Source organism: Phocaeicola sp. (assembly GCF_057861905.1).
In genome coordinates, this window is sequence record NZ_DBMACV010000010.1 from 1 (window position 1) to 57,671 (window position 57,671).

47 protein-coding genes and 1 riboswitch (1 of these 48 running past the window's edge) are annotated in these 57,671 nt (G+C 43.8%); of the genes, 22 read left to right on the top strand and 25 right to left on the bottom strand.

All coding sequences use genetic code 11. The features are described from left to right. Positions 1 to 414 precede the first annotated feature (414 nt). The 6 genes from ACZM60_RS03210 to dnaN all read right to left on the bottom strand — a co-directional run bounded on the left by ACZM60_RS03210 (position 415) and on the right by dnaN (position 7,829). Positions 415 to 2,115: a tetratricopeptide repeat protein gene (locus tag ACZM60_RS03210; protein WP_340320127.1), complete on the bottom strand. Its 1,701-nt coding sequence runs from the start codon at positions 2,113 to 2,115 to the stop codon at positions 415 to 417. 19 nt (positions 2,116 to 2,134) lie between these two features. Next, a complete protein-coding gene (rlmB, locus tag ACZM60_RS03215; RefSeq protein ID WP_021969934.1) occupies positions 2,135 to 2,887 on the bottom strand; it encodes a 23S rRNA (guanosine(2251)-2'-O)-methyltransferase RlmB in 753 nt (250 codons plus the stop codon). Positions 2,888 to 2,907: 20 nt separating this feature from the next. Continuing rightward, positions 2,908 to 4,581, bottom strand: coding sequence for a DNA repair protein RecN (gene recN, locus ACZM60_RS03220; RefSeq protein WP_021969933.1), 1,674 nt, complete (start codon positions 4,579 to 4,581; stop codon positions 2,908 to 2,910). A gap of 20 nt (positions 4,582 to 4,601) precedes the next feature. Continuing rightward, positions 4,602 to 5,795 carry a bifunctional phosphopantothenoylcysteine decarboxylase/phosphopantothenate--cysteine ligase CoaBC gene (coaBC, locus tag ACZM60_RS03225; RefSeq protein WP_489520812.1) on the bottom strand — a complete coding sequence of 398 codons (1,194 nt, stop codon included), beginning with the start codon at positions 5,793 to 5,795 and terminating at the stop codon, positions 4,602 to 4,604. 5 nt (positions 5,796 to 5,800) lie between these two features. Further along, positions 5,801 to 6,577 (bottom strand): exonuclease domain-containing protein, encoded by a 777-nt coding sequence (locus tag ACZM60_RS03230; RefSeq protein ID WP_489520813.1) that lies wholly within the window; start codon positions 6,575 to 6,577, stop codon positions 5,801 to 5,803. Positions 6,578 to 6,704: 127 nt separating this feature from the next. Then, positions 6,705 to 7,829 (bottom strand): DNA polymerase III subunit beta, encoded by a 1,125-nt coding sequence (dnaN, locus tag ACZM60_RS03235; protein WP_489520814.1) that lies wholly within the window; start codon positions 7,827 to 7,829, stop codon positions 6,705 to 6,707. A 209-nt stretch (positions 7,830 to 8,038) separates the two neighbouring features. Between dnaN and ACZM60_RS03240 the strand changes: the two genes are divergently transcribed. Then, positions 8,039 to 8,419 (top strand): DUF3127 domain-containing protein, encoded by a 381-nt coding sequence (locus ACZM60_RS03240; RefSeq protein WP_021969929.1) that lies wholly within the window; start codon positions 8,039 to 8,041, stop codon positions 8,417 to 8,419. Between the two features lie 99 nt (positions 8,420 to 8,518). On the opposite strand, the gene ACZM60_RS03245 is transcribed toward ACZM60_RS03240, so the two are convergent. Both ACZM60_RS03245 and guaA read right to left on the bottom strand, forming a co-directional pair. Then, positions 8,519 to 9,343 (bottom strand): SGNH/GDSL hydrolase family protein, encoded by an 825-nt coding sequence (locus tag ACZM60_RS03245; protein WP_021969928.1) that lies wholly within the window; start codon positions 9,341 to 9,343, stop codon positions 8,519 to 8,521. A 144-nt stretch (positions 9,344 to 9,487) separates the two neighbouring features. Next, the gene (gene guaA / locus ACZM60_RS03250) at positions 9,488 to 11,041 is read right to left on the bottom strand and encodes a glutamine-hydrolyzing GMP synthase (RefSeq protein WP_021969927.1); all 1,554 of its coding nucleotides are present in this window, start codon (positions 11,039 to 11,041) and stop codon (positions 9,488 to 9,490) included. Between the two features lie 834 nt (positions 11,042 to 11,875). Between guaA and gap the strand changes: the two genes are divergently transcribed. Beyond that, entirely contained in the window at positions 11,876 to 12,886 is a 1,011-nt protein-coding gene (gene gap, locus ACZM60_RS03255; RefSeq protein WP_204444500.1) for a type I glyceraldehyde-3-phosphate dehydrogenase, read from the top strand. Positions 12,887 to 13,460: 574 nt separating this feature from the next. Here the strand turns inward: gap and ACZM60_RS03260 are convergent. Together ACZM60_RS03260 and ACZM60_RS03265 are read right to left on the bottom strand one after the other, a co-directional pair. Further along, positions 13,461 to 14,909 (bottom strand): DUF4270 domain-containing protein, encoded by a 1,449-nt coding sequence (locus ACZM60_RS03260; RefSeq protein WP_340320124.1) that lies wholly within the window; start codon positions 14,907 to 14,909, stop codon positions 13,461 to 13,463. Positions 14,910 to 14,941: 32 nt separating this feature from the next. Continuing rightward, positions 14,942 to 15,760 (bottom strand): glycogen/starch synthase, encoded by an 819-nt coding sequence (locus ACZM60_RS03265; protein ID WP_489520815.1) that lies wholly within the window; start codon positions 15,758 to 15,760, stop codon positions 14,942 to 14,944. A gap of 261 nt (positions 15,761 to 16,021) precedes the next feature. Here ACZM60_RS03265 and panC point away from each other — a divergent pair, with 261 nt between their 5' ends. Both panC and panD read left to right on the top strand, forming a co-directional pair. Next, positions 16,022 to 16,867: a pantoate--beta-alanine ligase gene (gene panC, locus ACZM60_RS03270; protein ID WP_021970905.1), complete on the top strand. Its 846-nt coding sequence runs from the start codon at positions 16,022 to 16,024 to the stop codon at positions 16,865 to 16,867. 4 nt (positions 16,868 to 16,871) lie between these two features. Beyond that, entirely contained in the window at positions 16,872 to 17,222 is a 351-nt protein-coding gene (gene panD, locus ACZM60_RS03275) for an aspartate 1-decarboxylase (RefSeq protein WP_021970906.1), read from the top strand. 193 nt (positions 17,223 to 17,415) lie between these two features. On the opposite strand, the gene ACZM60_RS03280 is transcribed toward panD, so the two are convergent. The 4 genes from ACZM60_RS03280 to ACZM60_RS03295 all read right to left on the bottom strand — a co-directional run bounded on the left by ACZM60_RS03280 (position 17,416) and on the right by ACZM60_RS03295 (position 24,686). Next, entirely contained in the window at positions 17,416 to 19,413 is a 1,998-nt protein-coding gene (locus ACZM60_RS03280; RefSeq protein ID WP_021970907.1) for a fructose-bisphosphatase class III, read from the bottom strand. Between the two features lie 21 nt (positions 19,414 to 19,434). Further along, positions 19,435 to 21,096 (bottom strand): putative transporter, encoded by a 1,662-nt coding sequence (locus tag ACZM60_RS03285; RefSeq protein WP_489520834.1) that lies wholly within the window; start codon positions 21,094 to 21,096, stop codon positions 19,435 to 19,437. A gap of 119 nt (positions 21,097 to 21,215) precedes the next feature. Continuing rightward, a complete protein-coding gene (locus ACZM60_RS03290) occupies positions 21,216 to 23,405 on the bottom strand; it encodes a glutamine synthetase III family protein (protein WP_021970909.1) in 2,190 nt (729 codons plus the stop codon). Between the two features lie 51 nt (positions 23,406 to 23,456). Beyond that, positions 23,457 to 24,686, bottom strand: coding sequence for an LL-diaminopimelate aminotransferase (locus tag ACZM60_RS03295; RefSeq protein WP_418586785.1), 1,230 nt, complete (start codon positions 24,684 to 24,686; stop codon positions 23,457 to 23,459). A gap of 192 nt (positions 24,687 to 24,878) precedes the next feature. Here ACZM60_RS03295 and ACZM60_RS03300 point away from each other — a divergent pair, with 192 nt between their 5' ends. Next, positions 24,879 to 25,766, top strand: a complete 888-nt coding sequence (locus ACZM60_RS03300; protein WP_340320120.1) for a YitT family protein — start codon at positions 24,879 to 24,881, stop codon at positions 25,764 to 25,766. A gap of 34 nt (positions 25,767 to 25,800) precedes the next feature. Further along, a complete protein-coding gene (locus tag ACZM60_RS03305) occupies positions 25,801 to 26,388 on the top strand; it encodes a Crp/Fnr family transcriptional regulator (protein ID WP_340320119.1) in 588 nt (195 codons plus the stop codon). A gap of 106 nt (positions 26,389 to 26,494) precedes the next feature. Here the strand turns inward: ACZM60_RS03305 and ACZM60_RS03310 are convergent, their stop codons facing one another. Beyond that, positions 26,495 to 27,748: a hypothetical protein gene (locus tag ACZM60_RS03310; protein WP_489520816.1), complete on the bottom strand. Its 1,254-nt coding sequence runs from the start codon at positions 27,746 to 27,748 to the stop codon at positions 26,495 to 26,497. Positions 27,749 to 27,754: 6 nt separating this feature from the next. Continuing rightward, the gene (locus ACZM60_RS03315; RefSeq protein ID WP_021970914.1) at positions 27,755 to 29,413 is read right to left on the bottom strand and encodes a long-chain fatty acid--CoA ligase; all 1,659 of its coding nucleotides are present in this window, start codon (positions 29,411 to 29,413) and stop codon (positions 27,755 to 27,757) included. A 226-nt stretch (positions 29,414 to 29,639) separates the two neighbouring features. Between ACZM60_RS03315 and ACZM60_RS03320 the strand changes: the two genes are divergently transcribed. Next, complete coding sequence (locus ACZM60_RS03320; protein WP_489520817.1) at positions 29,640 to 29,819, top strand: hypothetical protein; 180 nt, start codon at positions 29,640 to 29,642, stop codon at positions 29,817 to 29,819. Here the strand turns inward: ACZM60_RS03320 and ACZM60_RS03325 are convergent. From ACZM60_RS03325 to ACZM60_RS03345, 5 genes are all read right to left on the bottom strand, one after another. Continuing rightward, positions 29,814 to 30,743: a GIN domain-containing protein gene (locus tag ACZM60_RS03325; RefSeq protein WP_340320116.1), complete on the bottom strand. Its 930-nt coding sequence runs from the start codon at positions 30,741 to 30,743 to the stop codon at positions 29,814 to 29,816. The two genes, ACZM60_RS03320 and ACZM60_RS03325, sit on opposite strands and share 6 nt — an antisense overlap. A 262-nt stretch (positions 30,744 to 31,005) precedes the next feature. Next, complete coding sequence (locus tag ACZM60_RS03330; RefSeq protein ID WP_340320115.1) at positions 31,006 to 31,983, bottom strand: dihydroorotate dehydrogenase-like protein; 978 nt, start codon at positions 31,981 to 31,983, stop codon at positions 31,006 to 31,008. Between the two features lie 12 nt (positions 31,984 to 31,995). Continuing rightward, positions 31,996 to 32,664 carry a YggS family pyridoxal phosphate-dependent enzyme gene (locus tag ACZM60_RS03335; RefSeq protein WP_021970917.1) on the bottom strand — a complete coding sequence of 223 codons (669 nt, stop codon included), beginning with the start codon at positions 32,662 to 32,664 and terminating at the stop codon, positions 31,996 to 31,998. Positions 32,665 to 32,688: 24 nt separating this feature from the next. Further along, entirely contained in the window at positions 32,689 to 33,171 is a 483-nt protein-coding gene (locus ACZM60_RS03340) for a DUF4494 domain-containing protein (protein ID WP_294596801.1), read from the bottom strand. Between the two features lie 87 nt (positions 33,172 to 33,258). Next, on the bottom strand, positions 33,259 to 34,494 hold the full coding sequence (locus ACZM60_RS03345) for a fucose isomerase (protein ID WP_340320113.1): 1,236 nt from the start codon (positions 34,492 to 34,494) through the stop codon (positions 33,259 to 33,261). A gap of 214 nt (positions 34,495 to 34,708) precedes the next feature. On the opposite strand from ACZM60_RS03345, the gene ACZM60_RS03350 reads away from it, so the two are divergent. Further along, positions 34,709 to 35,911, top strand: a complete 1,203-nt coding sequence (locus ACZM60_RS03350) for a pyridoxal phosphate-dependent aminotransferase (RefSeq protein WP_021970920.1) — start codon at positions 34,709 to 34,711, stop codon at positions 35,909 to 35,911. 1 nt (position 35,912) lies between these two features. Next, positions 35,913 to 37,157, top strand: a complete 1,245-nt coding sequence (locus tag ACZM60_RS03355; protein ID WP_489520818.1) for an ABC transporter permease — start codon at positions 35,913 to 35,915, stop codon at positions 37,155 to 37,157. A 105-nt stretch (positions 37,158 to 37,262) separates the two neighbouring features. Here ACZM60_RS03355 and ACZM60_RS03360 read toward each other — a convergent pair whose 3' ends face one another. Further along, positions 37,263 to 37,964, bottom strand: a complete 702-nt coding sequence (locus ACZM60_RS03360; RefSeq protein ID WP_489520819.1) for a Crp/Fnr family transcriptional regulator — start codon at positions 37,962 to 37,964, stop codon at positions 37,263 to 37,265. Between the two features lie 157 nt (positions 37,965 to 38,121). Between ACZM60_RS03360 and ACZM60_RS03365 the strand changes: the two genes are divergently transcribed. Continuing rightward, complete coding sequence (locus ACZM60_RS03365) at positions 38,122 to 40,278, top strand: DUF5686 family protein (protein ID WP_489520820.1); 2,157 nt, start codon at positions 38,122 to 38,124, stop codon at positions 40,276 to 40,278. A gap of 13 nt (positions 40,279 to 40,291) precedes the next feature. Here the strand turns inward: ACZM60_RS03365 and ACZM60_RS03370 are convergent, their stop codons facing one another. Continuing rightward, positions 40,292 to 41,449, bottom strand: a complete 1,158-nt coding sequence (locus tag ACZM60_RS03370) for a glycosyltransferase (RefSeq protein WP_489520821.1) — start codon at positions 41,447 to 41,449, stop codon at positions 40,292 to 40,294. A 177-nt stretch (positions 41,450 to 41,626) separates the two neighbouring features. On the opposite strand from ACZM60_RS03370, the gene lepA reads away from it, so the two are divergent. From lepA to ACZM60_RS03430, 12 genes are all read left to right on the top strand, one after another. Then, positions 41,627 to 43,408 (top strand): translation elongation factor 4, encoded by a 1,782-nt coding sequence (lepA, locus tag ACZM60_RS03375; RefSeq protein ID WP_489520822.1) that lies wholly within the window; start codon positions 41,627 to 41,629, stop codon positions 43,406 to 43,408. Positions 43,409 to 43,940: 532 nt separating this feature from the next. Then, positions 43,941 to 44,522 carry an RNA polymerase sigma factor gene (locus tag ACZM60_RS03380; protein WP_340319333.1) on the top strand — a complete coding sequence of 194 codons (582 nt, stop codon included), beginning with the start codon at positions 43,941 to 43,943 and terminating at the stop codon, positions 44,520 to 44,522. A 100-nt stretch (positions 44,523 to 44,622) separates the two neighbouring features. Beyond that, positions 44,623 to 45,045 (top strand): SoxR reducing system RseC family protein, encoded by a 423-nt coding sequence (locus ACZM60_RS03385; RefSeq protein WP_340319332.1) that lies wholly within the window; start codon positions 44,623 to 44,625, stop codon positions 45,043 to 45,045. A gap of 20 nt (positions 45,046 to 45,065) precedes the next feature. Next, positions 45,066 to 46,016 carry a Fe-S cluster domain-containing protein gene (locus tag ACZM60_RS03390; protein ID WP_489520823.1) on the top strand — a complete coding sequence of 317 codons (951 nt, stop codon included), beginning with the start codon at positions 45,066 to 45,068 and terminating at the stop codon, positions 46,014 to 46,016. A gap of 35 nt (positions 46,017 to 46,051) precedes the next feature. Further along, positions 46,052 to 47,389, top strand: coding sequence for an electron transport complex subunit RsxC (gene rsxC / locus ACZM60_RS03395; protein WP_021970930.1), 1,338 nt, complete (start codon positions 46,052 to 46,054; stop codon positions 47,387 to 47,389). Between the two features lie 13 nt (positions 47,390 to 47,402). Then, the gene (locus ACZM60_RS03400; protein ID WP_021970931.1) at positions 47,403 to 48,392 is read left to right on the top strand and encodes an RnfABCDGE type electron transport complex subunit D; all 990 of its coding nucleotides are present in this window, start codon (positions 47,403 to 47,405) and stop codon (positions 48,390 to 48,392) included. Continuing rightward, complete coding sequence (locus ACZM60_RS03405; protein WP_489520824.1) at positions 48,389 to 49,051, top strand: RnfABCDGE type electron transport complex subunit G; 663 nt, start codon at positions 48,389 to 48,391, stop codon at positions 49,049 to 49,051. Before ACZM60_RS03400 ends, ACZM60_RS03405 begins: the two co-directional genes overlap by 4 nt. A gap of 17 nt (positions 49,052 to 49,068) precedes the next feature. Continuing rightward, the gene (gene rsxE / locus ACZM60_RS03410) at positions 49,069 to 49,653 is read left to right on the top strand and encodes an electron transport complex subunit RsxE (protein WP_007561420.1); all 585 of its coding nucleotides are present in this window, start codon (positions 49,069 to 49,071) and stop codon (positions 49,651 to 49,653) included. A gap of 19 nt (positions 49,654 to 49,672) precedes the next feature. Next, positions 49,673 to 50,275, top strand: a complete 603-nt coding sequence (gene rsxA / locus ACZM60_RS03415) for an electron transport complex subunit RsxA (RefSeq protein WP_022231772.1) — start codon at positions 49,673 to 49,675, stop codon at positions 50,273 to 50,275. A 196-nt stretch (positions 50,276 to 50,471) separates the two neighbouring features. After that, positions 50,472 to 51,506: a UDP-glucose 4-epimerase GalE gene (gene galE / locus ACZM60_RS03420; protein ID WP_489520825.1), complete on the top strand. Its 1,035-nt coding sequence runs from the start codon at positions 50,472 to 50,474 to the stop codon at positions 51,504 to 51,506. 305 nt (positions 51,507 to 51,811) lie between these two features. Next, positions 51,812 to 51,880, top strand: a riboswitch (Fluoride riboswitch). 121 nt (positions 51,881 to 52,001) lie between these two features. Continuing rightward, positions 52,002 to 53,279, top strand: a complete 1,278-nt coding sequence (locus tag ACZM60_RS03425; protein WP_489520826.1) for a voltage-gated chloride channel family protein — start codon at positions 52,002 to 52,004, stop codon at positions 53,277 to 53,279. A gap of 114 nt (positions 53,280 to 53,393) precedes the next feature. After that, a complete protein-coding gene (locus ACZM60_RS03430; protein WP_489520827.1) occupies positions 53,394 to 54,746 on the top strand; it encodes an MATE family efflux transporter in 1,353 nt (450 codons plus the stop codon). On the opposite strand, the gene ACZM60_RS03435 is transcribed toward ACZM60_RS03430, so the two are convergent. Then, complete coding sequence (locus tag ACZM60_RS03435) at positions 54,743 to 55,486, bottom strand: SDR family NAD(P)-dependent oxidoreductase (protein WP_489520828.1); 744 nt, start codon at positions 55,484 to 55,486, stop codon at positions 54,743 to 54,745. The genes ACZM60_RS03430 and ACZM60_RS03435 overlap by 4 nt on opposite strands. A gap of 21 nt (positions 55,487 to 55,507) precedes the next feature. Further along, on the bottom strand, positions 55,508 to 57,671 hold the 3' portion of the coding sequence (locus ACZM60_RS03440; RefSeq protein ID WP_489520829.1) for a DEAD/DEAH box helicase. Its footprint extends 2,105 nt past the window's final position; the window shows 2,164 of its 4,269 coding nt (coding positions 2,106–4,269); its start codon lies off the right edge, out of view; its stop codon occupies positions 55,508 to 55,510.

Consider the following 57,671-nt stretch of genomic DNA (forward strand, 5'->3'; position numbering starts at 1 on the left):
CCTCCCGCAGGGGCTTTCTCCGGATGCTCAGGAAATGATGACAAATGGGAGCTTAATAGAAAATGCCGAAGCTTATTAATATTGATAATGCATTCAGCGCTTTCATCTTGTCGAAAAAGTCACAGATCCATATTTTCATTGAGTGAAGTGTCTATTTGCTATAAAGAAACCATGGCTTAAGATGATTTAGAATTTTGCTCCTTATTGAAGAGAAAATAGGCTTAATATAGAAAAATAGTAGCCTTTAAGTTATAACTATATAAAAAATCCTCTTATTTCAGCCAAGATGGATTTTAGTTATATGGCTAAAATAAGAGGATTTTATCTTTTAAATTTCAATTTATGATTTTATCTTGATAGAGATAGACTCTTTTTCATCAGACTCCGCGTATGGTGTTGATGACATTGTTATCTTTATTTATTATATTTTTCAAGTAATCCGATTGCTACTTCGTCACCCAAGTCTCTTGCTTTTTGCAAATTTGAGATTCCCTTTTCCATTTGTTTCTGTTGAACTTGGATATACCCTAACATACGGTATGCCGGTGCATTTTGAGGATCGATGGATATAGCCTTCTCAAGTGCTTGAATAGCTTCTTCTACTTGATTGACACGTAAACATACACCTCCTTTTTCTACCCAGTAATTAACATTGTTCGGATCTAATTCTACAGCTTTGTTTATGTCATCAATTGCTTGCTGGTACATGCGGCATTGCATTTCAGCCTGCATACGAGTGAGATAAAATTCAGCAGAAACTTGTCCCAGCATGGCATCGTAAAAGTCATTATAGTCTGCTACCGCTCCTCGATAATCCTCTATTGCAATTTTTGCACCTGCGCGTTCATACAAATAAGGAGCTGCATCTTCTCCATAAGGCTTATTAAATCGTGCAACGGCACTATCCATTAGGGCAACAACTTCCTTTTTGTCTACTCCTTCCATCAAGTCTTTGGCTTTAGCGCTCGAATAGAATGTTGCAGCGGAAGCAAGCGGGCTCTTGTTTACCTTGTCGTAAGCCGTAAAGGCTTCTGCATATTTCTGCATGGCGAAATAAATATCTCCTTGTACTTGATAGTATATAGGTTGCTGAGCTATTTGGATAGCCTCATTGATTTCATTTAGTGCACGGTCGAAAGTCCAGTCGGCATAAGTAGGTTTATCTCCTTTATTCAATTGATAACTGTAAATCAGTTTAGAAATATTATAGTGAGCATCATCCTTTTGCTTCGATAAATCAAGCATTTTGTTCATGTCCTCGGTTGCCAGAGCATTGTGAGCATCATCACCGTAATTCATATAACAAGTAGCCCGACGCAGATATCCTTCCTGATTTTCCGGGTATTTGGCAATAAAATCGTTCAACAGGTTCAGATAGCTGTCACGGTCGAGTGTAGATGCTGCCATATAGAGGTATACCAATGCCTGAGATTCATCCTCAGGAAGCCCTTTCTTTATGCCAATAGACTTAAGAGTAAGATCGTTTACCGATAGGGCACTAATCGAAAGAGAAGATGCATAGGTAACTCCGATGGCATAACTTTCCTTACTTTCCGGATCAGAATTTTTCTGGATTAACCCCAGAACTTCTCCGTTTGCATTCATTACTGGACAGCTTACTGTTTTGTCTGTAGTTTGCATATTCAGCGTATAGTAGAAAGAATTGTTGCCTATCGTATCAATTTTGGCTATTGTACCATTTTGTCCATCGGCCGATTTTTGAGTGGAGTATGGAAGCAAATAAACTGTTTCACCCAGTGTCGCGGTCTGTGAAGCAGGTTGAAGTGCGGCAGCCTTTTTGTCAAATTCAGTTTTGAACTTAACAACATCGTAAATATCGTTTGCACCCATAATATATTTTACGGGTAGCTCTTTACCGTCTGCTGTTACGATGACTGCATGATCTGCTCCTTTGAAGAGTGTATAATCAGATACGGCAGTTCCTTGTTCGTCGATATAGAATCCGTTTCCCGTATTTAATATTTGGTTCTCTTTGTTATAAGTTATAACAGAAAAGACCGCTTTTCTGGCTTTGCTTGCCCATTTGGGAAGCTCTTGTGAGAATCCCGTAAGGAATGACATTCCACAAGCTAATATAAGTATTGTCTTTTTCATGTACTTTTACGTTTATGTTTTATTCTTCATTTGTGAATCCACGCTGCTTGATAGCTTCGTAGATAAGGATACCTGCTGCAACTGATACGTTAAGTGACTCGATGGAGCCGAACAGTGGAATCTTAATCCATTCATCGCATAAAGCAAGATGTTCGTAAGGTACTCCCGTATCTTCTGCTCCCATAATAATACAAGTAGGGTCTGTATATGTTGCTTTTGTATAATCGTAGTCACCCTTTTCGGTCGCAGCTACAATTTTAAACCCACTTTCTTTCAGGAACTTAATCGTATTGGTAAGATTATTCTCACGGCATACAGGGATGGTGTGCAATGCACCGGCAGAAGTCTTGATGGCATCGGCATTTACACTGACACTATTTTTCGAAGGGATAATGATAGCATCGACTCCGGCACATTCACAGGTACGTGCGATAGCTCCAAAGTTTCGTACGTCAGTAAGCCCGTCCAGCATAATCAGCAGCGGGTTCTTTCCTTGTTCGAAGAGGAAAGGTACGATGTCCTCCGTACGTTGATAGGTGATAGGGGAGATAAATGCTATTACTCCCTGATGATTCTTTTTCGTGATACGGTTGATGCGTTCCACAGGGACACGCTGTACAGGGATAAATGTATCTTTCAGTACGGCAAAGAGTTCTTTCGAGAGATCACTCTGAATGTCTTTTTTCACCAGTACTTTATCTATTTCCTTACCTGCCTGTATGGCCTCTATGACGGCTCTTACGCCGAATATCATTTCATTTTTTTCAATCATATCTTTTTATTTTCGTTTTTTTAAAGACTTGAGTTTCCTTCCAGTAGCGCACGAGCATTGTTCAGTGCCGCTTCTGTAAGTGTGCTTCCACTCAGCATATTGGCAATCTCCTGTACACGTTCTTCCTGTGTAAGCAGTCGGATATGGCTGTTGGTCCCCGTTTCGGTATCCTCTTTATACACCTTGTAATGGGAAGTGCCTCGTGCCGCAATCTGTGGCAGATGAGTTATACTGATAACCTGACGGTTCTGGCGTCCCATATCCTGCATGATAAGTGCCATCTTTTCTGCAATCGAACCAGATACTCCAGTGTCGATTTCATCGAAGATTATAGTTGGAAGCTTCACTGCTCCGGCAATCATGGCTTTCAGTGAAAGCATGACACGAGCAATTTCTCCTCCTGAAGCGATAGATGCCACATTTTGCAATGTCCCGTTTTTGTTGGCAGAAAAAAGAAATGTTACACTATCCATTCCTTTGGCATCCGGTTCCTTACGTGGAGTCAGTTCCACGGCAAAGCGTACATTGGGCATTCCTAATGGAACGAGCAATGACTTCATGTGCTCCTCTATATGGCGTGCAGATGTTGTACGGAGTCCGGTCAGTAGCGAAGCCTGTTTCAGTACCTCATCATACAACTGTGCTTTGTGATTGTTTAGCTCAGCAATACGGTCATCGAAGGAAGTAATGGCATTCAGTTGCTTGCGGTAATTGTCTGTCAGCTCGATGAGTGCTTCTACCGAATCGACTTTGTGCTTTTGCTGAAGGCTGTAAATCTGGTTCAATCGTTCGTTTACATAATCCAGTCGTGAAGGATTGAACTCGATTTCCTCTTCGGCTCCTGCCAGGTCGTGGGCTATATCTTTCAGTTCGATGTAGCAACTGTTCAGCCGTTCAGTCCATTCTGCAGCCGGAGCATATACACGTGCTATGTTCTGCAAGGTTTGCATACATTCCTTAGTCTGTGAAAGCGCTCCACCTTCTTCACCGTCTATCAACTGTTCTGCCTTGTACAGTCCAGCTTTGATATCTTCTGCATGGCTCAAGGTTTCAGCTTCCTGTTCCAGCTCACTCTGTTCTCCTTCTTTCAGATTAGCTTCTTCCAGTTGTTCCAACTGGAAACGAATGTAATCTTCATCCTTGCGGCTTTTCTCAGCCTGTTCGATAAAATCTTCCAGTTCACGGCATACCTGCCTGTAGTCTGCATATACTTGCTGGTACTGGGCAAGTTGTTTATCATCCTGCGCCAGAATATCCAGTATATTCAACTGGAAACCCTCTTTGTTGAGTAGCAGGTTCTGATGTTGACTATGTACATCAATCAGTTTCTCTCCCAGAACTTTCATCTGAGCCAGTGAGGCTGGAGTATCGTTTATGAAAGCACGACTCTTTCCGTTTGCCGAAACCTCCCGTCGCAGAATACATTCTTCGGGATCATATTCGATGTCGTTTTCGGCAAAAAAAGATTCCATGCCATAGCTGGAAATGCGGAACCGGGCTTCGACAATACATTTGGATGCTCCGTTCTTGATAGCTTTTACATCGGCACGCTGGCCCAATAGTAGACCAATCGCCCCCAGAATGATAGATTTTCCGGCTCCCGTTTCGCCTGTAATGACCGAAAAGCCGGATGAAAAGTCAATGTCCAGCTTGTCGATCAATGCATAGTTCTGTATATAAATAGACTGTAACATACGTATTCCTTTCGGTTTACTTAATGGAGTATGGCAGCAAGTTTATCGATGATATCTTCCGCCACTTCCTTCTTTCCTTTCAGGGGATAAGGCGTTTTTCCCTGTCGGTCGATAATCGTGATTTTATTGGTATCACAACGGAAACCGGCACCTTTGTCGTTCAGCGAGTTGAGTACAATGAAATCGAAGTTCTTCCGTTCCAGCTTGTCCTGAGCATGCTGCACTTCATCGTTGGTTTCCAGAGCAAAGCCAACCAGACACTGATGCGGTTTCTTTTCCTTGCCCAGTGCTGCTGCGATATCCTGAGTCGGTTTCAGACGTAGAACCAGATCTTCTTTTTCACGTTTGATCTTATGGTCGGCAGTCTGTTCCGGTGTAAAGTCGGCTACTGCTGCGCACAGAATACCAGCATCTGCTCCGGCATATGCCTCTTTTGCAGCAAGATACATCTGTTCTGCACTTTCCACATCTATCCGATGGATGCGCGGATGTACGGCGTTCATGTTTACCGGTCCGCTAATAAGTGTGACTTCTGCTCCCCGTTCGGCACAGACCTCTGCCAGGGCATAGCCCATCTTTCCCGAAGAATAGTTTCCGATAAAACGTACCGGATCTATCTTTTCGTAAGTCGGGCCAGCGGTAATCATTACCTTTTTGCCTTTCAGGTCCTCCTGTCGGGCAAAGAAAGCCTCCAGTACCTCCACAATCTTTTCCGGCTCTTCCATTCTTCCTTTTCCCACCAGGTGACTGGCAAGCTCGCCCGAAGCCGGTTCGATGATGTGATTTCCGTACGAACGGAGAATATCGAGGTTATGCTGTGTAGAAGGATGAGCAAACATATCCAGGTCCATTGCCGGAGCCACGAACACGGGAGCTTTCATAGAAAGGTAAGTAGTAACCAGCATATTATCGGCTATCCCGTGTGCCATCTTACCGATGGTTGAAGCAGTAGCAGGAGCTATAACCATAGCATCAGCCCATAATCCCAGATCTACGTGACTGTGCCATGTTCCGTCGCGCTGCGAGAAAAACTCGCTGATGACAGGCTTGCTGGTCAGCGCCGAAAGTGTAATAGGAGTAATGAATTCTTTTCCGGCAGGAGTGATGACAATCTGTACCTCTGCACCTTTTTTTATCAGGAGGCGTGTAAGCACGGCTGCCTTGTAGGCGGCAATACTTCCCGTAATGCCCAATACTATTTTTTTCCCTTTCATTCTGTTTATTTCACCAATCCGCTTTCGCGCAATCTGATTTTAGTCAGTACATTTTTAGTATTCAGTGTAAAATCTCCGTTCAGGATCCAGCCATAATACCCCGGATCACGTTGCAGAACTTCGGCTACCGGTATACCTTTGTATTTACCAAAGTTGAAGACTTCCACACCATTATCGTCGAATACAATGCGTCCTGCAAAATCTACATTTTTGCTGTAAGTAGAATAATCGGACAAAAACTTGATATCGTTTTCCAGTACATCGGGATAACGGTCGAGCTGAGCTTTCAGTACTTCATATGTAGCGCGTGTATCAGCTTCTGCGGTGTGAGCGTCTTCCAGATTCTTGCCGCAGTAGAACTTGTAGGCAGCCGAAAGTGTACGCTGTTCCAGCTTGTGATAGATAACCTGGACGTCGATAAACTTACGCTTAGTCAGGTCTATATCAATACCGGCACGCAGAAATTCTTCTACCAGCACGGGCACATCGAAACGATTGGAATTGAATCCGGCAATATCTGCTCCCTCCAGATCACGGGCAATATCCTTGGCTACTTCCTTGAATGTCGGACAGTCTGCCACATCCTCGTCGTGTATGCCATGTATAGCTGTAGAGGCTTCCGGAATGTGCATTTCTGGGTTGATACGCATGGTCTTACTTTCTTCGTTTCCGTTTGGATAAACTTTCAGGTAACAGATTTCGACGATACGGTCAATATTTATATTTGTTCCCGTGGTTTCCAGATCGAAGAAAATCAGGGGATTCTTTAAATTCAGTTTCATAAAATAGAAATATTTGTTTCGGCACTGCCTGTCTTTTCGGTGAACTCTTCTCATTGCCGGGTGGACAAATCCGATATGCGGAGTCTTTCGCCAATGAGAAGGGCAGGCCGACTTTGTTTGTTTTTTATCAATCGTTCAGCATCATTGGCATCAGCAGCATGAGGATGTCTTCGTTTTCTTCCTGTTCTTCCGGAACGATGACTCCTGCGCGTGACGGATCTGCCAGTTCGATTACCACATTCTGTGATGAGAGGTTGTTCAGGATGTCGATCAGGAAAGAAGACTTGAATCCGATGCTCATGGCATTTCCTTCGTACTGGCAGATGATTGTTTCTTCGGCCGAGGTAGAGAAGTCGATGTCCTGTGCAGAAATCTTCATCTGGTTTTCCGACAGACTCAGCTTAATCAGGCTGCTTGCCTGTGAAGAGAATACCGACACACGGCGAAGTGCGCTGATAAACGAAGCACGATCGATGATAGCCTTGTGCGGATTGTTCTGAGGAATGACCGAATTGTAGTTCGGGTAACGGCCTTCTATCAGGCGGCAGACCATGCGGTAATTATCCAGTGTAAACGAAGCGTTACGGTCGTCGAATCCGATTTGTACGTCACCTTGTTCTTTCGGCAGTAAGTTCTTCAGCAAGTTTGCCGGCTTCTTGGGCAGGATGAATGCAGCTTTCTCGTCGCTGTGCGCAGCAAAAGTCTTGCAGCGTACCAGTTTATGACCGTCGGACGCTACAAGAGTGATGTCTTCCGGAGTTATGTCGAAATAAATACCGTTCATTACCGGGCGTAATTCGTCGTCGGCAGTTGCGAAGATACAGCGGTTCACGCCACCCATCAGTACATCGGCCGGCATGTTTACCTGAACTGCATTGCTGCCCAGTTCCTGAGTCTGCGGATATTCGTCAGCATTTTGTCCCATTAAGCTATATTTACCGTTCTGGTATTGTACAGTAATCTCCAGATTGCTGGGGTTTATCTGGAAACTCAAAGGCTGTTCCGGAATTTCTTTCAGGGCTTCCAGTAAGGTCTTGGAAGAAACGGCCAGACGTCCGTCGCCGTCGAACTCGTTTACTTCGATGGAAGTCGACAATGTAGTTTCATTGTCGGACGCAGTCATCGACAGTGTTCCGTCCTGCAACTCCAGAAGGAAACAGTCAAGTATCGGTAAGGAATTCTTTGAGTTGATAACACGACTGATAGCCTGTAAGTGGCTGAATAAGGCTGTACTTGAAACAATAAATTTCATGGTCTTTCTTATATTAATTATTTTCTAAGTTATATCATCAGATACTTCTGCAACGGGCTCTGCCGTCGGGAAGAAAACATACTTTGTTGCATGCTGTTTATCTTGCCAAAGTTACGAAAAGATTGTAGAAGCATCGCAAAAAAGAGGGTAAAAATTAGTTTACTTGTTCAGAAAAGCGTAATTTCGTGACCGATTTAAAAACTAAAAATATGGAATTAGCAGGAAAAGTGATAGCAGTTCTTGAGCCCAGAGGTGGTGTTTCAAAGAATGGTAATGAATGGAAGGTGCAGGAATATGTCATCGAAACTCACGATCAGTATCCTCGCCGGATGTGCTTCGATGTGTTTGGTGCAGACAAGATACAGCAGTTCAATATTCAGGTAGGGGAGGAATTGAATGTCTTCTTCGATATTGATGCACGCGAATGGCAGGGACGTTGGTTCAACAGTATCCGTGCGTGGAAGGTAGAACGTGTAGGTGCTGCTCAGCAGATGCCGCCGATGGATGCTCCTTTCCCGCCGATGAACGCAGCTCCGGCTGCTCCCGTAGATTTTGCGGCTTCGGACGAAAAAGACGATCTGCCTTTCTGATTTTTCTGCTGGCAGATGAAATAATACCGGACCCGTGCAGGTTGTTTTCCAATATATACCTGTACGGGTTCGTTGTTTGTAAATATATGCATCCGACGATTATTTGAAATCGGCTGGATATGCAAGTAACTGATACATGATGGCTTTTGCCATACGGTAGTGTCCGTTGGCATTCGGATGCAGGCGGTCGGTCGTCGCATCGTGAAAATATTGAGAATGCTCATCAAACATCGGGTAGAGTCCGCAGATACTGTTCAGGTCGATTACCGGAACAGCCCATACGTTTCCGGCTTCCTTTATCACGTTTACATATTCGTCTACGTAGAGGCCCAGCTTGTTGGGAAACGCTTCTTCCGGCTGAATGTTGTTGTTGCTGAAGCGGGCCTGTGCACGGTGTATCGGTGTCAGCAGGATGATTTGTTTGGTCGGGAAGTTCTGCTTCAGGTAACTTAGTGCCTCGTTGATTCGTCCCCGGAACGTGTTGCTGTTCAGGTCGGCACTGCGTTTCTTACGTACTTCCTTGCCTCCGCCTTTTACGGTCGTTTCTTCGTAATTGAACGTGTACCATTCTCCTAAAGGTACTCCGGCATTATAATCGTTTGTTCCGGCAAAAATAATGATGGCGTCTACGTCATCCCCAACGTCTGCTTTCAGCTTTTGAGCTTGTTTCAAGATACCGTTCCACTGATTGCCGTTGATGCCGTATACCAATGGCTCGAGTCCCAGCATTTCGGCCAGGTACTGCCAGTAATTTTTGGTGGTTCCTACGTGTATCTTGTCGGTGATAGAGTCACCCAGAAAGGCGACTTTTTTTCCGTTCCATTGATTTTGCCGGATGCATTCTGTTGCTTCGGGCTCATTTGTCGTTGCCATGCCGGGAATCGTCTGAGAGGAGAGGAGAAGTCCCGAAAGTAAGCATGCCATATATTTTGTGTACATGATATTTGTATTTCTTTGTGTTTTGGATAAGGAATGAAAATAAGGCACAGATAACACGGGATAACATACCGGCTTTGATTCCGGTAGCCCATGTAGTCTGTGCCTCCTTCTGAAAGTGGTTTTATTCTTTTATTCCCACTCGATTGTGGCGGGTGGTTTTGAAGAAATATCGTAGCAAACGCGGTTTACGCCTTTTACCTTGTTGATGATGTCGTTCGAAACCTTTGCCATAAACTCATAAGGCAGATGAGCCCAGTCGGCAGTCATGGCATCGGTACTTGTAACGGCACGCAAAGCAACGGCACGTTCGTAAGTACGTTCGTCACCCATAACACCTACGCTCTGTACCGGAAGCAAGATAACTCCAGCCTGCCATACCTGATGGTAAAGCGAAGTTTCATTGCCGTTGGCGTCGGTAACCTTCCAGTCGCGCAAGCCTTGGATGAAGATATCGTCAGCATCTTGCAGGATACGTACCTTTTCGCGTGTGATATCGCCCAGAATACGTACGGCAAGTCCCGGTCCCGGGAACGGATGGCGGGTAATGAGGTGTTCCGGCATACCCAGCTCGCGACCTACACGGCGTACTTCATCCTTGAACAACAGGCGGAGAGGTTCGCAAAGTTTCAGGTCCATCTTTTCGGGCAGACCACCAACATTGTGATGACTCTTGATAACAGTTCCTGTAATAGACAAAGACTCGATGCAGTCTGGGTAGATAGTACCCTGAGCCAGCCATTTCACGTCTTTTATTTTGTGAGCTTCTTCGTCGAAGACGTCGATGAAGCCTTTACCGATAATCTTACGCTTGCGTTCCGGTTCGGTTACGCCTGCCAGTTCGCTGAAGAACTTTTCGCTGGCATCTACGCCGATAACGTTCAGGCCCAGACATTCATAGTCGTGAAGAACGTTCTTGAATTCGTTCTTACGCAGCATACCGTGGTCTACGAAAATACAAGTCAGGTTCTTGCCGATAGCCTTGTTCAGCAGTACGGCTGCTACCGATGAGTCTACACCGCCGCTCAGTCCGAGAACAACTTTGTCGTCACCCAGTTGCTTTTTCAACTCGGCAACAGTCGTTTCGATGAACGATGCAGCACTCCAGTCCTGCTTACCTCCACAGATATCTACTACGAAGTTCTTCAGCAACTGTGTACCATCTTCTGTATGGAATACTTCCGGATGGAACTGTACGCCCCAGAGCTTTTCACCTTTTGCCTGATAAGCTGCTACTGCAACCTTGTCGGTAGAGGCAATGATTTCAAAATTTTCGGGGATAGCTGTAATGGTATCTCCGTGGCTCATCCACACCTGAGAGTTTTCGCGGATGCCTTTCAACAACGGGTTCTCGTGGTCGAACTTGGCCAGATGTGCACGTCCGTATTCACGTGTGTTGGCAGGTTCAACTTTACCTCCGTTGGTATACGCCATGAACTGTGCGCCGTAGCAGATACCCAAGATAGGATATTTGCCGCGAATATCGGTCAAATCAACTTTGAAGGCCTTTTCATCGTATACAGAGAAGGGGCTTCCTGAGAGGATGACACCGATAACCGACGGATCATTGTGGGGAAACTTGTTGTAGGGAACAATCTCGCAATACATGTTCAGTTCGCGTACGCGGCGGCCGATGAGCTGCGTGGTCTGTGAACCAAAGTCGAGAATAATGATTTTTTCCTGCATATTTTATTCTGTAAAATTTTCTATGCGTGCAAAGATACTCATATTTTTTTATAAATGCTACAAGTGCTTCGGAAAACGTGGGCATCTTTCGCCAAAAATGTCTCGACGTTTTTTTATTTTTTGTACAGAAAATAAAATCTTTTGTACAAATTTTATTCGTCGCGTCTGGACTGGTTCTGAATGATGTCAGGATGTCTTTCTGTAAAGATGGCCTTGTACAGAACTTGCTTATGCCAGTTGCCGCACGTGTCTGTGTGTTTTCTCCGGCCTTTTTGCATAATGCATTTTCCGTTTGTTGCACTCTGTTCTCCTGGAAATGCTATTCCTTTTTAGTTGCCTTTTGAGTTGTTTTATTGTCTGGAAAGCTTTGCAGGAATATTCTCCTTATATATTATAGATAGCGAAACGGGCAGAACGCATATCGGGAAAAACGCTGCTGGGTAAGGCAGACGAAATGGTTACTTAATAATATATAAAGGAGAATGGAAAGCAATCCGTAGACCGATTGCAATAAAGGCTGGGAAGAGGTTGGTGTTTGTCCCGAAGGACAGAAAGGAGTATTGCATGGTGTGAAAACAATCTACGTGTAAAGTACGGATTGCAAAATGACATGAAACGGAGTTTGCAACAAAGCTTTCCATGAAAATTACTGAAAAAACAAATCGATTTTTTCTTAATTTTAATACTTTTCGTGCCCAAGTTCAAAAAGAAATTCTTATTTTTGCAACGCAATCAGGAAAGAAGAGGTAGATAAATCCTGAATACCTGAGGGCTGAGATTTAAAAAAGCGAGTGTTTTAAAATTGAATTATAAAACCTTTAAAATTTAAACAAAATGATTAAAGTAGGTATTAACGGTTTCGGTCGTATCGGCCGTTTCGTATTCCGCGCAGCTCAAAACAGAAACGATATCCAGATCGTAGGTATTAACGACTTGTGCCCGGTTGATTACTTGGCTTACATGTTGAAATATGATACAATGCACGGTAAATTCAACGGAACTATCGAAGCAGACGTTGAAAACAGCAAATTGATTGTTAATGGCAAAGAAATCCGTGTAACAGCTTGCAAAGATCCTAAAGAATTGGCTTGGAACGAAGTAGGTGCTGAATACGTAGTAGAATCTACTGGTTTGTTCTTGACTAAAGAAAAAGCTCAGGCTCACATCGAAGCTGGTGCTAAATATGTTGTAATGTCAGCTCCTTCTAAGGATGACACTCCGATGTTCGTTTGCGGTGTTAACGAAAAGACTTACGTTAAAGGTACTCAGTTCGTTTCTAACGCTTCTTGTACTACTAACTGCTTGGCTCCTATCGCTAAGGTTTTGAACGACAAATGGGGTATCACTGATGGTTTGATGACTACAGTTCACTCAACTACTGCTACTCAGAAAACTGTTGACGGTCCTTCTATGAAAGACTGGAGAGGTGGTCGTGCTGCTTCTGGTAACATCATCCCGTCTTCAACTGGTGCTGCTAAGGCTGTAGGTAAAGTTATCCCGGCTTTGAACGGTAAACTGACTGGTATGTCTATGCGTGTTCCGACTTTGGATGTATCTGTAGTTGACTTGACTGTTAACTTGGCTAAACCGGCTACTTACGCTGAAATCTGCGCTGCTATGAAGGAAGCTTCTGAAGGCGAATTGAAGGGTATCCTGGGTTACACTGAAGATGCAGTTGTTTCTTCTGACTTCTTGGGTGACACTCACACTTCTATCTTCGATGCTAAAGCTGGTATCGCTTTGACTGATACTTTCGTTAAGGTTGTTTCTTGGTATGACAACGAAATCGGTTACTCTAACAAAGTATTGGATCTGATCGCTCACATGGCTTCTGTAAACTGCTAATCAGTTAAAATAACCATATAGCGGAGCCGCTCGGTTTTTACCGGGCGGCTTTTTTATTTTTATATCTGTAGGCTTTTTTGGTTGGGAGGGGCTTGGGTATTTTATAGTTGTTTGTACTTTTGTTTGCCTTGTCAGAGCTGTTTTTTTGGGTGGAAGTAGAGGGGTGTGGGTGCTTGGCTCGTATCAGAGAGGAAGTAGCTTTGGCGCGTGTTGTTATTTCTTGCTGAGGCAAGGAATTGTATTTGCTGTTGAGGGATTTCGATGTTGAGGCTATAAAAAGGATTTGTCTTTGGTGAATAGTTGGCTCTGACTGGGCGATAATGAAGGAACTGTATTGTTGGAAGTGGCCAGATTAGGGAATGTCTTGGAGGCAGACGAGAAGGTGTCTGGGAAGAGAAGTGTTAGGCTGTTGTTTGTGTTTGCTTTGTTGTATTGGAAAAGCTTGTTGTGAGGTAAGGGAAGACTCTTTGGGTGAGATTGGAAGAAGATATGGATAAAAAAATATCCTGAATATATCTTCTGAAAAAGATATATTCAGGATAGAAATATGTCCTTAGGTAAGAGCGGTATTGCTTTATCTCTGTACCGGATTTGTATAGATGATGCTCATCTTTATTCGCTGACTCTCGTCTGAAGAATTATTTAAGTCTTTTCCTCCTACGAGCATTGCGGAGTTCACATTCAAGTCATTTTCTACACCTATTATATTGCCTTGTGAGTCGCTTTCTGTGGTTACAGGAACAAGGAGCAGCTTATTGTAGTCTTTATGTTCGCTTTTCCATTTGTTCCACTCACTTTCTCCCTTTTCAATTTCAGGTCTGATTTCACTGAAAATATAAGATATCAGACGGTTCAGTTTAGAGAACTCGTATGAATTTGAGCTGGAATTATATGTAGAAAGGAATGTGGTTTTATTATCATATACCTTATTGTTTTCGAAGAAATCTTTCATCTCGTCCTTTCGTACCATGAGCAGGGTACTGGGAGTTCCCATCTTGAACGGGCTGTCACTCTGGTCTTTCAGTTTCTGGAATGAAACGGATATTGAGTTTAGCGTATCGTTTTTATGGACTTCATACATTTCTTCGATTGGTAGAGTTACCTCTGTGCATAGACCTGCCGGAGTTTTCAGGTAGGTACATTTGGCGTCATTTACCAGTTCTTTCATGCCGGAGTTCTTAAAACGAGTCGACATGAATACTTCTTTGGTAGACGACATGGGCACGATTGTGTGTACAAGTGTATCTTTGTCTTCCGATGTCTTTGTCCAATAAGCAATAGTCAGATGCAAATAGATGTCGGATATGTAAAGAATAGAACCTTCACCGCTGGTAGTATGTATATAGAATCCTTTCAGAACATTGTTGATGAATGATTCAGAATCCTTGAAGTAGGGATGTACTGTTTTGCCGTTTACGGTTTCTGTATAATTGTATTTCTCCAGAAAATTCTTGCAGAAATCAGTTCCCAGGTCGATAGAAACATTCGGATAATATCCGTCTTCACTTCTGACTGAGTCGGAGATTGTACGGTCGTATGCCGAATAGTCTTTTATAGCCAGGGGGGAAGCATTCTGATCGTAATATGCTGTCGGGTCAAGATTGCTGTAATATAAAGCTTTATCTGTACCGTCGTCTTTGATAGCCTTAGTCAGAGGGTCTACTTGTACACGAAGACTGGCCAGAGAGTCTCCGAAATAGCTTGTGTAATACAATCCCAGTTTGGCAGTCTTGATTTCTTCTATTCTGTCGGGCAAGATGAAATTTTCAGGACAATTTATCTGGACAAGAAAATCAGAACTGAAAGTTCCATAATCTTTGTCTGTAAATTTTCCCAGATAAGCTGTGCTTGAACGTGAATATACGGAGTCCAGAAGATGAGATTCGGTCTCGATTACGTACGAATCTGCTTTTGCTGGAATCATATCGGCATCGGCCACGAATTGACCGATCCCCGTCGTTTCATCATCACAACTGTAGAGTGTGGCGGCAATACCTAATGCTACCAAGAACTTGAGTTTCATTGTTTCAAATTAATTTTGTACGTTTAGAGGTTTTATTCGGCATCTTCCCATACTTTGTCGTATAAAGCATTGCATGCATCGGCATAAGTATCTTCGGGTTGATAGTCGACTACCGGAATATTTAGACTGCGTGCATAGTCCATAATTGCCGGATTTACATTTTCGCTGTTTTGCACAACTCCGTCGGAATAGGTGATGGCAAGCTTGCACAACTCGTCATAATTGACAGGGTCGCTTATCATGTTCAAATCTTCAGGAGTAATATCTCTGAATAAAATTTGTCCTTTAAAGTTTGGTACAAGATTCGATTTAAATCCGTCGCCGTAAACCGAAAAGATTACTTTGGAATCTCTGAATGACGGTTCGTCGTAATATGCCTTTTTGATGAACAAAGGAACTACTGCGCTCATCCATCCGTGGCAGTGGATTATATCTGGACACCAGCGAAGCTTCTTGACGGTTTCCAGTACGCCGCGGGCATAAAAAATAGCACGCTCGCCGTTGTCTTCATATTCCTTACCCTCTTCGTCGGTAGTCATCAGGCGGTGCTGGAAATAATCATCGTTATCGATAAAGTAAACCTGACGGCGTGCTGCCTGAATAGAAGCTACCTTGATGATCAAAGGATGGTCTGTATCATCGATGATGATGTTCATTCCTGATAGGCGGATGACTTCGTGTAGCTGGTTACGGCGTTCGTTTACATTTCCCCATTTAGGCATAAATGTACGAATTTCACGTCCTTTGTCTTGAATAGCTTGTGGCAAGTTTTGACCGATTAGAGATAATTCACTTTCGGGTACGTAAGGGGTAATTTCTTGTGTAATGAATAATACTTTTTTCGCGCTCATGTTATTTTATTAGTTGCTCATAAACATTTTGCAAAGATATAAAAAAAATGGACGAGAAAGGCAAGTACCCTCCGTTATTTATTCCTTATAGTTTGTTAACGACTTGTAAAATAACGTGTTGCAAATGAAACTATTTCGTCAGGCAATCAACTCTTGGATAAAAAACTTTGCTGTTTTTTATCAATCTGTTTTATTATGTGGTAAAAATATGGTTACTTTGCACCCGATTTTGGAAAACTATTGGTTTAATAATCAAAGAAAATGAAGCTAATTCAAACTATTCAAGAACTTCGTACGGAGTTGGATTCACTTCGTAAGGAAGGAAAGACCATCGGATTGGTGCCTACTATGGGTGCCTTGCATGCAGGTCACGCTTCGCTTGTAAAACGTGCTGTTGCCGAAAATGATGTTGTGGTAGTGAGCGATTTTGTGAATCCCACTCAGTTTAACGACAAAAATGATTTAGTGAAATATCCGCGTACGCTGGATGCTGACTGTAAATTGCTGGAAGCATGCGGAGCTTCGTTTGTGTTTGCTCCGTCGGTAGAGGAGATTTATCCGGAGCCGGACACTCGTCAGTTCAGCTATGCGCCGCTTGATACGGTAATGGAAGGTAAGTATCGTCCGGGGCACTTTAATGGAGTTTGCCAGATTGTAAGTAAACTTTTCCTGATTGTAGAGCCTACACGCGCTTACTTTGGTGAGAAGGATTTTCAGCAATTGGCAATTATCCGCGAGATGGTACGCAAATATCCTTTCAATCTTGAGATAGTGGGTTGCCCGATTGTGCGTGAAGCGGACGGACTGGCCTTGAGTAGCCGTAATGCGCGTTTGAGTGCAGCTCAGCGTATACAGGCTTTGCAAATATCAAAAACTTTGTTTGCCAGTGTGGAATATGCCAAGACACATACTCTTGCTGAAACAAAAACATTTGTGGAAACAAAGATTGCGGAGTCGGATGGCTTAAGACTGGAATATTTTGAGATTGTAGATGGAACCTCATTGCAAACAGTAAATACATGGGATGCCAGCAATTATATTGTGGGATGCATTACTGTTTTCTGTGGCGAAGTCCGCTTGATAGATAATATAAAATATAAGGAGTAAGGTCATGATGATAGAAGTGCTGAAATCGAAAATTCACTGTGTGACTGTAACCGAAGCTAATCTGAACTATATGGGAAGCATCACTATTGATGAAGATCTTATGGATGCTGCCAATATGATTGCAGGAGAAAAAGTTCAGATAGTAGACAATAACAATGGAGAGCGTTTTGAAACCTATATTATAAAGGGAGAACGTGGCTCCGGATGTATTTGCTTGAATGGAGCAGCAGCCCGTAAGGTGCAGGTCGGAGATGTAGTTATTATTATGTCGTATGCTCTTATGGACTTTGAAGAAGCTAAGACTTTTAAGCCGACAGTGATATTTCCTGATACGGTGACTAACAAAATAGTGTAAAATCTATTTGCTTTGTCGTATCTATTTTCTTTTCATGGAGATGGGTATGTCTTGTCCCGTATTGACAATTCGGCCTTTGAATATGTAAAAGATTAATAATCGGTAAAAAGAAAGAACCATGTTTTACTCAATTGTCGTTGAATAGAACATGGTTCTTTTTTTCTTGGTACGTTTACTTTTAGTAAACTAAAGGCTATAATGACTTTTCTTTGATAATACCGGTGCGATAGGCAACAAGCAGTTTTTTTAAGTCTTCTATCTGAATACTTAACTCTTTTCCTTTGTCCGTATCTTTCACCATCATACGTTTACTACTCATTTCGACAATTTGTGTTGTCGATTTAATGTCTAATCCTTCTTCTATTGCCTTTTGAGTCGAAGTGAATGGTTCGTGTTGAACCAGTTGGAAACCACGTGAGTGATAAACCAGTGTATATCCTGCAATACCTGTTTCGGGTTGGTATGCTTTAGAAAAGCCACCGTCTATAACCATTAGTTTGCCGTTGGCTTTGATAGGTTTCTCTCCTTTGACAGCTTTTACCGGTACGTGGCCGTTGATGATATGGCGATGTTCGCCTTCTACGCCGAACTCATCCATTATCATGTCGCATATATCTTCTCGGTCGCGTAATGTATAGTAGAATCCCTTGACTTCTTTATGGGTTTCTTTATCTGCCAGGAAGTAACGTTCGAAGGTAGCCATTTTGCTCTTGTCGAAGGCCGGAGAGTCTTTGCCGCACCATAAATACCATACATAATCGAGCGCAAAAGCTTTTTCTTCGTTGTCGTTTTCTGCAAAGTAAGCGGTACGTATCAGTTGACCTACCCGGCTTAATAGGGCCTTTCCTTTATACTTTTTCCCTAATATTTCAATCTCTTTCAGTGAGCCATCTTCATTAAGAGGCATGGAGGCATGAAATAATAAGTTCGAGTTGCATACATTGTACATACAGCCATAGCGGAAAAGACACTTCATATGTGTGCGTAATTTTTCGCTGCCGGTAAATGAATTATGAAGTTTCTGTACGATGTCTTTTTCTTCTTCTGTCAGTCTGTAGGGATCGGCAGGGTCTACGGTTGGGAATAATCCATCGCGCAGCACATATTCATTTCCGTTTAGTGTGATAACCTTACGGTCGAAATCGATATTTCCCAACAGCAAACGGTCTTCCATCTTAAATTCCGGCCGGCGAAGAATGGTTGCAGCCTCTAACTTAAACTGGATGATGCTGATTGCTTTGTGCATTTGTGCTATCAAACGAATTGTCTTTTCGTTGTATGGACTGACTTCTTTATCTATTTTTGGGGTGAAGCATTTACATGGATCGTCTGCATACATTTCCATGGCAAAAGTAGCTAATGGAAGCAGATTGATACCGTAGCCATCTTCCAAAGCAGATAAATTACCGTATCGCATAGCAAGACGGAGTACATTGGCTATGCAGCAATCATTACCTGAAGCAGCTCCCATCCACAGTATATCATGGTTGCCCCACTGGATATCGAAATTATGATAATTGCATAATGTATCCATTATGATGTGTGGACCAGGACCACGGTCGAATATATCACCTAAGATGTGCAATGAATCAATTGTGAGTCGCTGTATCAGGTTGCACATTGCAACAATAAAGTCGTCGGCACGGTGTGTATCGATGATTGTGCTGATGATGACATTGATATATGCTTGTTTGTTCGGCTCCATGCTGCTTTCGTGGAGTAACTCTTGTATAATGTAAGAGAACTCCTCAGGAAGTGCTTTACGTACTTTCGAACGAGTATATTTGGACGAAACGTTTTGGCAAATCTTTACCAGTTGGTTCAAGGTGATGACGTACCAGTCTACCAAGTCTGTTTCTACTTCTTTTACTAACTGAAGTTTCTGTTCCGGGTAATATATCAGCGTACAAATCTCTTTTTTTTCCATTTCGCGTAGCGTATTCCCGAAAATCTCATTGACTTTTCGTTTGATAGCTCCGGAAGCATTTCTCAATACGTGCTGAAATGCTTCATATTCTCCGTGCAGGTCGGCCAGAAAATGTTCGGTTCCCTTGGGCAGATTCATGATTGCTTCCAAGTTAATGATTTCAGTGCTTGCCGCAGCGATAGTGGGAAAGCTGTGTGAAAGAAGCTCCAGATAGCGGACATCTTTCTGAATCATTTCCTGTGTGATTTGTTTGTAAATTTTCATATTATGGTTCAGGTTAGAATATTATAGGAATATCATTAAAATAAGTTGGGCAATGATTACGCGGATGAACATGCCAAGCGGGTAAACCGTTGCATAACTGATGGCGGGGTTGTCATTGGGAATGATATCGTTGGCATAATTCAGAGCCATCGGATTAGCCATACTGCCACAGAGCATGCCGCATGTATTTCCAAAGTCCATCTTGCATAAGCGAAGAGCTACCAGTGCCATAATCACCACGGGGATAAAAGTTATCAGGAAGCCTATACCTATCCATAAGGCACCTTCCGGTCGCATCACCGTATCGAAGAAATGAGCTCCTGAATCCAATCCCAGGCATGCAAGGTAGAGCGACAGGCCAATGCCTCGCAACATCAGGCTCGCACTACGGGTGGTATAGGTAACCAGGTGCAGGCGTGGTCCATATGATCCGATTAGAATACCTGCGATTATCGGTCCTCCGGCAAGTCCTAATTTGACAGGAGAACTGATTCCCGGAATAGCAATTGGTATGGAACCTACAACCAGTCCTAATACGATGCCGATAAATATGGATCCAAGATTAGGGTCTTTCAAGGTCTTGACTGTATTCCCCAATACTTTTTCTACATTCTTGATTGCTGCTGCTTCACCTACGACGGTAAGACGGTCGCCTAACTGCAAGATAAGTTCTGGGGTAGCCAGCAATTGTACCCCACTGCGTAATACACGACTAATGTTGATTCCATACATATTTCTCAAGCGCAGTGAACCTAATTTCTTGCCGTTTATTTCCGGACGTGAAATTACTATGTGCTTGGAAATTAATTGGCTGTCTATCGCATCCCAGTCGATATCTTCTTTGTTCCAGTCTTTTTTTTCCTGTTCCCCGAAAAGGATTGTCAAAGCTTGTACATCCTTTTCTGTTGTTACAACCAGTAACCGGTCGTTTTCTCTTAAAACTTTCTCAGAAGTCGGGATGCAGACTTGTCCGTTTCTCCACAAACGTGAAATGACAAATTTGGTCGTACTGACGTAGACCAAATCGTGAATGCTTTTATTGAATACAGCAGGGTTGTGTACCTGAAATGTTGCGATGTATGTCTGGTTGGGGTCTTCATGCTCGTGTTGTTCCATATCGGAAGGACGTACAAACAATTTTCTGACTACAATGATAGCCAATATAACTCCTACCACGCCGAGAGGATATGTCACGGCACAACTTAAGGCAGCACCACTGGTTGATTCTCCCAGCTGCTTTAAGGTCTGCTGTGCGGCACCAAGGGCGGGAGTATTAGTAGTCGCTCCACATAAGATACCAACCATGTCGGGCATTGAGATTGGAGTTATTGTCGTAAGCGCAACAACCATAACTGTACCTAACAGAATGACTCCCAGTCCCAACAAATTCAGTTTGCACCCACCTCGCTGGAAAGAACTGAAAAAACCGGGACCAACCTGAAGGCCTAACGCATAGACAAATAAAACGAGTCCGAAGCTTTCTGCATACGATAACATCTGCGGATCAATAGAAAAGCCCATATGTCCGGCAAAAATTCCCATGAAAAATACAAAAGTAACTCCGAGAGATACTCCACAGATATGTAATTTCCCTAATCCAAGTCCGATAGATATGATGAGCGACAGTATAACTACTGCCTGTAATGCTGTATGTTCAAAAAATAAATTATATAACCATTCCATGTTGTAAAGATACATAAAAATAAATTATTATCACCACAAAGGACACAGAGTGACACAACGGAAAGATAAAAGTCTAACGTGTGTAACTCTGTGCCCTTTTATGGCAATAAATAATTTGTTTAGCGTACGAATAACAATTCGCGATACTTCGGCAGTGTCCACATCTGGTCATCAACAATCAGTTCGAGCTTGTCGATGTGATAGCGGATTTGTTCCAGCATCGGTGCGATATTATCGTGGTAAGCAATTGCTTTTTCGCGTTCGGTTGTGATTCGGTTTGCAACTTTACGAGCTTCTACCATTGCATCAACTTGCTCTTTGATAAAGGCTGTATGTTCTGCTATTTCTTTGATGATTGCCAGGTTTTCGGCCGACAGAGCTGCTGCTTCGTCGGCAGGGAAAAGTGATTTCATCTTATAGGCATTGTCTATCAGCTTGGTCTGATATTCGATTGCCACAGGAACTACATGGTTCATTACCAAATCGCCCAGCACGCGTGCTTCGATCTGTATCTTTTTGGTATACATTTCCCATTTTACTTCATTACGTGCTTCCAGCTCTTTGCGGTTCATTACTCCGGTAGATTCGAACATGCGGATTGTGTCCGGCTTCAAATAGTTGTCGAAAATCAGCGGGCAACTTGTTTCACAATCCAGTCCGCGGCGAGCAGCTTCTTCCTTCCATTCGTCGCTATATCCGTTACCGTCGAAACGAATAGGCTTGCATTCCTTTATGTATTTACGGATAACCTGAATGATAGCAGTAATCTTAGGCTCTCCTTTTTCAATAAGTGAATCAACATCCTTCTTAAAGATAGTAAGCTGTTCTGCCACAGCTGCATTCAGAGCTATCATTGCACTGGCGCAGTTTGCTTCAGAACCAGGAGCACGGAACTCGAAGCGGTTTCCTGTAAATGCGAAAGGTGAGGTACGGTTACGGTCAGTATTATCTATCAGCAGCTCAGGTATCTGAGGGATGTCCAGGCGCATACTCTGCTTGTCGCCCAGCGATACCAGATCGTTGTTCGTGCTTTCTTCCATATGATCGAGCACTTTACTAAGCTGAGTGCCTAAGAACGAAGAAATAATGGCTGGAGGTGCTTCATGAGCACCCAGACGATGAGCGTTGGTTGCACTCATGATAGACGCTTTCAATAATCCGTTGTGATGATATACAGCCATCAGTGTATTTACTACAAACGTGATAAAGCGCAGGTTTTCTTCTGAAGTTTTGCCCGGAGCCATCAGTAATGTTCCATTGTCTGTACCCAATGACCAGTTATTGTGCTTACCTGAGCCATTGACTCCCTTGAACGGTTTTTCGTGAAGCAGCACACGGAATCCGTGATTGCGGGCAATTTTACGCATCAATGACATGATGAGCATATTATGGTCTACGGCCAGATTACATTCTTCATAGATAGGAGCCAGTTCAAACTGGTTAGGAGCTACTTCATTGTGGCGGGTTTTTACTGGTATTCCTAATTCTAAAGCCTGTATTTCGAGGTCTTTCATGAAAGCAGCTACACGTGGAGGGATGGCACCGAAGTAATGATCTTCCAACTGTTGGTTCTTCGATGCTTCGTGGCCCATAAGAGTACGTCCGGTAAGCAGCAAGTCGGGGCGGGCAGCATACAGTCCTTCGTCAACTAAAAAGTATTCTTGTTCCCAGCCGAGGTAGGAAATAATTTTCTTTACCGACGGATCGAAATAGTGCATCACGTCAAGAGCCGATTTTGTGACTGCCTGAATAGCTTTCAGCAACGGAGCTTTATAATCCAGAGATTCTCCTGTGTAAGCGATAAATACTGTCGGAATGCACAGCGTATCGTCTACTACAAAAACAGGTGAAGAAGGGTCCCATGCACTATAACCGCGTGCTTCGAATGTATTTCTCACACCACCATTGGGGAATGAAGAGCCGTCAGCTTCCTGCTGGACAAGAAGTTTACCAGAAAATTCTTCCAGCATACCACCTTTTCCGTCGTGTTCAACGAAGGCATCGTGTTTTTCAGCCGTACCTTCTGTCAGCGGCTGAAACCAGTGAGTGTAGTGAGTAACACCCAGTTCCGTTGCCCACTTTTTCATTCCGGCAGCAACTTCATCTGCAATGCTTCTGTCGAGAGCAGCTCCATTATCGATAACATCTACCAGCTTGGCGTATACTTTGCTGGGAAGATACTTGAACATTTTTTCCCTGTTGAATACATATTTACCGAAATATTCACTCGGGCGTTCTGTCGGGGGAGTAACTTCGACAGGTTTCTTATGAAACGCTTTTTCTACAACTCTGAATCTTAATTTTGACATAATACCTAAAATAATTTTTATGTTGTTCTCCTAAATGTTTTTTTGTTTTACTTATAAGCATCGGCGAAGACGTTGTATGGCTTCCATGCAGTGTTCCTTCTTGCCAAAACCGGTAAAGCGCATATAACCTTCTCCACTTGGTCCGAAACCAACACCGGGAGTTCCTACAATGTGGGCTTCGTATAGTAATTTATCGAAAAATTTCCACGATGACATGCCCTTGGGAGCTTGTACCCAAAGATAAGGAGCGTCATCACCGCCTGCCACTTTCAGTCCCAGTTCATAGAATGCCTTTTTCAGAATCTGTACATTTTCCATATAATATCGGATGTTTGCTTTTACCTGTTCTTTCCCTTCGGGAGTGTAAACAGCTTCAGCTCCCCGCTGAGTAATGTAAGATGTTCCGTTGAATTTGACTTCCTGATGACGTTTCCACATCGGATTGAGTGGAATGCGCTTGCCTGTCAGCGTAGCGGCCGTCACTTCTTTGGGAATTACCATGTAACCGCAGCGAACTCCGGTAAATCCTGCCGTTTTCGAAAAGCTTCGGCATTCAATGGCAACCTTTCTGGCTCCTTTTATTTCGTATATGGAATGGGGAATTTCCGGATTCTGTATGTATGCTTCGTAGGCAGCATCAAATATAATCAAGGTGTCGTTTTGAATAGCATAATTTACCCATTTCTTCAGTTCACTCTTACTGAGTACAGTTCCTGTCGGGTTATTGGGATAGCACAGATAAACGATATCGATGCGCTGACTGGGAATTTGTGGGATAAAATTGTTTTCGGGAAGGCAGGGCATATAAACCACATTGCTCCATTTTCCGTCGCTTTGCAGTTCTCCGGCGCGTCCGCATGAAACGTTCGAATCGATATAAACCGGATAAATCGGGTCGGTTACTCCGATGCTGTTGTCATGGCGTAAAATATCGCCGATACTTCCTGTGTCACTCTTGCTGCCGTCGCTGATGAATACTTCTCCGGGTTCCAGATGTACTCCCCGTGGAGCGTAATCGTTTTTGATGATCTCATTGATGAGAAAGTGATAGCCCTCTTCGGGACCGTAACCGTGAAATGTAGTCGCATCCGACATCTCTTCTACGGCTTTGTGCATGGCTTCTATACAAGCACGTGGAAGGGGAAGGGTGACATCTCCTGTTCCCAAGCGGATTATATCGGCTTTAGGATGAGTTACCCTGAACAAGTTGACTTTTTTCTCCAGGTCGGAGAAAAAGTAATTGTTCGGCAGTTTCAGGAAATGTTCGTTCACTAATGCCATGATGTATTTGTAGTATATTCTGACTATTTATCCCAATTCGGGACAAAATTACGAAATTTATACGATCTACAAAACCGTCTTATTTCCTTTTCTTCGTTTTTGTAAGAAATTTATCTCCATTCTATCGTTATAGGTGATTTTTTTATAATTTTGTATCAACAAAATCGAAAACTATAACTTATAATTGTAAAGATGAATCAAATGAAGCCTCTTACAAAATCACAGCAATTCTTTAGGGAAACCAAAGATTATTTGATGATTGCTTTGGGCATGCTTATGTATGGTATTGGGTGGACGGTGTTCTTGTTGCCGAATGATATTCCCTCAGGAGCAGTTCCGGGTATTGCATCCATAATCTTTTGGGCAACAGGTTTCCCTGTCCAGTATACATACCTTATTATTAATTTCTTGTTGCTGCTGCTCGCATTGAAAATTCTGGGGCTTAAGTTTTGCCTGAAAACAATCTGGGCCGTTGCCGTTTTGACCATATTGCTGGCCATTATACAAGATTTTGTGAAAGGTAGTCTGATACACGACCAGCCTTTTATGGCTTGTGTCTTGGGAGCTTCGTTCTGCGGAGGTGGTATCGGTGTTGCTTTTTCGGCGAATGGAAGTACAGGAGGTACAGATATTATTGCAGCCATTGTCAATAAATATCGTGATATTTCTTTGGGGCGTGTTATATTGATGTGCGATATTATCATTATTTCATCCAGTTATCTGGTCTTGCATGACTGGGAGCGCGTGGTGTATGGTTATGTCGTATTGTTTGTATCCAGTTTTGTGTTAGATCAGGTTGTAAACAGTGCCCGTCTGTCTGTACAGTTCTTCATTATATCTTCCAAGTATGAAGAGATAGGCAGACGTATCAATCTGGACCTGCATCGCGGGGTAACTTTTATTGACGGAGTGGGATGCTATACACATAATAATGTAAAAATGATGTTTGTGTTGGCGAAGAAGACAGAATCGAATACGATATTTCGTCTGATAAAAGATATCGATCCGGGAGCGTTTGTTTCTCAAAGTGCAGTAATCGGAGTTTTTGGTGAAGGTTTCGACCGCATTAAAGTAAGATAGAGATAAAATTTTTATGTAGGCAAAAGGAGATGATGTGATGACAAGTGTTGAAATTGTGCGCCAGATGGTTGCAGAAAAACAAGTTGTGTTGGAGCGAGAGAGCATTCATGCACTGGCAGATATTTTAGTTTGCAGGAAGTATAAAAAAGGAGAAATTATCCTGAATGAAGGTGACGTGTGCGAGTGTATGCGGTACATTGAAAAGGGAATGACCCGTCAGTTCTATTTCAAGTACGACAAGGATGTAACCGAGCATATCGGATATGAAGGCGGAATGATAATCTGTCTGGAAAGTTATCTTAAGCAAGAACCTACACGCCTGATGATTGAGGCATTGGAACCTTCCATTCTTTGGGAAATCAGCAAGAAGGAGATAGAGCGTCTGTCGATAGAGCATGCCGATATCGGTGTGCTATATAGAAAATTTTTCGAGTATTCACTGATCGAGTCGCAGGTAAAGGCTGATACGTTGCGCTTTGAGCCTGCACACGAGCGTTACAACAGACTTCTTCAGTTGCATCCGGAAATATTGAAGCGTGCCCCGCTGGTTTATATAGCATCGCTGCTGCAGATGACACCCGAAACCCTGAGTCGGGTGCGTTCGGCCAGTTTGAATGGATAAAAATCTATTTTTCAGATACAAAAAAGACTCACCTGTATATAGTGGTTTCTTTCAGAGAAAGCTATATACAGGTGAGTCTTTTTATGCAGATTGCCTTTTTAATATATCAGAATAATACGATTCCGGCTTCGAAAGTAGCTTTATGGTCGAACATCCGGCTATGACCATATTGACGGGTCCAACTGTATCCTCCCGAAGCAAATATGCCTATTTTGCGTCCCATACGATACTCCAGGTTGATACGTGGCTGCAAAGCATAAAGACGGGCAGGCAGTCCTTCGTGTTTGTTGTCGAGCGTTTCGATATGATAAAAGCCCGCATCGGCACTCAGCTCCAGCCGGGGGAGAAGCGAGCAGTACACACCTCCGCGATAAAAGGCTGAGGCAGAGAGCTTGTAATCTGTATTCAGGTAAAAGGCTCCTCCACCCAGTTCTGTATACGTATGTCGGTTCTTGAAGCGTACCGCTACATTTATTTTGTTCAGGTTACCGCTTGAAACAATCATCTGTACACGAGTCATCGGGTTGATGTTGACACATCCTATCTGATGGGCTGCACTATCCTGACTGATATTGACGATACCCAACTGCAATCCCTTACTTGTCTGTGAAGATACGTTGGCGATACCCGCCTGCAATCCCTTGTTCTGTTCACCGTAATTCGCAATACCCAGCTGTAGCCCACGATTTTCTACGGCGATATTTCCTAAGCCGGCAAGTTGTACACCATTGTTTTTAGTACTGGCTACGTTCAGCAGACTGGTCAGTTGTATGCCGTTCATTGTTTCTCCGGCTACATTCATCAGTCCTCCTATAATCAGTCCTTCCTGTGTTCTTCTTGTAATATTGGCAAGTCCAGCTATATTCACTCCGGAACTATTCCTGCCAGCAATGTTTATGAGTCCACTTATAGATATACCGTTTTCATTCAGTCCGGCTACATTACCGAGGGCCGATATGCCAAGTCCCGACATCGAATTGCCGTTGACGTTCATCAATCCTGCTATGGCAATGCCTTTCGTATTTTTACCCGTTACGTTAGCTATACCCGAGAACTGGAATCCGGTGGCATTCAGTCCTGTAACGTTGGTAATGCCTGCTACTTGAAAACCCTGCGAATGATAATGTGTAATGCTGGAGATGACGTTGAGGCCTACACCATTCAGGCAGGGATAATTGCTGATCAGCCCAAGATTTACGTACGTGCGTGGCGGTTCTTTTTTCTTATTGGTGATATTGACAGCTAAGTTCACCCCCTTTTTCAGTCCTTTATTATTGCGCACCTGTGCGTAAAAAGGAGTTGTTCCTGCCAGAAGGCATCCTGACAGGAACATACTTATCATTATGGTATTGAGTTTCATCCGTATTTATTTTACATCCTGATAGAGGAATCGTTTGATGCTCTTTTTCGGAGTTTTTTCGAACTCTTCAGGATAGATTTTGATTCGTGATATCTGTGAGTAAGCCGGCAGTTCGGAGTTCAGCGTCACACGGTTTTCTTCCATTGCGTTCTCTATATCCTTATCCGTCATACCTTGCGAATATGCTTCATCGAACTCCGGATAAATCAGAGCAGCCAGCTTGTTGTCGTTCTGCTGTATGATGATGCTTTCGGCAACAAACGGGAGATTGTTCAGTTTCTCCTCGATTTCTTCGGGATAGATATTTTGTCCGGAAGGGCCGAGCAGCATATTCTTGCTTCTTCCCTTGATGGTAATGTTACCTTCCTCGTCCATGATTCCCAGGTCACCGGTATGCAGCCATCCGTCGGAGTCGAAGATTTGCGCCGTTGCTTCAGCATTTTTATAATATCCCAGCATGACATTGTCGCCGCGTGTCAGGATTTCGCCAACTATGTTCTGCGGGTCTGGACTGTCAATCCGTACTTCCATGCGGGGGGCAGCCTTGCCGCACGATCCCGGGCGGAAACGTTTCCAGTCTTCGTAGCAGATTATCGGACCGCATTCAGTCATTCCGTATCCTACGGTATAAGGAAAGTCGATGCTTTTCAGTAGCTTTTCTACTTCCTGATTAAAAGCAGCTCCACCTATGATGACCTCGTAGAAGTTGCCTCCAAAGCCTTTTATCATCTGTTCGCGTACGGCTGCCTTGATTTTATCGTTGATAATCGGAACTTTCAGCAACATTTTCATCTTAAGCGTTTCCAGTTTGGGCAGTACGTTTTTCTTGATAATCTTTTCGATAATCAGCGGTACGGCGATGACAATGTGTGGCTTGACCTCGGAGAATGCCTGGAAGATAATCTTCGGGCTGGGCATACGTGTGAGGAAGAATACGTGACATCCGCTGGCAAACTCGTACAGAAATTCGAACGCCAGTCCGTACATGTGTGCCATAGGAAGCATGGATACGACTCTGTCGCCCGGCTTCAGCGGAAGCACCTCGAAGGCAAACTGCGTGTTCGACCATAGCGAACGGTAAGGAAGCATGACGCCTTTCGAAAAGCTGGTAGTCCCGGAAGTATAGTTGATGACAGCCAGTTCTTCTGGCTCGTCGCGGCGGTACGATACATGTTCGCGGCGGAAATTGCGGGGAAATTTCTTTCCAAACAATTCGTTGAGGTGTTCGCGGGCATATTCCAGTTGCTTGCTGCGGCATACCTGCAAGGTAAAGTCGGTCATCAGGATGATACCTTCCAGCAAAGGCATTTCTGCTTCGTTCAAGGCTTCCCATACCACATCGCCCACGAAGAGCAGACGTGCTTCCGAGTGATTTACAATATTGTGTATGTTGTCTGCCTTGAATTCATGTAAAATGGGTACAGCTACCGCTCCGTAAGTCAGTATAGCAAGAAAAGCCACTCCCCAGTGTGAACTGTTTCGCCCGCAGACAGCTACCTTGTCGCCAGGTTTGATACCGCTTTCTGCCAGCAGAATATGCAATTTTTCTATTTTGCGGGCAACGTCCTTGTATTGTAAGGTTGCACCTTTATAATCGGTCAGAGCGTCCAGGTCCCAGTGTTCCTTGATGCTGTTTTCTACAAAGGCGATAAAACTTTTTTCCATAGAATGTTTGTTTAGTAGTGCACAAAAAGAACCTTATTGTGCAAAGATATTGTTTAATTCTTAGTATTCCAAATTTATGTAGTGCCTTATAAGGGCATATCGGATGCTTGCTTTAGGTGAAATGTATTTCGGAACATTTTTTTATCCTTTTCTATATAGAACAAAATAAGGAATCTTTTGGTTCGTATGTGTCAGAAGGAAAGGTAAAGCTTTCCGGCCGTTTGTAATGAGTGCGGAAATGCTGGCAAAAAGCTGGCGGAAAGCGTTTGAGAAGAAGGGCGCGGCTGAAAGAAAATTTGTAGAGAAAAAAATATCTTTTGTACAAAAACAAATATTTTTTGTACAAAAGATATTAGCTTTCCGGGCAGCTTTCTGGCAAAAGCTGCCGGCGTTGTCTGGTTTATAACTTAGACACGTTTTCCGATTTTCCGGTTATCTGCCGGGGATTGCCGTTGTAGCGGATCTCACCTCCGCTGCTTGTGCTGGTCGACAAAGTTTCGGTGGCGTGACACAGAATGTCACCTCCCGAGCTGGCGCTGGCTTTGACTTGTGACGCTTTCAGGTCCTGAGCGTAAATACTGCCGCTCGATTGTGATGAATATTCGGCTGTCGTACATTTGCCGGACAGATGGATGTCGCCTGAAGAACTGGTTTGTGCCTGTATGTTCCCTGTACACGACAACGATTTAATATCGCAGTCGCCCGATGAGCTGGAGCGGAGGCTGGCTTCGTTACAGTGTGCAGTGGCTATTTTTAAATCTCCACTGCTGCTGGCAGAGGCTTCGAGTGTACGGCATGTCACGCTCTTTATGGCAATATCGCCGCTGCTGGAGGAGGAGATATTCAGGTTGCTGCACTGTATCTTGCCAGCATCGATGTCGCCGCTGCTCGATGTTTTCAGGTTTACATCTTTGGCTGTTTCCAGTGTACTGGCAAGTGTGATATCGGAAGAACTGGATGTTGTAAATGTTGTTACCTCGGGGGCAAAGACTTTGACTTCACATTCGTATTTGCCACGTATGGAAACTGCAAGTCCTTTGGGGAAATCGTAGCAGACTTCCAGCTTGTCTCCGTTCTGATGTACTTTTACATAAGGGGCGATGTTGTCGGGGGCGTAGACTTCGGCATAGGACTCTCCCTTGGTTTGTGTATAGACTACATCTATCGAAGTGGAGGCTTTGATGGAACTGATGTCGCTGAGTTCAATTTTCTTGGTGACATAGTTGTTGCTGGGCTTGATGTTTTTTCCATTTAAGGAAAAGGAACAGCTCTCGGTTGCCATAAAAGTAAGTGCAATGCCTAATGTGGCTGCAAATTTAAATGTTTTCATATGCAATGTGTTTTTTGAGTTTTCTGTTTAGTTAGACGCAAGTTTGCCCGAAATGTAACAAGTTTTACCGGGAAAAATGAATATGGAATGTAAATTTTGTAGATATCGCTTGAAAAAATAAAATGAATTGTGCCTGAATAGATATGGTTATGTAATTAATAGGTAAGGCGTAACAGACTGCCGGTCATGGTTTGAATAAAAAAATCCGGCAAGCTGTGATAGGTTTGCTTGCCGGATTTCTTTTCAGGTATCAGAAGAAAAATTATTCTTCTCTGCTGCTGTAGTATTTCATGAACTGTGTACGTTCGAACGGATTGATGTCGCCGGCAGCTTCGGCATTCATCTTGCCTTTAAACTGAGACAGGTTTTCGTAACCTTTATCATCCATCCATTCAGCCAGTTCTTTCTTCATGTTTTCAATTTCCTTGGCGCCGTACTGGTAAATCACGCTGCATACTTCTACAGCTGCTGCACCTGCCAGAATTGATTTGATGACACCTTTTCCGCAGTGTACGCCACCGGAAATGGCATAATCCAAGCGTGGTACGGCTGCCGAAGCGATGGCTGTCCAGCGCAGACGGTCGGCCAGCTCATTCGGAGTACTCATGACGTTGGCATTGGTAAAGGTCATCGTATCGATATTGATATCCGGCTGATAGAAACGGTTGAACAGAACTACGGCTGCAGCTCCGTTGGCATAAAGCTGGTTGATGAGGGAAACCGGATTAGTGAAGTTGCTTCCCAGTTTCATGATTACAGGGATTTTTACAACTTTCTTGATGTGGCGGAGAATTTCGATATGGCGTTGTTCGAAACTTCCCGGTGTATAATCCTTTTCGGTCTGTAAGGACAGGATGTTCAGCTCCAGAGCATCGGCTCCGGCTTTTTCCATCATTTCTGCAAAGTCCACCCATTCGCTGTCGCTGTAGCAGTTAATGCTGGCGATAACGGGGATGTGACATATTTTTTTTGTTTCTTCTATCAGGCTGATATGTTCGTTCAGTGCATGCGAGCGTACGTATGTACCCAAATAGTCATCTGCTTCGGGAGAGCCGTATCCCTGCATGGCTCCTGCCTGCATGTTGATTTGTTCCTCGAAAACAGACTTCAGGACTACAGCTCCTGCGCCGGCTTCTTCCAGTTTTTTGATTTTTTCTGCACTGTTAGTCAGTCCCGAACTACTGATGATAATCGGGTTTTCAAGTGCCAATCCTGCGAATGTTGTTTTTAGTTGTGCCATATTAATTAGATTTTAATAGATTCTTTCTCCAAAAATTTTACTTCCCACACGTACCATCGTACTTCCTTCTTTGACAGCTATCAGATAGTCGTGCGACATACCCATGGATATTTCACGGAATTCCGGACGATCGGAAAAATAATCCTTTTTCAGTTCGTCGAAGAATGTTTTCAGTGAATGAAATTCTTTGGCAATTTCTGCCGTGTCGTCTGTGTTTGTAGCCATGCCCATGACGCCTGCAATGCAGACGTGATTCAGGCCTTTCCATTCTCCCGCACGAAGCATCTCCCTGCAAGTGTCGAATGTAAATCCGTATTTGCTTTCTTCCTGTGCGATATGTATCTCGAGCAGGCAGGGGATGACGCGGTTGTACTTGGCAGCTTGTTTGTTGACTTCAGCCAATAATTTATAGGAGTCGGCGGCATGTATCATTGCAATGTAAGGTGCAATATACTTTACCTTGTTGGTTTGCAGGTGTCCGATGAAATGCCATTCGATGTCTTTCGGCAGTTTTTCGTATTTCCCCGATAATTCCTGTTCCTTGCTTTCGCCGAAGATGCGCTGTCCGGCAGCATAGGCTGCCTCGATGGCCTCGGCAGGATGGAATTTCGATACGGCTACCAGACGGACGTTTTCCGGCAATTCCGCTACCACTTCCTTTAAATTAGTTTGAATATCCATTATCAGATTTGTTTTTTTTGAGTATTATCTTTTATCGGCATCCGGAAATTCTGGCTTTACATCCGGTTCGGCAGAGTAGGGATATACATCCATAATAGCTGTTTCTGCAATGGAAGCAATGGAATAATCAGCCATGGTTCCTTTCATGCCCTCATCCAGTTTCTTGACCGCATCGCGCAGGTCGGCTGCCTGTACCAGTACGTTTGTTGCCGTTTTCTTTTCGGCTCCGCTTTTTTCGTCGAGCGTAATGAAGTACAGCTTGCACTTGAACCAGCGGTCGGCTGCATCTTCTTCGCATGGGAACAGCTCACTGTAATTTGCACGTTTGATGTCGGCTACAGTAAATTCTCCACTGATAAACGGGGTGATTTCTTCGATAATGCGTGACTCTGCTTCTGTAAAACTGAGTGCATCTACTAAGTAAGGTTCTGTTACTTTTTTGTTCATGCCGTTTTCCGCTACTTTCTCATAGCGGATTTTACATTCGAACCAATTATGCATCATAATGAATTTCTTTCTGTGTTAGTTTGACAATGTTCATGCAAATTTACACTAAAATTTTAATTAAAACTCTTACATAAATAATTTATTTGTTTACTCGCGTAGCTTGCATCGGTTCTGTTGCATGAACTCTTGAAGTTCTGCAACGTGATTTCCTTGTAGCATAATATGGTGGTTTCCCAAAGGATTGGTCAGAAAATAGCTTACAGGCTTGTTAAGCTTGATTTTAAACTGCGTGCGGCATGAAGTCGCCAGATTGGTATTCTCGGTCAGGTAACCTTCCGCCAGATAATATTCGTCCAGACATTCGCTTCCGCACTTGAAGATGGTAACATCGCCTTCGTGCATCATTCCTTGTATAGCTATGCCACTTTGTGTTTCGAAATGGTCGCGTATGATAAAGTCGTTTACTATTTTGGTTGCAATGGTGCAATGGGCCAGCAGTAGTTCATTGCGTTGGGTATCGATGAAGGAAGGATTTCCCATGAACGAAACCTGTCCGGTAACGGCTTTTGCCATGAGCATAGTCATGATGGCCTGCAAATCTCCTTCGCAACCGGCCGGAATTCCTTCATTATTTAATAATGATAAGGCCAGACATCCTGTTGTTTTCAATTGTTTGATCAGGGAAAAGCAAGACAAAGCTACGGCATCCAACTGTTCGGAAGTGCATAGCTGCTTGATTGCCTTATAGAGTCGCATGGCTTTTAAAAGTTCTTCCGGCGTAGTGTCCTGACAAGCTTTGGCTTTGTTGGCAAAAATAGAGGCTTCCAGTCCTATTTCGTCATCAGTAATCTCGTAGAAACGTTTGTAAACTTCCTGAAGCGGAATGTCAATGTAGTTCACTCCCCAGCGCTGGCTTGCTAAGAGATAGTCTACATGACTGGCTACGAGCCATGGAGCTGGAGTCCCGATAACTCCGATTCGCTTGCCCTTCAGTGAGCGCTTGGCGGCAAATGCCTTATGATGTAGTAATACTTGCTCGGCCATGTAGGCTACTTGTCCGTGGATAATATGTACTTTCATGTCTTTGTTGCGTACACATGCAGCAATTTCCAGTGCTGCGGCAAGTGAATTGTTCAGTCCGTCGGCAAGCAAGGTTATCGGGTAGGGCAGAATACTGAAGTTTTTGATGACAGTATCTTCTACTCCTCCACTGGCAATGAATGCCATTTTGTAGGCGTTGGCTGGAATGCTTTCGGCTTCAGTGTGATGTATCAAGTGTAACGTGAAGTGCTTTTCCAATGCCATGAAGAGCTCCTTATGATTCTGATAAGTTTGCTCCATCTTGTAACTTCCGGATGTAAATATAATTAGGTATAGATTCATAGTTCAATATGTGATAGGTTTGCATGTACGAATATACGTTTTTTTCTGTTTGCCGACTTGATGTTGTGAAGAGTTTTTATGTTTTTTGATAGAGTTTAGAGCCTGTTTAGGCTTTTCCGTAAGGACGGTAGCGGATTTATTTTAGAAGAAAAGTTGTGCATCTTGTTCTTTCGGGCTATATTTGTAGCCACGTTTAAAATTAAATTATTAATTTATGCCACAAATATCCATTAGAGGAAATGAGATGCCCGAGTCGCCTATCAGAAAATTGGCTCCTCTGGCAGAAGCTGCAAAGGGAAGAGGAATTCATGTATATCACCTGAATATTGGTCAGCCAGACCTGCCTACTCCTCGAGCGGCCCTCGATGCGATTCGTCATATAGACCGTACTGTACTTGAATATAGCCCGAGTCAGGGCTATCGCAGTTACCGCGAAAAGCTGGTAGGCTATTATAAAAAATATGATATAAACCTTGATGCTGACGATATCATTATCACTACGGGAGGATCGGAAGCCGTATTGTTTGCTTTCATGAGCTGCTTGAATCCGGGTGATGAAATTATCGTTCCCGAACCGGCTTATGCCAATTATATGGCATTTGCTATTTCGGCTGGTGCAATTATCCGTACGGTTACTACCACAATAGACGAAGGATTTGCCTTGCCGAAGGTGGAAAAGTTCGAGGAATTGATAAACGAGCGTACCAAAGGAATCTTGATTTGTAACCCAAACAATCCGACAGGTTACTTGTATACACGTCGGGAGATGAATCAGATTCGCGATCTGGTGAAGAAGTATGATTTGTTCTTGTTTTCCGACGAAGTATATCGTGAATTTATCTATACAGGTTCTCCTTATATATCAGCATGCCATCTGGAAGGTATTGAGCAGAATGTTGTCCTGATAGACTCCGTGTCGAAACGTTATTCGGAGTGCGGAATCCGTATCGGTGCCCTGATTACCAAAAATGAAGAGGTACGTAAGGCTGTTATGAAGTTCTGTCAGGCTCGTTTGAGTCCTCCGTTGATCGGGCAGATTGCTGCAGAAGCTTCACTTGATGAACCGGAAGAATATTCGCGTGAAATGTATGATGAATATGTAGAACGGCGTAAATGTCTGATTGACGGATTGAACCGTATTCCGGGAGTTTATTCGCCTATTCCGATGGGAGCGTTCTATACTGTAGCCAAACTTCCGGTAGATGATGCTGAAAAATTCTGTGCATGGTGCCTCACTGACTTTAATTATGAAGGTGAAACCGTAATGATGGCTCCGGCAGCGGGCTTTTATACTACTCCGGGTGCGGGCAGAAATGAAGTGCGTGTGGCTTATGTGCTGAAGAAGGAAGACCTTGCTCGTGCATTGTTTGTGCTGCGTAAGGCTCTCGAAGCTTATCCCGGACATGTAGACGAGTAATATGAACTGGAAGCTTTTTATAGCGCGCCGTATTTATAAAAGTGACGAGGGCGGAAAGGAAGTTTCAAAGCCTGCCATACGTATTGCTATGGCAGGTATCGCCATCGGACTGGCTGTAATGATTATTTCCGTAGCTGTTGTCATCGGATTTAAGCATCAGGTGCGCGACAAGGTGGTGGGGTTAAGTTCCGATATCCTTGTTACCAGTATGGATGAGGCACAGTCTTATCAGACCATTCCGGTGGTAGCCAATGACAGTTTGGTGCATGTCTTGCAAGCAGTTCCTTCTGTAAGTCATGTACAGCGCTATGCTACAAAGCCGGGAATGATTATGACTTCCGATAATTTCCAGGGCATGGTATTGAAAGGTATTGCCCAAGAATACGATACGAACTTTCTGAAGGAACATCTCTTGGAAGGAGAAATTCCTTCTTTTACCGATTCTACAGCCAGCAATGAGGTCGTAATTTCGAAAACCATAGCCGATCGTTTGTCTTTGAAGGTAGGAGATAAATTGTATACTTACTATCTGGAAGATAATATTCGTGCCCGCAGGTTGACGGTTGCCGGCATCTATCAGACAAATTTCTCCGCTTACGATGACTTATTCCTGATAACAGACTTGTATACGGTAGTACGTTTGAATAACTGGAAGAGGGATCAGGTAGGAGGAGTCGAAATAGAAGTGAGCGATTATGCCTTGTTGGAACAAATAAATGAAGATATCCGTGGATTGCTGAACGAAAAAACGGACTGCTATGGGAGCGTATATTATTCGCGGACGGTGGAAGAAGTGTATCCTCAAATCTTCGCATGGCTGGATTTGCTCGATATCAATGTGTGGGTTATCCTGATTCTGATGGTAGGTGTAGCTGGGTTTACCATGATTTCCGGCTTGCTGATTATCATATTGGAGCGCACCAATATGATTGGAGTCCTTAAGGCGTTAGGAGCGGATAATACATCTGTGCGGAAAGTCTTCCTTTCATTCTCCGTCATGTTGATAAGAAAAGGCATGCTTTGGGGAAATGTTGTTGCTCTTCTGTTTTGTTTGTTGCAGTATTATTTTAGAATTATCAAACTCGATCCTGCCACCTATTATGTAGATGCTGTTCCTGTAGAGCTGAATGTTGTAGTATGGTTGTTGCTGAATGCCGGGACACTGATTGTGTCTGTCTTGATGCTGGTCGGTCCTTCTTATCTTGTCAGCCGGATTCATCCTGCCAAATCAATCAGATTTGAGTGAAAAAAATATTTCATAAAAATAAAATGTCCTGATATTTTAAGGGAAAAACTTTCACATAGTCTTAAAATATCAGGACATTTTCCGTATTGGATGTTTGATAAGGAATTATCCTATTTTACTTATTTTCTTCAAGCGTTCTTCATCGATGAGCTTTATTTTTCTTCCATCGATAATGATTAATTTTTCAGTTGCGAAGTTCGATAGCGTACGGATGGCGTTCGATGTTGTCATGTTTGAAAGGTTTGCCAAATCTTCTCTTGAAAGATAGATGCTGAGTGTGCACTGATCGTCTTCCAGTCCGTAAGTATCTTTCAGGAACAATAGGGATTCGGCAAGGCGTCCGCGGATGTGTTTCTGAGTCAAGTTTACTGTACGTTCGTCCGAAATACCCAAATCTTTTGAAAGCTGGCGGATAAAGAACATAGCCAGTTCCGCATTTTCCTGTATCAGCTTGACGATAACCGGCATCGGAATCAGGCATATCGTACAAGGTTCGAATGCTGCTGCTGCCGTAACAAAGTTTTCTTCTGCAAAATATGCGCGGTAAGCAAAGTATTCCTTATTCTTGATGACACGGATAATCTGGCTGCGTCCGCCAACTCCGTCTTTGTAAATCTTTACTTTTCCACTGAGCAGACACATCAAGTGCATCGGAGTTTCTCCTTCGCAATAGATTGTCTCATTTTTTTTATATTTCTGTATAGTTAAATTTTGCGCAAGTAATTCTCGTTGCGCTTCGGTAAGAGGCTGCCACAAATTAGGGATACTTTCGGCAATCTCGGCTTCTGTTAATTCCTTCTTGACCATAAGTGCTATAAAACCATGTTTTGTAGCACAAAGGTAGGAAGAAAAATTTAAAAACTTGATTTTCTCCTTGAAAAATGTCGTATAGACATGTGGATTTGTTATATATTTGCTTCGATTTATGGCGAAGTTAAGAAATATATATCATATAATATTCCGTTTGTTAGTATGCCTTTGGTTGTGCGGGTATACTACCGAAGCTTGGGGCGGCAATAATATGTCGGCCTTCTCTTATAAGCCATATGTCGCCGATACCATACTTACTCATATATTTCACTCTGCATCGGTTTATGCCAAAGAAGTTGGAGAATATAAGGCCGATTTATACTTGAAAGGCAGACTTCAGATACATAAGCAAAACAAGATTATCAAGTATGTACCTTCCATGTTCCGATTTGAAAAAGGTGTAAACGACTATATACATGAATCTATCAGTGAGCTTCACTATACGGCACCTCGCATTTACGACCGTAAGATTCGTGCTGTTTCCACTACATTTATAGGAGGGGATAGCCGTTTCTTCGATATCATGGAGTTTGTGAAGTTTAATATTTATGCACCGTCATTGATGGAGGACAAGCTCCTTTCTCCGCTGAATGAACAATCGAGTGTACATTATTATTACCTGCTCGACTCTGTAGATTACTGGAAAGCGGGAGAAGTTTATAAAATACGAGTAATTCCGCGTTACCGAAGTACCCAGTTGCTGGAAGGCTTCTTTTGGATTTCGACAAAAGACTGGACCATACGGTATCTTAATTTTTATGGAAAGTATGATCTGACTCGTTTCCATTTGGCCATGCGTATGGGGGAAACAGAAGAAACCAGATGCCTTCCCCAACTTATTAATCTGGATATCGTGTTTAAGTTTTTGCGGAATAATCTGGAGATGAATTATACCGGCTGGCTGAAATATGATGAGGTAATTTTCAAGAAAAAGGAGGAAATGGATTTACTCCTGAAGAAAAAACATAACTACAACCTGTCCAACTCGTATACATTGACTTGTGATACGACGAGATTGTTGCAAGACCGCGATTCGTTTGCCCGTATTCGTCCGTTGCCGCTTACGGATTGGGAGGACAGTCTTTACCTGTCGTTTGATGAACGACGCCGGAAGGAGAGAGGAGATACCTTGCCAAAGGTGGAAACAAAATTCAAGAAGAATCTGGTCTATATGGGACAGTTAGGCGATGCCTTGATCAGTAGTTATGATGTTGATATTTCGAAAGTAGGAAATATCACCTGCTCTCCTTTAATAAATCCACTGCTGGTGAACTATAGTCACCGTAACGGAATTTCGTATCGTCAGGAGTTTAAGTACAATAAACTTTTTCACGATGGAAGATTGTTGCATATTGTACCGCAGATAGGTTATAATTTTACGAAGAAGGAACTCTATGCAAAGATGGATGCAGAATATGTCTATAATCCTGAAAAGCACGGAGCCATTACGATTAATGTGGGAAACGGTAACCGGATATATAGTAGTGTGGTGCTCGATCAGTTGAAAGAAATTCCCGATAGCGTATTTAGTTTCGATGGACTGGAGCTGGATTATTTTAAGGATGTCTACCTGAATGTGGCGCATAACATAGAAATCTTGAATGGACTGACTATTTGGACCGGCGTAGCCATGCACTGGCGTTATGCAGCCGAAAGCACTCCGGAAGTAGCACAACGCGTACGTTTAAAGTATAACAGTTTCGCGCCTCGTTTGCGTGTGGAGTGGACTCCGGGCATGCATTATTATATGAACGGCCACCGAAAGATAAATGTCGGATCGCGTTATCCCACCTTTCTTGTCGATTACGAGCGGGGTATAAAGGTAATGAAGAATTCCGGCGAATATGAACGCTTTGAGTTTTCGGCAGAACAGAAGATACGCGTCCGCGACTTACATACGATAGCTTACCACATCGGCGGAGGATTCTTTACCAACCAGAACGATATGTACTTTGTCGATTATGTGAATTTTGCCAATCGAAACCTTCCTCAAGGATGGAACGACGATATTGGAGGTACATTTCAGATGTTGGATGGACGCTGGTATAATGCTTCGCGCCATTACTTTCGTGGAAATATAACATACGAGACTCCCTTCTTGCTGCTATATCCCGTAGGACACTTGCTTTCGTTTATTCAGAAGGAACGAATCTATGCCGGTATCTTGTTCATGCCTCACCTGAATCCTTATTTGGAGCTGGGCTATGGGGTAGGAACCCATCTCTTCGATTTTGGTGTATTTATAGGCAATGAAAAAGGTAAATTCACATCAGTAGGATGCAAATTTACCTTCGAGCTCTTCAACAGATAATAATTGTATTCGTTTATTTCCTCAGAAAATCCTTTTTCTTGCGCAACAGATATTGCATTTGTCTGACCAGACTCCACAACGGGCGAAGCAGGTCGAACAGCGGGAAAATACAGCATAAATTTTCGTTCAGGTCGTGGGCAGTACGGTGAAATACGCTCATGGTCGAGATGAAACGAACCAGCCAGAACAAAGCTACAATACCCGTCCCGATCCATTGCTGCTCTATGATACTCATTGCCAGTCCGCCGATTGTAGCCAGATGAAACAGTCCGCAGGTCCATGTTTCGAAAGCATTCGAGTATCTTGCCATTCCCTGATAATAATGACCTGTAACCATTGCATTCATTTTCCGTTCGAACCAGATACGTTTGTAGGGCGGAACCGGCATACGCACGATACTGTCTGTACCCGAAGCCACGCGCGTATTGTATTTGTTTGCTACAGCATTGATAAACAAGTCGTCTTCTCCACGCTGAAGTTGCAAGTGGTCGGCAAAACCTTTATGCTTTTCATACAGACTTTTCCGATAGGCAAGATTGCATCCCACGCCCATATAAGGATGTCCCGCCAAGGCCATTCCCAAATACCGCAGGGAGTGGAAGAATGAATCAGTCGTGATTCTTCGTGCGAACCAGCCTTTCTGTGGCAGATAGTTGCTGTAGCCCAGAACGATGTCTGTATCCGGAGTCATTTGGGCTGCCAGACTTTTCAACCAGTTCTTGCTGACGGGGCTACAGAAAGGTTCCGTCACAACTATCCAGTCGTAGCGGCTGGCACGTATTCCCATTGCAATACCCAGCTTCTTCCGGCTGACATAACGAGCTGTTTTCGGAATGAATGTATGGTAAAGATTTTCGTATCGGTCGGACAGCAGTTTCAGAATGTCTTCATCCTCACCGGCCGATTTGTCATTGATGACAATGACTTCAAATTTCGGATAATCTTGTTCGAGGATTGCCGGAAGGTTCTGGTTCAGCGCACTGCCGGAATCTTTTGTTACGATAATGACCGAAAGCGGAGGCAAATCCGTTGCAGACGGTCTGTTGTCTTTCTTGAAATGTTGGTGTATGCGGTTGTAGATTCCGAAGACATAGCATAATTGAATAATGCAAAGTATGCCACAGGTTGCAGCCAGCAGAAAGGTCGTAGATGCAAAATCAAGTGTAATCATGTTGTGAATCTTATAATAAAATCGGTGCAAAAATAGAGTAATTTTTCGAGATAGACGTCAATCTGACTTCTAATAAAGGATGATTTTTTGTGCCTTACTCATTTTTCTTTATCTTTGCATGACGAAAAATAAAGGTGTTACGTCGCCCGATGAATCAGAAAATATTAAAGATAAGAAATGAAGAATATACGTAATTTTTGTATTATTGCCCATATCGACCACGGAAAGTCCACATTGGCCGACAGACTTCTGGAGTATACACAGACAATTAAGATTACAGAAGGACAGATGCTGGACGACATGGATCTGGAACGTGAGCGTGGTATAACCATCAAGAGTCACGCTATCCAGATGGAGTATACCTATAAAGGAGAAAAATATATCCTGAACCTGATTGATACTCCGGGGCATGTGGACTTCTCTTATGAAGTATCCCGTTCCATTGCTGCCTGTGAAGGAGCTTTGTTGGTTGTGGATGCTTCGCAGGGTGTGCAGGCGCAGACCATTTCGAACCTGTACATGGCGTTGGAACATAACCTGGAGATTATTTCGGTAATGAACAAATGTGATATGGCAAGTGCCATGCCCGAAGAAGTGGAAGATGAAATTATCGACCTGCTGGGCTGTAAGCGTGAAGACATTATCCGCGCTTCCGGTAAGACCGGTATGGGGGTAGAGGAGATTCTTCAGGCTGTGGTAGAACGTATCCCTTGTCCGAAAGGAGACGAAAACGCACCTTTGCAGGCGCTTATCTTCGATTCTGTGTTCAACTCGTTCCGCGGTATCATCGCTTATTTCAAGGTTGTAAACGGAGTGATTCGTACAGGTGACAAAGTGAAGTTCTTCAATACCGGCAAGGAATATGATGCCGATGAAGTAGGAGTACTGAAAATGGACATGGTTCCCCGTAAAGAACTTCGTACTGGCGACGTAGGATACATCATTTCCGGTATAAAAACTTCAAGAGAAGTTAAGGTCGGCGATACAATTACTCATATAGAATGTCCGTGTGACAAGGCTATTGACGGATTTGAGGAAGTAAAACCAATGGTGTTCGCCGGCGTTTATCCCATTGAAGCCGAAGATTATGAAAACTTGCGAGCTTCGCTGGAAAAACTGCAACTGAACGATGCTTCGCTGACCTTCCAGCCTGAATCTTCGTTGGCTTTGGGCTTCGGGTTCCGTTGCGGGTTCTTGGGACTGCTTCATATGGAAATTGTTCAGGAACGTCTGGACCGTGAGTTTGATATGAACGTCATTACTACCGTGCCCAACGTTTCGTATATGGTATACGACAAGCAGGGAAATGTACAGGAAGTACACAATCCGGGCGGTATGCCCGATCCGACATTGATCGATCACATCGAAGAACCTTATATTGATGCTTCCATCATTACGGCAACCGACTATATCGGTCCGATTATGACATTGTGTCTGGGAAAACGAGGCGAATTGGTTCGTCAGGATTACATCTCGGGAAATCGTGTAGAACTGCATTATAAAATGCCGTTAGGCGAAATTGTAATCGACTTTTATGATAAGTTGAAGAGTATCTCCAAGGGATATGCTTCGTTCGATTACCATCAGTCTGGTTTCCGTCCTTCGAAACTCGTCAAGCTCGATATCCTGCTGAACGGGGAATCGGTCGATGCGCTTTCTACGTTAACCCATTTCGACAATGCTTACGACCTGGGACGCCGCATGTGCGAAAAGCTGAAAGAACTCATACCACGCCAGCAATTTGAAATTGCCATTCAGGCTGCAATCGGTGCGAAGATTATCGCCCGTGAAACAATCAAGGCTGTCCGTAAGGATGTAACTGCCAAATGTTATGGTGGTGATGTCAGCCGTAAGCGTAAGCTGCTCGAAAAGCAGAAGAAAGGAAAGAAGCGAATGAAACAGATCGGTACGGTGGAAGTACCGCAGAAGGCATTCCTTGCTGTCCTCAAACTTGATTAAATTTTTATATCTTTTATTTTTGCGCCCTTTGTGTCATCATCTCTCCGGTATCCGGTGCAGACATGGTACGAAGGGCGTTTTTATATCCGTACAAAAACTTCCATACGTTTATTTTAAATGTCCTTCATGTCTTTCGGAATTTGTGCTGACGTTTTTTATTTTTTTTGTACAAAAGATTTTTTTATTTGTACAAAAAACAAGCTGAATTTGCCGTCGTTTTTCTTTAAATCTGCAAGCCTTTTTATGAAAAGACATTTTCACTTTTTTGGCAAAGTCTTTAAGATAAATTTTGAAAATACGGAAAAAAGAGTTCCCTTTGTAACAAATCATTAAACAAAACTGTGTTTAATAGGAATTAAAGGTACTTCTGTTGAATATGATTGGTTTGTGGTTTTAACCTTTGAATTAATGGTCTGTAGCACGGTATTCTCTCTTTTGTACTATATTCCCTTTGGTATCCCGGAAGATAAGTCTTGCCTGATTACGGTGTATGCAGGCAGATTGTTTAACCTCTAACCTTTTCTCTGTTATTATGGAGGATAATGAAAAAGCATTTCCAGACGATGAGCTGGTGACAATGTTTCGTGGCGGTGATAATCATGCTTTCGAAATCTTACTGGCCCGCTATACGGGTGATATAATGAAGTCGATAAGGAGGAGTACTGTTAGCTGTAGTGAGAGTACCGACGATTTATATCAGGAAGTGGTAGTTCACGTTTGTGAAAAGTTGAAGAATGTATATCAGACTGACGGACGCTTCGGGGCATGGCTGAATTGTGTAGTGGGGAATTTTTTATGCAGCGTTTATCGCAAGAAAAGTCATGAGTGTTTACCGCTGAAACTGGATATGCTGAAAGATGAATGTACGGCTGATAATTTACTTACGGCCGAAAACAAGGAGCAAAAGTTTATTGATTTAAAATGTGCCGTTGGCGAATTGCCGGAAAATCTATCGGAACTGGTTCGGATGAAGATCTGGTATGGCATGACATATCAGGAAATTTCCGATCGTACAGGCATTAATCGTTCCACGGTAGCAAAGCGTTTAAAGTCTGCCTATCAGGAGCTGGAAAAGAAGATGTTGGCTATGGGATACGATGATGCTTTAATATAAATTTTTACTTTTTTTAATGAGAAAAACTTTGTTAACGTTACCAATGAAACAATATTTATAGTACATTTGCCACGAATTTGTAAAGTACGGTTTGCAAAAGATGGTAACTAACATTAAACATCTAGGTATTGTGGAAAACATCAATGGCTCTCGCCTGAAAGTGAAAATAGTGCAGAGTTCTGCGTGCTCATCTTGTAGCGTAAAGGCACACTGCAGCGCTTCCGAAACGAAAGAAAAAATAATTGATGTTTATAATAAAAACAATGTTCCTTGCCAGATAGGCGAGCAAGTTATGATTGTGGGAACAACGTCGATGGGCATGAAAGCCGTGTTGCTGGCTTTCGTGCTTCCTTTTGTCGTGCTGTTGCTTTCATTGATTGTTTCGCTGAAACTGACGGGAGGGGACGAGGCTTTTTCTGCTTTGGTTTCATTAGGGACACTGGTTCCTTATTACCTTATTATATATATATGCAGAAAGAAGATCAGCCGTTCGTTCATGTTTACATTAGAATCAATATATTAATAAACTAATTTTATACTTTTATGAACTTAATTTTGGTTGCAGTAATTTCATTGGGAGCTATAGGCTTGATTGCCGCAGTAATCTTGTACGTGGCTTCGAAGAAGTTTGCTGTGTATGAAGATCCGCGAATCGCTCAGGTAGCCGAGGTGCTTCCTCAAGCCAATTGCGGTGGATGTGGTTATCCGGGATGCTCTGGTTTTGCCGCAGCTTGCGTAAAAGCTGGTTCACTGGAAGGAAAACTATGTCCGGTAGGCGGTCAACCTACTATGGAAAAGGTCGCTGGTATTTTGGGACTGGAAGCTGTTGCTTCGGAACCGAAAGTAGCGGTAGTAAGATGTAACGGTACATGTGCCAACCGTCCGAAGCTGACTCAGTACGATGGCGTCCGCTCGTGTGTGGTTGCCAATTCTACTTACGGAGGTGAAACCGGGTGTACATTCGGTTGTCTGGGCTGCGGCGACTGTGTAAATGCCTGCCAGTTTGATGCTATCCACATGAATCCTGAAACAGGATTGCCTGAGGTAGACGAAAGCAAGTGTACGGCTTGTGGCGCCTGTAGCAAGGCTTGTCCGCGCAACATTATCGAAATTCGTCCGAAGGGCAAGAACAATCGCCGTGTGTATGTACAGTGCGTCAACAAAGATAAAGGTGCTGTAGCACGCAAGGCTTGTACTGCTGCATGTATCGGTTGCGGAAAGTGTGTGAAAGTTTGTCCGTTTGAAGCTATTACTTTGGAAAACAACTTGGCATATATCGATCCTGCCAAGTGTAAATCTTGTCGCAAGTGCGAGACCGAATGCCCTCAGAATGCAATTATCGCAGTCAACTTCCCGCCGCGTAAGGCTAAACCTGCAGAACCTGCTCCGGCTGCTGCTCCTGCTGCACCGAAGGCTGCTGCCCAGCCGGCCGCTGAACCTAAGAACGAAACGGTAGAAGTGAAAGCTGCTGAAGCTCCAAAAGCTGAGGCTTAATCAACAATTAGTAATTAATTAAAAAAGATATTACAGTGAAGACATTTAGAATTGGTGGAGTTCATCCAGCAGAAAATAAATTGTCAGCAGGCAAAGCAATTGAAACTCTTGCTCTTCCAAAGCAGGCTGTTTTCCCTTTGTCGCAGCATATCGGTGCTCCCGCTACTGCTATCGTAAAAAAAGGTGATGTAGTGAAGGTGGGAACCAAGATTGCTGAAGCCGGGGGCTTTGTTTCGGCTGCTATCTTTTCTTCTGTATCCGGTAAGGTGAACAAGATAGATAGCGTTATCGACGCCAGTGGTTATCGTAAACCGGCTATTTTTATCGACGTAGAAGGTGACGAATGGGAAGAAAGTATTGATCGCAGCACTAAGCTGGTAAAGGAATGTAACTTGACTCCTGAAGAAATTGTTGCTAAAATAAAAAATGCAGGCGTTGTTGGTATGGGTGGTGCTTGCTTCCCGACTCATGTAAAACTGACTCCTCCTCCGGGCTGCAAGGCCGAGTGTGTAATTATCAATGCCGTAGAGTGTGAACCGTATCTGACTGCCGACCATCGTCTGATGCTTGAAAAGCCTGATGAGATTCTGGTAGGAGTGCAGATCCTGATGAAGGCTGCCAAAGTAACCAAGGCTTATATCGGTATTGAAAACAATAAGCCCGATGCCATCAAGCTGATGACTGAGAAGGCTGCTTCTTATCCGGGCATCGAGGTTGTGCCTCTGAAAGTGAAATATCCGCAGGGCGGTGAAAAACAGTTGATTGATGCTGTAATCGGACGTCAGGTCCCGGCTCCTCCTGCCATTCCTATCAATGTAGGTGCGGTTGTGCAGAACGTAGGAACTGCTTATGCTGTATATGAAGCTGTACAGAAGAACAAGCCTTTGTTCGAACGTATTGTTACCGTAACAGGTAAATCATTGAAGAATCCTTCTAACTTCCTGACTCGTATGGGTACTCCGATGAGCCAGTTGATTGACGCTGCTGGAGGTCTGCCCGAAGATACGGGTAAGGTAATCGGTGGCGGTCCGATGATGGGTAAGGCGCTTGCCAATACAGAAGTGCCTATCTGCAAAGGTAGTTCGGGTGTATTGATTATGAACGACAAGGAAGCACGCCGTGCGGAACCTCAGCCGTGTATCCGTTGTGCCAAGTGTGTAAGCGCTTGTCCGATGGGACTGGAACCGTTCTTGCTGGCTACTTGTTCGGCTCATGGTGACTGGGAACGTGTGGAACATGAAATGATCATGTCTTGTATCGAATGCGGTTCATGTCAGTTTACATGTCCTTCTCATCGTCCGATGTTGGATTACATTCGTTTAGGTAAAGGTAAGGTGGGCGGAATTATCCGTGCACGTAACGCTAAAAAATAATTGAAATCGAATTATGGCAAACAAATTAATTGTATCATTATCACCCCACGTGCATAGCGGTGACAGCGTACAGAAGAATATGTACGGCGTTATCATCGCTCTGATACCTGCCTTGCTTGTGTCATTCTACATGTTCGGCCTGGGGGCTGTTATCGTTACGCTGACTTCTGTCATTGCGTGTCTGTTCTTTGAATGGGCTATTACAAAATACATCCTGAAACGTGAACGTACAACCATCACCGATGGTTCGGCTGCGTTGACGGGACTTCTTCTGGCATTTAACTTGCCTTCTAATCTTCCGTTGTGGATTATCATTATCGGTGCGCTGGTTGCTATCGGCGTAGGTAAGATGACTTTCGGCGGTCTGGGCTGCAATCCGTTTAACCCTGCACTGGTGGGACGTATCTTCTTGCTGATTTCTTTCCCCGTACAGATGACTTCATGGCCTGTTGCCGGACAGTGGGCAAGCTATACGGATGCTGAAACAGCTGCTACTCCGCTTGCACTGATGAAGCAGGCTGTACATGGCGATGCAAGTGCATTGAGCCAGTTGCCTGATACGATGAGCCTGTTCTTGGGTAATAATCCGGGATGTATCGGTGAAATCAGTTCATTGGCTTTGCTGATCGGTCTGGCATATATGTTGTGGAAGAAGATTATCTCATGGCATATTCCGGTGTCAATCATTGTAACTGTATTTGTTTTCTCTGGCTTGATGCATCTGGCTAACCCGACTGTTTACGCATCGCCGTTCGCTCATCTGTTTACAGGTGGACTGATGCTGGGAGCTATCTTCATGGCAACCGACTATGTTACTTCACCGATGACTCATAAAGGCATGATTATTTACGGTGTGGCTATCGGATTCCTGACAGTTGTTATTCGTCTTTTCGGTGCTTATCCGGAAGGAATGTCATTCGCTATCTTCATTATGAATGCATTTACTCCGTTGATTAACACTTATTGTAAACCTAAACGATTCGGGGAGGTAGTGAAGAAATGAAAAAACTTGAATCATCTTTAAAGAATATGGCTCTGGCACTGACTGGCTTTTCTGTTGTAGCCGGAGCTCTGCTGGGCTGGGTAAACGATGTGACCGCTGAGCCGATTGCACAGGCAAATGCCAAGACATTGAGCGATGCAATTGCTGTAGTGGTTCCGGGATTCGACAATAATCCTGCCGAAGCGCCCGAAACTGTAGAAGTAAATGGTGCAACTTACAAAATTTATAAGGCAACGAAAGATGGACAGCCTATTGGTGCTGCCGTAGAATCGTCTGCTAATGGTTTTGGTGGTACGCTGACTGTTCTGGTTGGTTTTGATAACGATGGCAACATCATCGACTATTCTTTGCTGAGCCATGCCGAAACTCCGGGACTGGGTTCGAAGGCTGCCGACTGGTTTAAGAAAGGAGCCAAGGGTGACATTACCGGAAAGAATCCGGGTGAAGCACCTTTGACAGTAAGCAAGGATGGTGGACAGATTGATGCTATCACTGCCTCTACCATTACTTCACGCGCTTTCTTGCTGGCAGTGAACAATGCGTATGCTGCATATAAGAATCAGCATGTAGACAGCATGAGTGGAGCTACTTCACACGCTGCATCGGAAGATGAAGCACCGGCTGCTGCGGCTGATAGTACAAATGTTGAAAATAATTAATAGGAGAGGAGCAGACTATGAATAATTTTAAAGTATTGATGAACGGGATTGTTAAGGAAAATCCTACGTTTGTACTCCTTCTGGGTATGTGTCCTACTTTGGGTACTACCTCTTCGGCCATCAATGGTATGGGTATGGGACTGGCTACGATGTTCGTACTGATTTGTTCGAATGTGGTAATCTCATTGATAAAGAATCTGGTTCCCGACATGGTACGTATTCCTATCTTCGTTGTGGTTATCGCTTCGTTCGTAACCTTGTTACAGATGGTTATGCAGGCATATGTTCCTGCTCTGTATGCTACCCTTGGTTTGTTTATCCCCTTGATTGTGGTGAACTGTATCTTGCTGGGACGTGCAGAGGCTTTTGCTGCAAAGAACAATCCGCTGTCGTCGTTCTTCGACGGTCTGGGTATGGGACTTGGCTTCACCATTGCCTTGACATTGCTGGGTGGTGTTCGTGAATTCCTTGGAACAGGTAAGTTGTTCAACATCGCCATCATGCCTGAAGACTATGGCATGCTGATTTTCGTGCTGGCTCCTGGTGCATTTATTGTGTTGGGTTACCTCATTGCTATCGTAAACCGTCTGAAAAAGGCATAACTCCTAAAAAGAAAAAGATATGGAATATATATTGATATTTATCACCGCTATCTTTGTGAACAACATTGTGTTGTCACAATTCCTCGGTATCTGTCCGTTCTTGGGCGTATCTAAGAAGGTAGAAACCGCTATGGGTATGGGAGCTGCTGTTGCTTTCGTGTTGACACTGGCTACCATCGTAACGTATGTTATCCAGAAGTTTGTCCTTGATGCTTTCGGACTGGGTTATTTGCAGACCATTGCATTTATCCTTGTCATCGCTGCATTGGTACAGATGGTGGAAATCATCTTGAAGAAAGTTTCTCCGGCTTTGTATCAGGCACTGGGCGTGTTCTTGCCGCTGATTACGACAAACTGTTGTATCTTGGGTGTGACCATTCTGGTTATCCAGAAAGACTATGATTTGCTGACAGGTGTTATCTATGCATTCTCTACGGCACTCGGATTTGCTCTGGCTCTGATTGTTTTCGCAGGTATTCGCGAACAGCTCAGCTTGGTCAATATTCCGAAAGGCATGCGTGGAATGTCTATCGCACTGGTGACTGCCGGTTTGCTGGCAATGGCATTCATGGGATTCTCTGGTGTAGATAAAGGTTTGGCTGTTTTGTTTGGCTTGCAATAACGGATAAGGTACACCTTATATATAGGAGAGCAGAGCTTCTTATATCCGAACGGATGAAAAGGCTCTGCTCTTTTTGTATGTCTGTATATTTATTTAAAGAATTTGATATAGTTTTTTCTGACAGATTGTGTGATATTCGATAATTATTTCTACTTTTGTTGAAGCAAATATTTATAGGACGTAATTTAATAGCAATATGAAAGAAAGAATTCTGGTTGCAGGTGGAACGGGGTATATCGGTTCTCATACAGTTGTAGAACTTCAGAATAGTGGTTACGAGGTAATTATCGTAGATAATCTTTCGAACTCGCGTGCCGACGTAGTCGATAACATAGAAAAGATTACAGGTATTCGTCCTGAATTCGAGCAGGTAGACTGCTTGGACTATGCAGGAATGGATGCTGTTTTTGCTAAATATCCGGGCATTAAAGGTATTATCCATTTTGCAGCAAGTAAGGCTGTTGGCGAATCTGTTCAGAAACCTTTATTGTATTATCGCAATAACTTGGTTTCATTGATCAATATACTTGAACTGATGCCTAAACACAATGTGCCGGGCATTATCTTCTCATCTTCGTGTACAGTATATGGACAGCCGGACAAACTTCCCGTTACGGAAGAAGCTCCGATTAAGAAAGCAGAGTCTCCTTATGGAAACACGAAACAGATTAATGAAGAAATTATTCGTGATACAGTAGCTTCCGGTTCTCCTATCCATGCTATCCTGTTGCGTTATTTCAACCCGATTGGCGCTCATCCAAGTGCTCTTATCGGTGAATTGCCAAATGGTGTTCCGCAGAACCTTATTCCGTATCTGACTCAGACGGCCATTGGTATTCGTGAAAAACTGAGTGTTTTTGGTGATGATTACAATACTCCTGACGGTTCTTGTATTCGCGACTACATTTATGTGGTAGATTTGGCCAAGGCACATGTCATTGCTATGAACCGTATTCTGCAAAACAAGCAGAAAGATAAAGTGGAAGTATTCAATATCGGTACCGGTAGAGGCGTTTCCGTTTTGGAACTGATTCATGCATTTGAGGCTGCTACAGGTGTTAAATTGAATTATCAGATTGCAGGTCGTCGTGCTGGCGATATAGAACAAGTATGGGCAGATCCTACTTATGCAAATAACGAGCTGGGCTGGAAAGCAGAAACTTCAATAGAAGAAACATTGCGTTCAGCTTGGAACTGGCAGTTAAAACTTCGTGAAAGAGGAGTACAATAACTGGCTAAAATTTGTTTTGATAAAAAACGTTAATATATAAAACCAAAACGTTTGAAGAAATGTTTTATTGATGCAGACGCTTAAGGTACTTGGATGTATGTGAATATGTACAAGTATTGTCTGTTCCCTTATAGGGGACGGGGCGTTTATGCATAGTAGTTTTGTCGTGTTTTATTTTGTGTTTGTGTTGTGACTGTTTCTCGACGTGAGTCGAGAAACAGTTTTTTTATTTCTGGATTTTATTATACCTTTGCGGCCGATTTCCTAAGTCGGGCTGGTATTTGTTGGAAGATTCAGACAGATTTCTGAAATCGGGGAATGGGACTTCCCTGTTATAAACCGCTAATAGAATAGCTGATAGTTCCTGCCGGAGTTAGTCTTTTGTAAGGCTGGCAGGGTAATTATGTCCTCATCTGCTTGTCCGAAAAGAGTTCCGGCTTTCATTTTTTGAGAAAATATATTTATGGTATAAGAAAAATTTGAAAAAGACAAGAGATGAAAATTTTAAAGAAACAAAACTTTGTGACGAGACAGGAACAATTTCCATTATTTCCTTATTTAATTAAATGGCTTTTTCTTTCAGCTGTGTCTGGAGCCTGCATAGGTTCGGCTTCTGCACTTTTGCTGGTTTCTCTGGAGTGGGCTACTCAGTATCGTGAACATCATTTATGGATTATCGCTTTGCTTCCCGTAGCTGGCTTGTTGATCGGACTGATGTATCATTATCTGGCGGGAACAGCAGCACGGGGGAATAACTTTCTGATAGAGGAAATCCGTTCTCCCCACGATATTATTCCTTTCCGTATGGCACCTCTCGTATATATCGGAACGGTGTTGACTCATCTTTTTGGTGGTTCAGCCGGACGTGAAGGAACCGGTGTACAGATGGGAGGAGCGATAGCCGATCGTTTTTCCAAGCTGTTCCGTCTGCCTAAGCGTGACCATCAGGTGATGGTAGCAATCGGTATCAGTGCAGGTTTTGCTTCTGTATTCGGAACTCCTTTGGCGGGAGCTGTGTTTGGTCTGGAGGTGATTGTCGTTGGTCGAATGCGGTATGAAGCGATTCTTCCGGTTTTCCTTTCGGCTGCTTTTGCTCAGTTGGCCTGTCATGCGTGGGGAGTGGAGCATACACTTTATCCGGCACCTGTAGTACCGGCACTGGGAGTTGCCAGTATTTTATGGGTTGCTCTTTCGGGTATATTATTCGGAATTGTTGCGATGATTTTCTCTCGTTCTATCGGCTTTTGGGGCGGACTGGCTAAAAAGTATATTTCCTATCCGCCTTTGCGCCCGGTTGCAGGAGGAGTAATCATAGCTTTGGCTGTTTGGGCATTGGGCACTACTAAATACATTGGCTTGGGTGTCCCGACTATCGTTGCTTCTTTTTCGGAGCAACAGATGTGGTACGACTTTTTGCTGAAACTGCTTTTTACGACTTTTACCATTGGAGTCGGTTTTAAAGGTGGAGAGGTAACTCCTCTGTTTTTTGTCGGAGCTACCTTAGGTAGTGCGTTATCATTCATCATTCCGTTGCCAATGAGCTTACTGGCAGGCTTGGGATTCGTAGCCGTTTTTGCCGGAGCAACCAATACCCCTATAGCTTGTACATTTATGGGCATTGAGCTTTTTGGTATAGAACCGGGCATTTATTTGGGGATAGCCTGCGTAGTAGCTTATTTATTTTCTGGACATACAGGTATTTATACATCACAAGTAGTAGGAACTCCCAAGCACCTGATCTATTTACGCGACAAGGGAAGGACATTGAGATAACTCTTGATTTATCGCAAGATTTTGAGGCCTGAAATGAGAAAAATATTCATTTGAAAGCACAATCAAGCGCGGGTTTCCGTAATTTTGTATTCGATTTCAGAAACAGACACAGATATGGCACAATTGAGAGAGATGACAGCGGGGCCTTCATTGCCGCTGATTTTCAACTTTACCTTACCCTTATTGTTGGGAAACTTGTTGCAGCAGACTTATTCATTGGTCGATGCTGCCATTGTTGGAAAGTCCCTTGGAATTAATGCTTTAGCGTCCGTAGGAGCAAGCACTTCGGTTGTCTTTCTCATTTTAGGCTTCTGCAACGGATGTTGTGGCGGATTTGCCATTCCGGTAGCGCAGAAATTCGGGGCACACGATTATGTGACGATGCGGCGTTACGTTTCCGTCAGCTTGAAGATTGCCGGAGTCATGTCGGTAGTCATAGCCATATTGACCAGTTTATTGTGTGCTTTTATTCTTCGCACCATGCAGACTCCGGAGAACATCTTTCAGGGAGCCTACAATTATCTGCTGGTCACTTTTATCGGAGTGCCGTGTACCTTTTTTTATAACCTGCTCTCCAGTATCATCCGTGCATTGGGAGATAGTAAGACACCTTTCTGGTTCTTGCTTTTCTCTACCATATTGAATATTATCCTCGACTTGTTCTGCATATTGGTTATGGGGTGGGGGGTAACAGGTGCTGCCGTGGCTACTGTCTTTTCTCAAGGAGTATCGGCTGTACTATGCTATTTCTACATGTATCGTAAGTTTGATATTCTGAAAACAGAGGCCTCCGATCGTCGTTTCCGTCCGGAACTTGCCCGACAATTAATGTATATCGGAGTTCCGATGGGACTTCAATTTTCCATAACGGCTATCGGTAGTATCATGCTTCAGAGTGCAAATAATGCACTGGGTACAGCATGTGTCGCAGCTTTCACCGCAGCGATGCGTATCAAGATGTTCGTGATGTGTGCCCTCGATAGCTTGGGAATGGCGATGGCAACCTATAGCGGTCAGAACTATGGTGCCGGGAAACCAGACCGTATCTGGCAAGGCATCAAGTCGGCTTCGCTGATGATGATCATTTATGTGGCTGTAGTTGCTGCTATCATGTGGGCCTTTGCCGACAAGTTTGCCCTGTTGTTTATTGCGCCCGACGAAACAGAAATTATCTCAGATACAGCCTTGTTCTTGCATATCAATGTATCGTTCTTCCCTTTATTGGGAATGCTTAGTATTTTGCGTTACACCATTCAGGGAGCGGGATATACCAAACTTGCCATGTTCTCCGGAGTTTCGGAAATGATTGCCCGTATATTAGTCAGTCTGATCATTGTTCCGATGTGGGGATTCGTCGGCGTTTGTATGGGTGATCCTACTGCATGGCTTTTCGCTAACTTGTTCCTGATTCCGGCATTTATTTATGTATACCGTCGTTTGCGTCTTATTGTAGCAAAAGAGGCTTAATTCTTAACCCGCATTCGTTTCCATATTCCGGCAGGAATGAGCTTCCAGAAAAAGACCATCACCTTGTATCTCCAGTCGATAATGGCAATGCGCTGCTTGCGATGGATGGCACGTATGATGTGTCGTGCTACATTTTCCGGTTTCATCAGCATGGGATAATGTTTTCCGTCGTTGAGTAGTCCGGTAGCAACGAAGCCGGGACGTATATCTGTGAAGCAGATGGGGGAGCGGTGCATGTGGGCAAGCTGTTCCAGTGCGTCGATATATAGGTTCTGAAAGCGTTTGGTTGCCGAATAAGCAGGAGCGATGCCCAGTCCTTTCGTGCCCGCAATGGAACTGATAACCGCTATGTGTCCCTTGCCTTGTTGAAGGAAAAAGCGGAAAGCATGTCCTACCATGCGGGTAAATCCTGTTCCGTTCGTTTCCAAGGTGTTCAGCTCAATGTCGGGAGCTAATTCAAAATTCTGGAAGCCGATACCGGAACAGTGTACATACAAATCCATTCCTCCTACTTCGTCTATCAGTGCATCCAACTCTTTTTCGGCTCCCTCTTTACGAATATCAATGGGGCGGATCTGAATTCTTTCAGGGGCTTGCCGCTGAAAGGCCTGTAACTTTTCCAGACGCCGGCCTGCAATCCCGAGGTACCAGCCTTCGGCTATTAATAATTTAGCCACTTCGTAGCCTATTCCAGAAGTAGCTCCCATGATAATTGCACGTTTTGTTGTTGATGGATTCATATGACAGTTGAGGTTTTGGAGTTATTTGTTACTACGTATTTCGTACATGAAGGTTTCAGATACAGGTACATGTTCGGCTTCACGGCTATAGAAAAACCGGTCGGCAAAAGGCATTTGTTCATTCAGCGGGCGGATTGCCTGCGTGAGGTGTGCGCAGAATGTCTTGTAGGAATGATTGTTCATGCGTTCACCTGCGTCATCGCGGAACAGAGTTGCATAGTGGTTCAGCGGACGGGCATGCACCAACTGGTTAATCTGTAAGGCCAGATCCCGTGCCTCGCGAGGAGAAATACGGTCGAACAGACTGGACAGATTGAATATAATCAGTTCCGACAGTACACTATGTGTCGACCAGAAAGTGGAAGGTACGGCACCGATTCTCGGATAGAAGCTACACGTAACCGAACGGTATGCTTCCTGTTCAAAGAAAAGTTGGGCTACCTTATCCATTTCCTCTATGGGATAAATGCCTAAGTAAGTCAGGTCCAAATGAGGAAGGCGACGGCAGGCATCGACGAAAGCCAGTCCCGAAGCTCCGCTTTCATAACTCAGATCGCAGAGAACGACACGCCCCGAAACATTCCGGATAGCGTTGAACAGCCAGTTGCCATTGGTTTCATACAATGCCCGAGCTGCACAATAGGCCCGCCGCATATAATAATAGTTGTATAGTTGCAGACGTTCGCTTGCTGGAATTTCAGTATCCGGAGAGGAAAAGTCGTACCTCCCGTAAGCGGTCAGTTCCCGATTGCGAGCTTCATCGTTCAGAACTTCATCATCGACTGTCACGATCTCCTGAAACGCATTGCGGAAAGATTCCGGAAGCAGATAATTATCCGACTGCACATCCCAGCCGCTGATACATTCAGGCAATTCGAAATCTCCCCGGCAAAAGGCAGCTGTACCCACATCGATGTATCCGTTGTTCATACGAATATATTCCATCAGTTTGTAAAACGTGATGTTCGCTCCCAGTATCTGCGGGTTGCCGGTCAGGAACAATTGCTTTCTGGCACGGGTGATTGCCACGTTCAGTTTACGGTCTATTAAGTATTCTCCTTCCCGGAAAGTATTGCTTGTCAGGAAATTCAACTGACTGAAATTCTGGATGGTAAACGAGTAAATAATCACATCGCGCTGACTTCCCTGATAGCGTTCTACGGTGTCGATTGAAATATTATTTAACTCGGGAATGTTGGTTTGAGCGATTTCTCTGCGTATCATGGCTATCTGATTGCGATAAGGAACGATAACGCCTACCGTTTTGTTGGCATCAAATGTTTCCGATGTCATCCGGTAGATACGAGTCAGGAGGGTTGCGACGATACGTGCCTCGTTGATATTCGTCTTTTCCGAATAATTAATGTTGTCCGGCGTTTCCGAAGGAATAAACACCATGCGCCGGGTTTGTATCAGTCTGTCCAGGTTGTCCTGAGGGACAGATGCCGACGGATAGGGCAGGCTTTCTTCCTGATGAGGCAGAGGAATAGGTTCCAGTTGCTCACGATAATAAAACGTATTGTTCGGAAACTCCGATATGGCAGGATGCATGCGACCTTGCTTGTGCAGGACGCTGCGGAAGGCTTCATCACTTTGCTTGTACAACCGCTCGAAAAGAGAGTTACGGCAGTCGGTCAGACCGATGGACTGTAACAACGGATCGTCTATTCGGGCTTCTTCTTCATTTTGCTGAGCAATGGCAGGCAACTGCTTGTAGTCGCCGATCAATATAAATTTGTCGATGGCATTGTCACGGTTGTGGCGTGCCGACAAGATGCCAATCAAGTCGGGTTCCAGTATCTGCGACGCCTCATCGATGATAGCCAGTGTGAAGTGTTTCAGGTTGAACAAATGCAACCGGCTGTTTATGGCAGTGGTCGTACCCACAAAGATGCGTGTCTGCGAGATTTTCTTCTGAATATCCGTCAGCTTCGGGCAGTCGGCAAGGCTGTACTTTAAGAGATAAGGAACAAAACGCTTGTCGCACGACAACTCATTTCCGATACGGATAAAAGGAGTCTTTTCTGCGATTCCCGAACCGACCAGCATGTTGCAGATTTCGTCTACCGCACGATTGGTATACGACAACAGCAGGAGAGAGGCATCCGGATCGGTTAATGCTTCCTCTACCATGTAGCGTAGAGCACACGAAGTCTTTCCTGTTCCCGGAGGACCTACCAGCAAA

What these genes read in the sequence shown, in the direction of transcription:
- ACZM60_RS03210 (WP_340320127.1), bottom strand. Translation starts at nt 2,115, where the DNA reads ATGAAAAAGACAATACTTATATTAGCTTGTGGAATGTCATTCCTTACG.
- rlmB (WP_021969934.1), bottom strand. Translation starts at nt 2,887, where the DNA reads ATGATTGAAAAAAATGAAATGATATTCGGCGTAAGAGCCGTCATAGAG.
- recN (WP_021969933.1), bottom strand. Translation starts at nt 4,581, where the DNA reads ATGTTACAGTCTATTTATATACAGAACTATGCATTGATCGACAAGCTG.
- coaBC (WP_489520812.1), bottom strand. Translation starts at nt 5,795, where the DNA reads ATGAAAGGGAAAAAAATAGTATTGGGCATTACGGGAAGTATTGCCGCC.
- ACZM60_RS03230 (WP_489520813.1), bottom strand. Translation starts at nt 6,577, where the DNA reads ATGAAACTGAATTTAAAGAATCCCCTGATTTTCTTCGATCTGGAAACC.
- dnaN (WP_489520814.1), bottom strand. Translation starts at nt 7,829, where the DNA reads ATGAAATTTATTGTTTCAAGTACAGCCTTATTCAGCCACTTACAGGCT.
- ACZM60_RS03240 (WP_021969929.1), top strand. Translation starts at nt 8,039, where the DNA reads ATGGAATTAGCAGGAAAAGTGATAGCAGTTCTTGAGCCCAGAGGTGGT.
- ACZM60_RS03245 (WP_021969928.1), bottom strand. Translation starts at nt 9,343, where the DNA reads ATGGCATGCTTACTTTCGGGACTTCTCCTCTCCTCTCAGACGATTCCC.
- guaA (WP_021969927.1), bottom strand. Translation starts at nt 11,041, where the DNA reads ATGCAGGAAAAAATCATTATTCTCGACTTTGGTTCACAGACCACGCAG.
- gap (WP_204444500.1), top strand. Translation starts at nt 11,876, where the DNA reads ATGATTAAAGTAGGTATTAACGGTTTCGGTCGTATCGGCCGTTTCGTA.
- ACZM60_RS03260 (WP_340320124.1), bottom strand. Translation starts at nt 14,909, where the DNA reads ATGAAACTCAAGTTCTTGGTAGCATTAGGTATTGCCGCCACACTCTAC.
- ACZM60_RS03265 (WP_489520815.1), bottom strand. Translation starts at nt 15,760, where the DNA reads ATGAGCGCGAAAAAAGTATTATTCATTACACAAGAAATTACCCCTTAC.
- panC (WP_021970905.1), top strand. Translation starts at nt 16,022, where the DNA reads ATGAAGCTAATTCAAACTATTCAAGAACTTCGTACGGAGTTGGATTCA.
- panD (WP_021970906.1), top strand. Translation starts at nt 16,872, where the DNA reads ATGATGATAGAAGTGCTGAAATCGAAAATTCACTGTGTGACTGTAACC.
- ACZM60_RS03280 (WP_021970907.1), bottom strand. Translation starts at nt 19,413, where the DNA reads ATGAAAATTTACAAACAAATCACACAGGAAATGATTCAGAAAGATGTC.
- ACZM60_RS03285 (WP_489520834.1), bottom strand. Translation starts at nt 21,096, where the DNA reads ATGGAATGGTTATATAATTTATTTTTTGAACATACAGCATTACAGGCA.
- ACZM60_RS03290 (WP_021970909.1), bottom strand. Translation starts at nt 23,405, where the DNA reads ATGTCAAAATTAAGATTCAGAGTTGTAGAAAAAGCGTTTCATAAGAAA.
- ACZM60_RS03295 (WP_418586785.1), bottom strand. Translation starts at nt 24,686, where the DNA reads ATGGCATTAGTGAACGAACATTTCCTGAAACTGCCGAACAATTACTTT.
- ACZM60_RS03300 (WP_340320120.1), top strand. Translation starts at nt 24,879, where the DNA reads ATGAATCAAATGAAGCCTCTTACAAAATCACAGCAATTCTTTAGGGAA.
- ACZM60_RS03310 (WP_489520816.1), bottom strand. Translation starts at nt 27,748, where the DNA reads ATGAAACTCAATACCATAATGATAAGTATGTTCCTGTCAGGATGCCTT.
- ACZM60_RS03315 (WP_021970914.1), bottom strand. Translation starts at nt 29,413, where the DNA reads ATGGAAAAAAGTTTTATCGCCTTTGTAGAAAACAGCATCAAGGAACAC.
- ACZM60_RS03320 (WP_489520817.1), top strand. Translation starts at nt 29,640, where the DNA reads ATGAGTGCGGAAATGCTGGCAAAAAGCTGGCGGAAAGCGTTTGAGAAG.
- ACZM60_RS03325 (WP_340320116.1), bottom strand. Translation starts at nt 30,743, where the DNA reads ATGAAAACATTTAAATTTGCAGCCACATTAGGCATTGCACTTACTTTT.
- ACZM60_RS03330 (WP_340320115.1), bottom strand. Translation starts at nt 31,983, where the DNA reads ATGGCACAACTAAAAACAACATTCGCAGGATTGGCACTTGAAAACCCG.
- ACZM60_RS03335 (WP_021970917.1), bottom strand. Translation starts at nt 32,664, where the DNA reads ATGGATATTCAAACTAATTTAAAGGAAGTGGTAGCGGAATTGCCGGAA.
- ACZM60_RS03345 (WP_340320113.1), bottom strand. Translation starts at nt 34,494, where the DNA reads ATGAATCTATACCTAATTATATTTACATCCGGAAGTTACAAGATGGAG.
- ACZM60_RS03350 (WP_021970920.1), top strand. Translation starts at nt 34,709, where the DNA reads ATGCCACAAATATCCATTAGAGGAAATGAGATGCCCGAGTCGCCTATC.
- ACZM60_RS03355 (WP_489520818.1), top strand. Translation starts at nt 35,913, where the DNA reads ATGAACTGGAAGCTTTTTATAGCGCGCCGTATTTATAAAAGTGACGAG.
- ACZM60_RS03360 (WP_489520819.1), bottom strand. Translation starts at nt 37,964, where the DNA reads ATGGTCAAGAAGGAATTAACAGAAGCCGAGATTGCCGAAAGTATCCCT.
- ACZM60_RS03370 (WP_489520821.1), bottom strand. Translation starts at nt 41,449, where the DNA reads ATGATTACACTTGATTTTGCATCTACGACCTTTCTGCTGGCTGCAACC.
- lepA (WP_489520822.1), top strand. Translation starts at nt 41,627, where the DNA reads ATGAAGAATATACGTAATTTTTGTATTATTGCCCATATCGACCACGGA.
- ACZM60_RS03380 (WP_340319333.1), top strand. Translation starts at nt 43,941, where the DNA reads ATGGAGGATAATGAAAAAGCATTTCCAGACGATGAGCTGGTGACAATG.
- ACZM60_RS03385 (WP_340319332.1), top strand. Translation starts at nt 44,623, where the DNA reads ATGGTAACTAACATTAAACATCTAGGTATTGTGGAAAACATCAATGGC.
- ACZM60_RS03390 (WP_489520823.1), top strand. Translation starts at nt 45,066, where the DNA reads ATGAACTTAATTTTGGTTGCAGTAATTTCATTGGGAGCTATAGGCTTG.
- ACZM60_RS03400 (WP_021970931.1), top strand. Translation starts at nt 47,403, where the DNA reads ATGGCAAACAAATTAATTGTATCATTATCACCCCACGTGCATAGCGGT.
- ACZM60_RS03405 (WP_489520824.1), top strand. Translation starts at nt 48,389, where the DNA reads ATGAAAAAACTTGAATCATCTTTAAAGAATATGGCTCTGGCACTGACT.
- rsxE (WP_007561420.1), top strand. Translation starts at nt 49,069, where the DNA reads ATGAATAATTTTAAAGTATTGATGAACGGGATTGTTAAGGAAAATCCT.
- rsxA (WP_022231772.1), top strand. Translation starts at nt 49,673, where the DNA reads ATGGAATATATATTGATATTTATCACCGCTATCTTTGTGAACAACATT.
- galE (WP_489520825.1), top strand. Translation starts at nt 50,472, where the DNA reads ATGAAAGAAAGAATTCTGGTTGCAGGTGGAACGGGGTATATCGGTTCT.
- ACZM60_RS03425 (WP_489520826.1), top strand. Translation starts at nt 52,002, where the DNA reads ATGAAAATTTTAAAGAAACAAAACTTTGTGACGAGACAGGAACAATTT.
- ACZM60_RS03430 (WP_489520827.1), top strand. Translation starts at nt 53,394, where the DNA reads ATGGCACAATTGAGAGAGATGACAGCGGGGCCTTCATTGCCGCTGATT.
- ACZM60_RS03435 (WP_489520828.1), bottom strand. Translation starts at nt 55,486, where the DNA reads ATGAATCCATCAACAACAAAACGTGCAATTATCATGGGAGCTACTTCT.